The sequence below is a fragment of the Stenotrophomonas sp. SI-NJAU-1 genome (assembly GCF_020883215.1).
Classification (GTDB): domain Bacteria; phylum Pseudomonadota; class Gammaproteobacteria; order Xanthomonadales; family Xanthomonadaceae; genus Stenotrophomonas; species Stenotrophomonas indicatrix.
The window spans coordinates 1,800,019-1,856,270 of record NZ_CP086598.1 but is presented as its reverse complement, the minus strand read 5'-3'; the positions used below and the strand labels follow the sequence as shown (position 1 = coordinate 1,856,270).

Genomic DNA, 56,252 nt, shown 5'->3' with positions numbered 1-56,252 from the left:
CCCGTTCTGCCAACCCAGCCCCGCCACCTGCGTGTACGACGGCGTGCGGAAGCGCAGCGCGTACTCGCTCGACTTGGTCAGCAGGTTGATATTCGGCAGCCCCTGCAACGCCTGCGGAATCGCACTCACTTTCTGGATGATGGTGCGGCCCACGTTGGCCGCGTAGCTCCAGCGCAGCTTGCCCCACTGCGTTTCCTGGTTCGCCTCCAGGGTCAGCTCCACGCCGCGCGTGCGGGTGTCGCCCACGTTGGTGAAGTAGCTGGCGTAGAACGCATCACCGGGCAGGATGCTGATGCCGGCCGTGCCCAGCAGCGCGTCGATGGTGTTCTTCTGCGCGGCGGTCAGCACGGTGCCACTGTTGTCGGTCACCCGCGCCGGGTCCTGCGCGTTGTAGCCGATCTGGCTGGACTGGCCCAGCTGGCCACGGATGTCGATCTGGTACGCATCCACCGCCAGATGGAAGGCCGGGCTCGGGTCCCAGGTCACGCCGAGGCTGTAGTTGGTGGCCTTCTCCGGCTTCAGCGGCGTAGCGCCCAGCGCCACTGCTGCCGGCGAAGCGACCTGCGCCACCAGCGTGGTACCGCACGGGCAGCTGCCGGTGGCCTGGTAGAACTGCGCGCCCAGGCTCGGCGCGTGGAAGCCATTGCTGACCGTGGCTCGTACGCCCAGCGCATCGGTGAAGTCGAAGCGCGTGGTCAACCGACCGGTCGACACCGTGCCGAAGTCCGAGTGGTCTTCCCAGCGCGCGGCGGCATCCAGGTACCAGCGCGACGTGATGTTGGTGGCTGCACCTGCGTACACCGCCTTGCTGTTGCGGGTGGCCTTCACCGCATCGGCGGTCGAATAGCCCACGAAGGCGGCCGCACCGAAGCCGGTGAACGACTCCCACTGCCCTGCCCCGCGTTCGTATTGTTCGTGCTGGTACTCGGCACCGGCACTCACTTCCAGCGGCGATGCGAAAGCCGCCACCTCGAAGCCGCGACGCAGATCAAGGTTGGCGATGCCCTGCTGGTAATCCAGCTTGCCGTCATAGAAGTCGGTCGGCGAGCCGGGGTACGGCAGCGAGTAGTTCACCGAATTGCGGGTGTAGGTGCGCACCGTGTTGCGGTTGCCGGTCAGGCTGAAGTCGTAGTCCCACCCCGCAACCTGGCCCTTCACCCCGGCCGTGCCGGTGTACTGCTTCTCCTTGGTTTCCAGCACCGGCAGGAAGCCATCGGGAAACACGCTCAGCACGCCCGGCGCCTTGTAGGTGGTGAAGATCGTTGCCGGCAGGCGGAAGTTCTGGATCGCCTGCGCGGTGCGGTCGCTGGCGGTCGCATTCGCATAGAACTGGGCGTTCTCGCCCAGGCCATGGCCCACGTTCACCGCGAAGGCCTTCAGCGCATACGACGGCGAGCTGAGGATGATGTTGGCCTCGGCATCGCGCCCGGCCTCGGCCGGGTTCGGCGTCGCTCCAGCCGGCAAGCGGTTGTTTGGACGCAGCGCCACCAGGTTGCCGTTGCCATCCACGGCGGGATAACTCAGGTAGCCGTCGATGTAGCGCCGCGTGCGGATCGCATGGTGCTGGCGCGTGCTCTCGCCGGACAGGTTGATGAAGCCATCCTCGCCCCACGGCAGGCCGATGTTGGCGCGCACGCTGGTGCGGCTGCCGTCGCCATCGGTGCTCTGCCCGCTCTCCACCGACACATCGCCACCGTGCGCCTGCGATTTCAGGATCACGTTGATCACTCCGGTGATCGCGTCCGAACCATAGATGGCCGAAGCGCCGTCGCGCAGCACCTCCACATGGTCGATGGCCGACACCGGAATCAGCGCCAGATCGGCCCAGGCATGGCCCGGGTAGCCGCCACCGTTGGCGCCACTGACATACGCGCTGGCGTTGCGGCGCTTGCCGTTCACCAGCACCAGCGTGTAACCCGGCGACAGGTTGCGCAACTGGTAACCGCGGATCAGGCTTTCCTGGTCGCTCTGGTAACCGCCGATCTGGCTCAGCGATGGCAGGCTGCGCTGCAGCGCTTCCAGCAGATTGGCCTGGCCGGTCGCGGCCAGATCCTCGGCGGAGATCACGTCGATCGGTGTCGAGCTGTTCTTCACCGTGCGCGTGCTGGTGCGTGAACCGGTCACCACCACCGCATCCAGCGTGGACGCAGCAAGGTTGGCAGATGTAGCAGTGGTCGCCGACGGTGCATCGGCCTCAGCCGCGTACGCCGGGGCGGCGGCAAGCGTGGCGGCAATCAGCAGGGAGAGCGTGGACAGCGCAGGAGTGTGGGCAGCAGGCATGGGGGCTCGTGGGGGTGGGCCGGAGACACGCCTCCATTCAAGAGCCCACGCCCTACACGTAACAGCGGATATCGCGTCATGTGACCGTCACATCGCGCCAGCCACATGACTGCTGGTAATGACCTTACGCAGCAACGCGCGCGCGTCCGATGCCAACGGAAACCGGCCACCGGCCATATGCCGCACGGGCATCACCTCATGCCGCCACGACACGCTGGCGCAGGCACCTTCATCGGTAGCATCAAGCCATGCCCACCCTGCCTGCCGATCCGACCGCGCCCACCGTCGCCATCGTGGCCTGCCACGGCCAGGGCCTGTTCGAATTCGGCTGCGCGGTCGGCCTGTTCGCCCCCATCCGCCCTGAACTGGGCGTGGCCTGGTACCGCACCCAGCTCTGCGCTGGCGAACCCGGTGCACTGCGCATGCTCGGCAGTGCGCAGGTGCAGCTGCCCTACGATCTGAGCGCCGTCGACGACGCCGACATCATCGTCATTCCCGGTTGGCGCGAACCCAGCGAGCGCCCGCCGCAGGCGTTGCTTGATGCCCTCACCCGCGCCCATGCGCGCGGCGCACGCATCACGTCCATCTGCTCCGGTGCATTCGTGCTCGCCTGGGCCGGTTTGCTCGATGGCCGCCAGGCCACCACCCACTGGCGCCTCACCGAAACGCTGGCGCGCGAATTTCCGCGCATCCACGTGCGCGACGATGTGCTGTACGTGGACGCCGGCAGCATCATCACCTCGGCCGGCTCGGCCACCGGCATGGACATGATGCTGCACATGGTGCGCAAGGATTACGGCGCGCGCGTGGCCAATCTGGTGGCCGAACGGCTGGTGCTGGCACCCTGGCGTGATGCCGAACGCAGCCAGCGGGTCAGCCGCGCGATCCCGCTGGGCGAGCCCACGCGGCTGGCGAAACTGATGGAATGGATGCGCCGCAACCTGCGCGAGCCGCATTCGCTGGGCAGCCTGGCCGAACAGGCCGCACTCAGCCAGCGCACCCTGCAGCGGCAGTTCCTCGAAGCCACCGGCCTGTCGCCCATCGACTGGCTCATCCGCGAACGCGTGGCCTACGCACGCGAACTGCTGGAAACCACCGACCGCCCGCTGCAATGGGTGGCCGAACAGGCGGGTTTCGGCTCGCAGGAATCGTTCCGCCGACACTTCCGCGGCATGGTCGACGCCAGCCCCATCGAATACCGCAACCAGCACCGCAGTGGCCTCAGCGCCGACCGGCTGGTGGGTTGCTGAGTCCCGGTAGCGCCGGGCCATGCCCGGCGAGCGAAGCGGCCACTGCGGCGCGAGACGCCGGGCATGGCCCGGCGCTACCTGCACCCGCTCGCTCAGTCCTCCTGCACCAGCTTGAACTCACGCAGCAACCCACCAATCTGGGTCTTGTCCAGCTTGTTCATCAGCAGGTTGCGCAGGAACGCCGGCCCCGGAATGTCCAGTTCCTTGCCATCGCGAAGACGCCCGGTCGCTGCCAGCAGCGTGCGCACGTCGTAGGTCGAATTGAACACCTCCGGCACGCCGCGCTCGATGCCCAGCAGCGTGTACACCGCTTCCATCGGCGTGCGCACCGAATACTCGGTGGTGAAGATGCAGTCGCGCTGCTTCGATTCGGCGAACTGGCCGATGAAGGCGAAGTTCACCGCGCCTTCCGGCACCACGTCCGGGCGGTCACCGGCCTGGCGCGGCATGAAGAACGCGGTGATGTACGGCATCATCACCGGCACTGTCTTCGCCCCGGTCGCCGCCAGCGCGTCGATCTCCTCCACCGGCACACCCAGGTGGTACAGCCACTCGCGGGTGATCTCCTCGCCCGTGCAGTCCTGCATCGGCTTGTTCACGTAATCTCCGGGCGTATCCACGAACAGCGAATACACCCACACCACGATCTGGTCCTTCGGCTGGTTCTTGAAATGCGGCTGGCGGTTTACCGTCCAGCTCATCAGCCAGCGCGAGTCGCGCACACTGACGATGCCGCCGGTCACCACCTTGCCGCTGAACGGATCGCGCTTGGCAATCTTCTCGATGTACGCCGGAATGCGCGCGTCCAGCGTGGTCACCGTCGCCGATTCCCACTTGGTTTCCGGTATATGCGCACCGAATACATCCGGACGCCCGAACGCCGCATCCTTGGCCGCGATGCGCCGCCACAGGTCCCACGCCGGTGCCGGGCCTTCATTCAAGCGCGCAGCGGTGTGGTGGTCACCGTTGTCGGAATTCTCGGTCAGCGAGCCGATCGTCATGAACACCAGATCGTCCGCGCCCAGGTCCACGCCACCGGCCTGTCCATCCTGCATCCAGTGGATGCGCGTGGCCTGCTTGCGGCCCGCCTGCAGCGCGAAGTCCACATCGGTCACTTCAGTGCCGTACTGGAACCGCACGCCGCGCTCCTGCAGCCACTTCACCAGCGGCAGCACCAGCGATTCGTACTGGTTGTACTTGGTGAACTTCAGCGCCGAGAAATCCGGCAGCCCGCCGATATGGTGGATGAAACGATGCAGGTACAGCTTCATCTCCAGCGCCGAGTGCCATTCCTCGAACGCGAACATCGTGCGCCAGTACAGCCAGAAATTGCTGTCGAGGAAATCGCGGCCAAGCACTTCGTTGATGCGCTTGTTCTCCATCTCCTGCCGGGTGGCCAGGAACAGCGCGATCACGTCCTTCTGCGCCTGCTCGCTCAGGGTGAACAAGCCATCGGTATGCGCATCTTCGCCGCGATTGATCGTGGCACGCTGCAGCGAATAGTTCGGGTCGTCCTTGTTCAACCAGTAGAACTCGTCCAGCACACTGGCATCGTCGATTTCCAGCGAGGGAATTGAACGAAACAGATCCCACAGGCACTCGAAGTGGTCTTCCATCTCGCGGCCGCCGCGGATCACGAAACCCTTCTCCGGCACCTTCAGGCCATCCAGCGCGCCACCGGCAATCTGCTGCTGTTCCAGGATGGCGATGCGCTCGCCGGGCATGCGTCCATCGCGCACCAGGAACGCCGCACCGGCCAGCGAGGCCAGGCCCGAACCCACGAACCAGGCCGTCTTGTTGTCCACGCCCGCCGGCTTGCGCGGGCGCGCGAAGGCCTCGTAGTTGCCACTGCTGTAGTACATGCGCGTCTCCTTCCTGGATGGGGTAGCCCCCACTCTAGCGCCGAACCGATGTACCGCATCCTGCAGGAAGGCTGCGACGCAGTGACGCAGGTGCTTGCTGTCCCCGCGATTCCAACGGCCTCAACCGCCGTCAGCCGTCGCCACGGCAGTGAACCAGCGCTGGAATCTGTCGATGGCGTACCGCCAGCGCCACATCCGACGCGTCCAGCATCGCCGATCAGCGTCATGCCGTTGATCCACGCCGCTGCATTGACCGGTAGTGCCGGCCGCTGGCCGGCAACTGCAGTCACCCAACTCCGCCCAGGCTGCCGGCCAGCGGCCGGCACTACCCCGCTTGAAAATCCATCGGACACAGTTGACATGCAGGCATCTACCTGCCTATTGTTCTCCCACGGACGGCACCCCGCCGCCCACCGTGGAGCCGCAGTCATGGTGGATATCGCACACAGAGTCGGCATCAACGCCCCATCAGCCCAGGTCTACCAGGCCCTGGCCACCGCCGAAAGCGTCGCCGCCTGGTGGGCCGAGGACACCACCGGCGACCGCCACCCCGACGGCACTGTGCTGGACACCGGGCGCGGCCAGCCCAGCCCGCACGACGTCAAGATCGACAACTGGAACTGAAGCCCCCATGGATGCAGACAAGGTGTTCAAGGCACTGGCCGACCCCACGCGCCGCACGCTGCTGGACCTGCTCTGCGAAGACAACGGCCAGACCCTGGGCCAGCTCTGCGAACACCTGGACATGGCCCGGCAATCGGTCACCCAGCACCTGGGCCTGCTGGAAGACGCCAACCTGATCAGTACCGTCAGGCGTGGCCGCGAGAAGCTGCACTTCATCAACCCGGTGCCGCTGCACGATGTCTATACGCGCTGGGTAAGCAAGTTCGAGCAGCAGCGCCTGAGCCTGCTGCATGACCTCAAACAGGAACTGGAAGGACAATGACGATGAGCGCTGAATCCACCCGCTTCATCCACGTGATCTATATCGCCTCCACACCGCAGAAGGTGTTCGAGGCCATCACCCGCCCGGAGATTGCCCGCACCTACTGGGGCCACGAGAACGTTTCGGACTGGAAACCCGGCTCGCGCTGGCAGCATGTGCGCGCCAACGACGAGCGCAAGGTCGAACTGGTTGGCGACGTGGTGGAAAGCACCCCACCCTCGCGGCTGGTGATCACCTGGGCCGGCGCCTCGCAGGCCGATGATCCGGCCGCCTACAGCCGGGTGACGTTCGAGATCGTGCCCTACCAGGACATGGTGCGGCTGACCGTTACCCACGACGAGCTGGAACCGGGCAGCGGCATGGACACCGGCATCCGCCAGGGCTGGCCGATCGTGCTGTCGAGCCTGAAGTCGTTGTTGGAGACGGGCAAAGGATTGGATGTATTTGCAAAGCCGAGTTGATTCACCGGCCAGCATGGATCGCGCTACCCCAGCAAGGGATCCGTAACCGGCAGCAGCCCCTGGTCAACCAGGCTCATCTCGACCTGGTTGGCCTGTTTGATGGCATGCGCATCAGCAAGATCGAGTACCTCCGTGGCGAGGATGAGGGTGCCACCGCCCCGTCGCTCAAGCCTTGCCGCGGCAGGAACCTGGTCTCGGGTCAACGGGACGTCTACGTAGCCCATCCAACCCAGGAACTCGCGGTGCGGGAAGGGCGCGCGATCAACGCTGTAGAGCAGCAGTTCACCCTCCACGAGCTGCTGAACGTTTGTCTGCGCAAACGTGATGGGGAGACTATCCAGCAGCGCCGAAATAGTGGATCGCAGAAGACTGGATGGCGATGCGAATACCTCCTCGATGCGATCCACGTGAAGTCGAAGCACCCCAAGCGCTGGCTGATAGCTCAGCCCTACACCCCCTCGCCTCAGCCAATCCTTATCATTTCCGGCATTTTGTGAGAATTGCACCGTTGCTTCCTATCGAAGGCTGACTGGGATACTTCCGGGCAATCCTGGTGTCATCTCCTGCAATGCGCGCGGCAAATTCTTCACGATCGCAAGCAGGGATGTAGCGGTCCTTTGCGGACCGAGGATTAACCCACCAAAGCCCGAAACTCGGATCCACCTTCGACAGATTGGAGGTGATTCTCGAGATATCCTCCCATACCTGTCCGGGGATTCGAGCCATCGGGGGAAACCGGCATATCAGAGAGATGTTCATACCAACCGTTCAAGCAGCTGGCGCTGCTATTTCAGTGCAGGATCAATGACCGGCAGCAGCTCCAGATCAACCAGGCGCATCTCCACCTGGTTGGCCTGCATGACCGCATGGGGATCTGAAAGATCAAGAACTTCGGTCGAGAGAATCAGCGTCCCTTGGCCTCTCCGTTCCAATCGAGCAGCCTCAGGAAGCTGGTCCTGTGTCAGCGCAACGTTCACATAGCCCATCCAGCCGAGGTAATCACGGTGAGGAAACGGTGCACGGTCCCTGCTGTACAGCACCAGCTCACTCCCTACCTTCTGACGAACATTTGTTTGCGCAAACTGCACTCGACTGTCTTCCGCAGTGCATGAAAGCAAGCTCCACAGCAACGCCCCTGGATCGCGATACGCCCCATCGATCACGCTTATTGCAAGGCGCAGCTGCCCCATGCCCAGATTGACATAGAGCGCGACTCTGCCTTTCCGATGCCAATCTTTCTCACAGCCCGCATTCGTCAAGACCATGCTTGCAACCGAGGTCCGCCCTCCCCCCGCACCGACACCGTACTCTGCGTCCAAGCGCTTCGCATCGCTCCCCATTCTCTCGATGATATTGTTGCGGTTTCGGAAGGAAACAAAATCACCGCCCGGCCCCTGCGGCGGAATCCACCACTCGGAAAAGTCAGGGTGTGCACGCCCCAGTAGTGCCAGCCATGAATTGGTCTCATCCAGGAACGCTACTGTGCTCAAGGTGGATGGCCTGAAGCTGAAGACCAGCGTGCTATTCATGGAAATCTCCCGAGCAGGTACGGCGTATGGAATGCGCTAGTGGCGGGGATACCGGCCGCCAACGCCGCCTCGTAGGCAGCTACATCCATGAAATGCCACTCCAACCTGCCCCGCGGCGAGGTTGGCTGAATTATTGCAAGTTGCTCTATGTAACCTGCCACCCATCCACCGACAATGATCGGGGTGAACGGTTTCGCCGGATCACCATATTCATTGAAGAAGCTACCAAAGTTCGCCTTCGCCTCCACCACCGTGCATCGGCTCCTCCAGAAGCCATCAAACGAGATGCCCGCATACAGCCATTCCAGCGTCGTGTACTCGCCACCTCGCCCGAAGAAGCTCTTGGCGGTTTCAAGATCGATGTTCACGATAGTGTCCGAGCCATCGCCACGTCTCACATAGCCAAACCGCTCTGGGTCGGCATGCATATTCGCAATCTGGAGTTGGTAGTCATAGTTGATGCGTGTACGCGCGGTCAGATACCTGGGCGTAGGCGGCTGCCCTACCCTGCCATTGGCGAGCTGGCACTCGTTGCAGTCACTGGCGTCCTGGGCATCGGCACACTCCGCCTCGCGAGCCCTCACGCCAGGTGTGTCCTTCACCACATCCTTCGCCGCATTCGCCGCAGCGGCGGCCGCCGCTGCAGCCGCAGCCCGCTCGGCCAGCTTTCCCAGTCCCCAGCGAATCGGAATGGCGGCCATTACACACTTCCCTTCGGCCAGCGATGCAGGGCGACCAAGGCCCCCAGCAGATCTGCGGCCTGGATGTTGGGTTTGCCCGCGTGACGCAGGGCGATGTCGACCTCGGCATTGCGATGAAGCTCTCCGCCGCTGCCGACATCCGTCTTGGTCCATGCCACAAGTACAGGCAGGTGGGTGATGCCAAGTTCATAGGCCGCATAGGTGTAGCAGCGATCAGTCTCCGCCAGCAGTGCAGCGTCATCCAGCCCCATGACCCGTTCCGGCAGGTCACGCCGGATCTCAGCCGCAAGCCGGGGCAGGAAAGAGAACGGATCCGGCAAGCGCAACAGCGCCTCCTGTCGTGCATCCAGTGTCAGCACCAAAGTTTCTCCATAGTCGCGTGATCCAACTCCCAGTTCCGGTCCTGCAACCTCGCCGACCAGCGCGTGAACGGTGCGATGAACGCCGCTCTCTGCGCCCAGGTCATCACGCCCCACATCCGGTACAACGCGCGCCCGTCCCAGAACCGGAACAGGGCCCTGTTTCCGTCCTGCAACTGCAGCTCCATACGGGACTGAAGATGTGCAACGACATCGTCGGCGTCTTCCGCGCAGATAAAGCGGCAGACTACGCCGGGAAGCACTTCAAGGTTGAACAATCACTGATGTAGTGCCTGATCCTCATTCAACTGGATCAGCCAGGGCCCCGCATCCGCGTGAGGGCTCTCTGGCTGTCGTGCAAACAACGACCACGCCCTGCCGGTCGCCGCATAACGACGCAGAACAGCGGCCGTATCGGCAGAATGAGCGGCATCAACGATGGCATAGTCCATGATCACCTCCGCAGGAAAGCCGTGCCGTGTCCGGCTGCAGCCAGAAGACAGGCCTTACAGATCGGCTTACTGGTCACCGCAGGGGCAGCCCTCGGTGGCGACTGAGCCGCCTCAACCGCATTCGGCTGGTCGGGCACCGGCGCGCCCCCCGCTGCAATATGCGTCGTCAACTGCGTGCCTGCCAACAAGCTGCACCCACATGACAGGCGATCGCCATCGCGGGCGACCGGCTGCCCGTCCACTAGCCACGAGCCGTCGCCCGTAATGATCGGGAAGATGCCCTGATGCTTCGGGCACGTCGCCTTGTCCGAGATGCGGGCGACGGCGCTGCCATGGATATCGGTGAAAGCCGAACCGGTAATGACCCGTCCACCGCCACTGGTGCTGTCTCCTACCACTACGATCAATCGACCCATATCTGCGTTCCGTGCGAGGCGAGCGCCGGCGCGAACGCCAGCAACACGAAACTAACGGCGCTTCCAAGACTGTATCCAGAGGCACCGCGCCTGGCGAAACGCCCCGGTTCGATAAGCGCCTGAAGGAAAAGGAAACCTTCTCAGCATCGACGCACGGATCACGCCGCAGATAGGGTGCTTTGCGTCAGCGAAAGATGCAGAAGCCGACATGCTGAGCACAGCCTTCGACCCAAGCCATCACGTCCCGCTGCCACGCGTGCGGCCAGCACCGATTGAACACCGGCCCCCACTCATTCGCGCCAAACCATTTCCGACCGCGTTCTGACGCCGGCCACTCCAGCATCGCTCGCAGCCATCCTTGGCGCTGTTCACTCTCCCCGCTACCCTGTCGGCGCCGCAGATTCTGCAGCAGCGGGTACAGCCGGCTCAATGAATGTCCGATATGAGCAGCCTTGGCCGCTGAACTTCAACCGTCGCTCGCCCTATGAAGACTGTAGGGATTATCCCGATTGCGTGTGAAACGCTCGACGCACATTGTTGTCCACTCCAAGAAGGAACGAAGGCAAGCGCAGAATGAAAGTTGTAGATACAGTGCTCAGCTATGCAGGCGACTATCATCCGCAATCCAAGGGCATGTGCCGTCTTCGGGTTTTCTCTGGCGAGGGCGGCCCGCGCGTTCTCATCACAGATCTTGGCGCTTGCAATAATGGGCGTTCCGTCACCAATGCCATTGAAATGATCGTGGACCGAATCGAGGACAGCGGGTTGGCCCTCGGTGCAACGATCTTCATCGAGCACTACGAAAATCCTGACCCGGAACGCGACACATTTGATCAGGTACGGGTGTCGCCCAGCGTCAACTGGCATTCGATCTCGAAAGAGGCAGCGATTGCCCTGCTCGGATGCGATCCGGACGAGCTTGAAGACCGCACTGAGACCAACAAGCGGATCGTCGGCAGAGCCGAAACGCTCAGACTCTCCACAAGCCGTTTTGATGGTTCGCCCTGGCCCGAGTCTCCCGAGATCACCAAGCGCAAGCTCGAGATCGCGGAAGGGATGATCTCACGCTCTTCCGTACGCGCACTTGTCGAAGCCGGAAGTGGAGAACGCGAGCTCCAACGTCTGCTCAAGAGCGATCTTTCCATCATCGCCGAAGCATTCGCGTCGCCAGACGGCGAGTACATCTGCTTTTCGGAACTGCCCTTCGGCGACGGCTCGGTGGATTTTGCCGTGTTCACCGGCCGGTCGCGGATGGATATCATTCTGATCGAGGTCAAGGGAGCCGAATTCAACCTCGTCAATGTCAACCACTACCAAGAGTTCAACCACAAGGTACTGGAAGCCGCAGGCCAGCTCCGCAAGCGACTCGGATTGTTCTGTCGCAATCCGGAAGCCACGCGCCGCGAGCTGCACCGTATCCGTGCCGAGGCCGAGCGCGGCAGCCCGCTCCATAACGCATTCCTGGGCCCAAACGCCCCTCTTGAGGTAGATCCCGATAAGGACATCAATATCCGCTCTGTGATCATCGGCGGGCGAACCCAGAACGATCTGCAAGAGAGCCGCAAACGCCACGATTACGAACGCGGAACGTCACCACAAGTGCGGCTTGAATCGTGGGACACCTGGTTGCGCCGAATCCAGCGGGACTGAACTGGGCACCCAGCAGGCCGTCTCTTCGCGTCCGCTCGTTAATCCGGGCATTTGCATCAGCCCCATCAAGCGGTGTGCCGCGCCGGCGTCAGGCACGAAGCGATGGCAGGTAATGCAGAGAAACACGCACATGACCTGTGGCTACCGCGCCGTCCAACCCCCGTCCACCGGCAGCGCCGTGCCCGTGATCTGCGCCGCGGCATCCGAGGCCAGGAACACCACCATCTCGCCCAGCTGCTCGGGCGTCACGAACTGCAACGACGGCTGTTTCTCGGCCAGCAGCGCACGGGCGGCAGACTCCTGGTCCGTCCCCTCGCGCTCGGCCAAGGCCGTGATCTGCTGCTCGACCAGCGCCGTGCGCACCCACCCCGGGCAGATGGCATTGGCGGTAATGCCCGTGCCGGCGTTCTCCAGCGCGGTCACCTTGGTGAATCCCACCACGCCATGCTTGGCCGCCACATAGGCCGACTTGTTCACCGACCCAACCAGCCCATGCACCGACGCGATGTTGATGATGCGACCGGCCCCCTGCTGCTTCATATAGGGCAACGCCGCCGCCGTTGAGTGGAACACCGCCGACAGATTCAGCGCGAGGATCGCATCCCACTTCTCGACGGGAAATTCCTCGATCGACGCGGTGTGCTGGATGCCCGCGTTGTTCACCAGAATGTCGATGCGCCCTATCGTCGCCACAGCGTGGTCGATCATGTCCCGAACGGCGTCGCCGCGAGACAGGTCGGCGCCATCGTGCGCCACCCGCACACCGAATTCGGTTTCCAGGCGGGAACGGATGCGTTCGATCTCCGCCGCATCGCCGAAGCCATTCAGCACGATGTCGGCACCCTGCCGCGCCAGCGCAGTGGCAATGCCAAGACCGATACCGCTGGTGGAGCCGGTGACCACCGCGACTTTTCCGTTGAACATCGGCGAGCTTCCATCGGGCACAGGCAGCCAGTGTAGCGGCTGTCATGGCCCCGACCGACGGTCTTTCCTCAACTTACCCCGCAGTCTCAGTAGATCCACGCCACGCGTGGATGCTCTGGCTTCAACGCCCCATCACTTCCAATGATCCGGCCCCAGGAACGGCAGGCTCAACACAAACACCGGAACCGCCACAGGCACCAACGCCGCGCCCAACACCTTGCCGGCCGCCGAACCCACACCCGGCGTATCCTCCCGCTCCGGCAGGATGCGCACCGCCCGCGCACTGATCGGCTGCGCCAGCTTCGCCTTCTCGGCCAGCGCGGCAGCGTCCGGCAACTGCACCCGCTCACCATCACCCTCGAACAGCGCGCTGTAATAGCTGCCGCCCTTCTTCGGTAGATTGCAGGCGCGATCAAACGCCAGAGAATAACGGCTCCGCTCAAGCGGCAGGTAGTAGCGCGCTCGCTCGTCCACCACCTTGGCCTCACGCGGCGTAACCTCAATCCGCTCCAGCTTGAACTGCGCGGCCTGCTCCGCCGTCACCTGCTCCGGCCGCAGCAGCAGGGCGTAGCTGCCGTGCACCTTTGCCTTGTTGACCGGGTCGCGCCAATCCTCATGGAAGTACATCTGTGCGCAGGCCACCGCCTCGCGCAGCGGGCTGGCCATCAGCGCGCGGTAATCACGGAACGGCGCAGCGTCGAAGCGCATCGGCTCGTCATAGCGCGGCAGCAGGTACAGCTGGCCGTCGTCGGCCACGAACGCACCGGTGATCTCGCGGCCTGAGGTGTGCTCTTCCGGGCCACTGGCGCAGCCGGACAGCAGCGCCAGGCACAGAGCAGAGAAGATCAAGAGGATGGACGTTCGCATATCGTGTTGAAGCGCTTGCCTGGAAAAACGGCCCCGCGCATAGGGCGGAGCCGGTCCGCCATGGTGCCACGCACCCCGTCAGGTGCCAAACCGGCCCAACCGCAGCATCACAGAATGGATCGGTACGTCCCGCCCTCTACGCGCACCGCGGCACCATTGGAGGCCGCGCCCAGCGGGCTGGCCAGCAGCGCCACCATCGCCGCGATCTCGTCGGCCTCGATCATCCGCGCGATCAGCGAACTGGGCCGGTAGGTCTGGAAGAAGTGCGCTTCAATCTGCGCATCGGTCATGCCTGGTCGCGGCGCGGTCTGGCGCAGGTACTCGACGATGCCGTCCGAGCGCGTGGCTGAGGGCAGCACGCTGTTGACCGTCACCCCGGTGCCCTGGGTCAGCTCGGCCATACCACGCGATACCGCCAGCTGCGCCGACTTGCTCACCCCGTAGTGCACCATGTCCGGCGGCGTGAACGCGCCTACCTCGCTGGACATGAAGATCACGCGGCCCCAGTTGCGTTCCAGCATGCGCGGGAAGTAGTGCCGCGACAGGCGCACGCCGGACAGCACGTTGACCTCCAGCATGCGCATCCAGTCATCGTCGCTGATGTCGGCGAAGGCCTTGGCTTCGTAGTAGCCCAGGTTGTTGACCAGGATATCGGTGTCAGGCTGTGCCGCGATCACGGTGGCCGCGCCCTCGGCGCTGGCCAGATCAGCCACCACCGTCACCAGTTGCGCGCCCGGCGCCCCAGCGCTGATCTCGGCCATGGCTGCCTGCAGCTTTCCCGGGTCACGCCCGGTGAGGGTCACGCGTACGCCTTCGCGTGCCAACGTGCGCGCGATGGCCAGGCCGATACCGGCGGTCGCGCCGGTCACGAGTGCGGTCTTGCCCGCCAATTGAAGATCCACGTGGGTTGTCCTTTGAGTAGTTGCAGGGGGCGTCCCGCGCACCACGCGCGGGATTCGCCGAAAAGCCGATGCGTTGGTGTCTGCCTTACTTCAACCGCTCCACCAACCGCTGCCCCACCTCCAACGCCGAAGCCGGGTTCTGCCCGGTAATCAGCTCGCGATCCACCACCACATGCCCCGTCCACGGCGTGCTGTTGCTACTGAACCGCGCACCCGCCCGCTGCAACGCGGTCTGCGGGTAGAACTTCATCTCACCGCCGCCCAGCAGCGGCTTGGCCTGCTCTTCTTCCTGGTTGCTGATCACCGTCATCTGGTAGCCGCTGTAGATCCACTTCGGCGTAGCCGGCGTCGCACCCGCCTCCAACTTCGCCACGAAACCCGCAGCATCCGGCAGCGTGGACAGCAGCGCGATCGGCCCATGGCAGACCAGCGCGGTGGTCTTGTTGCGCTGGTGGAAGTCGGCCAGCAGCCGGCCCAGCGCCGGGCTCTTCAGCAGGTCCTGCATCGGCGCGTGGCCACCGGGAATGTAGACCGCATCGAAACGCGCGTAGCCCTGTTGCTCGATGCGCGCCAGGCTGACCACCGGCGAGGCGGTCGGTGAGGTCAGCGCCAGTTTCTCCAGCAGGTCCTTGTGCAGCGTCAGCTGCGCAGCGTCGTTGCCGAAGTACGCCGGCGTCACCGAGGACGCATCCACCGTCGGCGCCCGCCCCTGCGGCGTGGCGAAAGTCACCTCGTGGCCCGCGTCCAGCAGCAGCTTGACCGGCTGCATCAACTCGTTGAGATAGAAGCCGGTGGACAGCACCTTGCCGTCCTTCAGATCCAAGTGGTTTTCGTCGGACAGCACCACCAGCACGTTGGCGGCATGCGCGCCGCTGGCGGCCAGGGTCAGGGCCAGCGCTGCGGCCAGCCGGGTCATCAGGTTCATGGGGAACTCCTATCGGGGAATGGCCGCCACTTTATTCATCGCCCCAGCGGCGATAAATTGGCCCCATCGCAAAACATCTGTTCCCGGGAGAGCCAAATGAGCCGCAAGTTCGACTACCTGGGCGATGTGGAGGTGTTCCTGGCGGTGGTCGAGCACGGCTCGTTCACGGCCGGAGCGGTGGCGCTGTCCACCACGCCCTCGGTGCTGAGCCGCGCGGTTACCCGCCTGGAAGCGCGGCTGGGCCGGCAGCTGCTGCAGCGGACCACCCGCCGCGTGGGCCTGACCGACGCCGGGCGGCTCTACCGGGAACAGGTGCGCACCGCCTTCGGCCTGCTGGACGACGCCGAGCGCGACGTACTGGCCCAGGACGGTGCGCTGGCCGGCCGCGTGCGCCTGAGCGTGCCCACCACCTATGGCCACTACCGGCTGCCGCCCGTGCTGGCGCGCTTTGCGCAGCAGTACCCGCAGGTGCAGGTGGAACTGAACATCACCAACCGCAACGTGGACCTGGTGGCCGAGGGCTTCGACCTGGCCATTCGCCTGGGCCAGCTGCCGGACAGCGGGCTGGTGGCACGCAAGCTGGAAGACGCGCCGCTGCTGCTGGTGGCGGCGCCGGACTACCTGCAACGCCGCGGCAGGCCGCAGACGCTGGACGACCTGCAGCAGCACCTGTGCCTGCCCTTCGTGATGCCGCGCACCGGGCGGCTGGCGCCTTGGATCTTCCGCGACGGCGGGCGCGACGTGGACTGGCTCCCGCGGTCGTCCATCGAGACCTCCGACGATGTGCTGGGCGTGGTGTCGCTGGCCGAACAGGGCATCGGCATCTGCCAGAGCTATGAGTTCATCGTGCGTGAGCGATTGCAGCGTGGGGAGCTGGTGGAAGTGCTGCCGCAGCTGCGGGGGCGGTCAAGGCCGTTCTCGGTGATCTATGCGCCGCATCGGCGGCAGTCAGCCGCCGCTCGGGCGATGATTGAGTTGCTGGTGGGGAATGCGGCGGTGGTTGAGGACGGCGTCGGCTAAGGATGCGATGCCTTCTTGCGGTGTCGGGTTTGAACCGATTTTTGGAGTGTGCGGCTGATCGGGCGGCGTGGCCACCCCATGCGGACTAAGAACTGTTGCAAAGAAGGCCATCGCACTATTCGCTTGCGGCACGGGCGATTGCGCCACTTTGGTTCGCAATAAGCAGAGCATCTGCACGAATGCGTCTTGTGGCGTCGCGGGCTGCACGAAGGGCGCGTGCAACAATAGTTTTTCGCTTTCGAATCGCGCGATTTCTTCGCGAATTTCAATTTGCATTCGAAGCGGCAGCGTAAACACCATGGCGCGCCACCGACAACGGGTGGCAGCGGGTCTGCAAACCCGTTTGATGCACGCGCAAGTTGTTTACGCTTGCCCGTCGGCACCGTCCTTAACCGGTGCCGGCGGGCAATCCGTCGGCCTTTCTGGCGGGCGGTGCGTGGGAGTCTTCGGACTCACCGGCCAATAGCGCTGCATCAACCGGTTTGCAGCCACGCATCGTCCGCCACCCCGCCTACGCGGTGGCGCTGTTAAGTACAGCCAAGGAAACCGACGCCATGAGCGAATCCGAGACCTTCTCTTCGTACGCCGCAGTTGAGCCCATCAACGACGACACTCCACTGCCGGACCTGAGCACCTTCTTGGGCATTCTCAAGCGGATGCGCGGATGCGAGGGGGCTGATGGGCTGCCCTGGCCGGAGAACGATGTGTCACCCGGCCGCCGCGTGAGCCTGGCAAGAACCGAGCGCGCGTTGGTGGGGCTGCTGACGGTGCTGGAGGTCCTGCATTCGGCGGACCGCTGCCGGGTGGCAGCGGAGCCGGAGCGGCATTTGGATGAGGGAACTGTTGATGGGCTCTTTCTGGCTTGCCGGGGGTTGGCTGAGTGGGCTTGTCGGGAGATTCGGCCCCAATGACGTTCGTTGACCTGCTTGGCCTCGCAGGCGGTCGATCAACCCGCGTGGATCGACTGGTGCAGACGAAGGTGTTGCCGGAACCGCTCGGCGTAGTCCTCCCCCACGGCGGCGATGACGCTTTGCCTGGCCGCCAACGCCGATCGCCATGCCGACACACGCGGAAGGTTTTCGAAGATCGCCTGCGAAACCATCGGGTCAAGGACGTCGAAATATCTGAAGAGTGGAGCGAACACCGCGTCGACCATCGTGAAGGCAGTGCCAGCGAAATAGGGTCCGGATTCCAGCTCCGCCTCCAGTCGCTCAAGCGCGCCCCTCAATGCCGCCTGCTTCGCATCCGCCGTCGAACGGTCGGTAGCGTTGAGAAACTGCCAGGCGTCGGCAAGGGCGGATGTCGCAAACTCGATCCAACCCCGCTGACGGGCACGGGATAGCGCATCGACGGGGTACATCGGCGCGCCACCCTGGGTTTCTTCCAGGTACTCGCAGATGACCATGCTTTCGAACAGCATCGCATCTTCCGCATCGTCCCGGCGCACCTTGAGCACGGGGACCTTGCCGGTTGGCGAAACTGCCAGGAACCAGCTTGGCTTGGCTGCCAAATCGACATTTATCCGATCAAACTGGACGGCCTTTTCAAGAAGCACAATCGCGGCGCGCTGTACGAATGGGCACAGTGGGTGGCTTATCAGCGTAAGAGCGTTCATTGCTTTTAGTGGCTCTGGATGGTTTATCAAGTGGAAACAGCGGCAGAGGTTTCCCGAGCGCCGCTGTTTGCACAGCCCGGATTGGACTGGTTCGCCGCCAGGTGCTGAGGCTGGCGCTCAGTACCCGATTGGCTCATCCCAGGCGATGTGGCGTTCACGCAATTGTTGAGCGGCGCGCTTAGCCGTTCAGCAGACGGCCGCCGTCCAAGACGATTTCAGAGCCGATCGTCCAGCGCGACTCGTCGGACGCCAGATACAGCACTGCTTTGGCCACCTCGTCGGAGGTACCGAAGCGGCCAAGCGGAATGGTTGCCGCGATCGCTTTGTTAACCTGCTCGCGATAAGCTTCCGGAATACCGGCCTTGTCGTAAAGCGGAGTCTCGACGGGGCCAGGGCTCACTGCGTTGACACGGATGCCGCGGCCCAGCAGTTCGGTCGAGAGCGTCTTCGACATGTTCAGCAATGCGGCCTTCGTTGCGGCATATACGGACGAGCGATCTGCACCCGCATGCGCGCTGACGGAAGTGGTCAACACGACGGAAGCGGGATTTGCGAAGACCGGCAAAAGCGCCTGCATCAGGAAGTACGGCCCTTTGACGTTGATGTCGAAAATGCGGTCGAACATGTCTTCCGTCCATTCCTCAATGGGCCGCCAGACGGATACGCCGGCATTGAGGAAGGCAACGTCGAGTTGGCCGTAGTGTTCCTTGATGGCTTGTGCCAGCTCCTTTTGTGCGGCAACGCTGGCCGAGTCGGCGCGCAGCACCGGCACGTCCGGGCCCAGTTCGGCCTGGGCCCTTGCAATCGAATCGGGGTTGACGCCCGTTACGATCACGCGAGCGCCCTCCGCCAGGAACTGCTTTGCCGTTTCCAGCCCGATGCCACTGGTGCCGCCGGTGATGAGAGTACGTTTACCTTGCAAGCGCGCCATTTGAATTCTCCGGTGAATGACGACCACCGTGGTCGACATGGAGAAATATGCGCTCATGCCTCACATCAGATAAGACTGCCTGTTCGCATATAATTCATGCAGATCAGGCATGAATAGAGGCGGCGCCGTGGACCGATTTCTTTTGATGACATGCTTTGCGCGTGCTGTGGAAACCGGGAGCTTTTCGGCAGCAGGGCGGGATCTAGGGTTGGGGCAACCCAATGTGAGCCGCTATGTAGCAGCTCTGGAGGATCATCTGCAGACGCGCTTGCTCCACCGGTCTACGCGGAAGTTGTCCTTGACGCCGGAGGGCGGACGCTACTACGCGGACATCCGGCGCATCCTGGATGCGGTGGATGAATCCGAATCGTCCTTCAGGAGCAACGTCGACCCATCAGGGCTCTTGCGCGTAGCCTGTCCGACAGCTCTCGCACATGCGTTTGTGCTGCCGCATGTGCCGGCCTTTCTGGAGCGCTACCCTCAATTGAACCTGGATCTCCAACTCAACGATCGATACGTAGACCTGGTCAATGAAGGCACCGAACTCGCGATCCGCATAGGACAGCTGGAGGACAGCGCCCTGCGCGCGCGGCCTCTTGGAAGGTATGAACGGGTGTTCGTCGCCAGCAAGGACTACTTGGCCAAACGTGGAGTTCCGCAGACCCCGGATGATCTACGCGACCACGATTGCATCATCTACACCTTGCTGTCGTCCGGGGCGACTTGGCGATTCCGGGATGCGGAAATTCCGATCAGCGGCAGGCTCAGGGTCAACTCGCCCGACGCCGTGAGTGCAGCGGTCGCGGCGGGCCTGGGTGTGGCACATGGACCTGCGTGGCTCTTTCAGGACGGACTGAACAGCGGCAGATTGCAGTTCATTCTCAGCAACCATACGGCTCCCCCTGTCCCCGTGCAGATGGTCTACGTCGCCAATAGGCTGCTTCCCACGCGGGCTATCGTGTTCATGGATTTCATGGCTGACGTGTTTTCAAGGATTCCAGCCTTGAACGGCAGCATCCCTGTGCCGACTCGATAAGACGAGACGACAAAGCGTGCTGCCAGAAATGAAAAGAGCGCCGAAGCGCTCTTTTCATTTAGCTCTATCAACCAGCAGGATCATTCCCACTCAATAGTCGCCGGCGGCTTCCCCGAGATGTCATAAACCACCCGCGACACCCCCCGCAGCTCATTGATGATCCGGTTGCTCACCGTCCCCAGGAACTCATACGGCAGATGCGCCCAGTGCGCCGTCATGAAGTCGATCGTCTCCACCGCCCTCAGCGCAATCACCCACTCGTAAGCCCGCGCATCACCCACCACGCCCACCGATTTCACCGGCAGGAACACGGCAAACGCCTGGCTGGTCTTGTCGTACAGATCCGCCTTGCGCAGCTCGTCGATGAAGATGGCATCGGCCTTGGCCAGCAGTTCGGCGTATTCGCGCTTCACTTCGCCCAGGATACGCACGCCCAGGCCCGGGCCCGGGAACGGGTGGCGGTAGACCATGCTGCGTGGCAGGCCCAGCTCGACGCCCAGGCGGCGCACTTCGTCCTTGAACAGCTCGCGCAGCGGCTCCACCAGGCCCAGCTTCATGTGCTCCGGCAGGCCGCCCACGTTGTGGTGGCTCTTGATCACATGCGCCTTGCCGGTCTTGCTGCCGGCCGACTCGATCACGTCCGGATAGATGGTGCCCTGCGCCAGCCACTTGGCGTTCTTCAGCTTGTTCGACTCTTCATCGAAGATCTCAACGAACAGGTTGCCGATGATCTTGCGCTTGGCTTCCGGGTCGCTCACGCCTTCCAGCGCGGCGAAGTAACGGTCGGCGGCATTCACGCGCACCACCTTCACGCCCATGTGCTCGGCAAACATCGCCATCACCTGGTCGCCTTCCTGCCAGCGCAGCAGGCCGGTATCCACGAACACGCAGGTCAGCTTGTCGCCGATCGCCTTGTGCAGCAGCGCGGCCACAACCGACGAATCGACGCCACCGGACAGGCCCAGGATCACTTCGTCATCGCCCACCTGTTCGCGCACGCGGGCGATCTGGTCGTCGATGATGTTGGCAGCGGTCCACAGGGTCTGGCAGCCGCACACGTCCACCACGAAGCGGCGCAGCAGCGCCTGGCCCTGCAGGGTGTGGGTCACTTCCGGGTGGAACTGCACGCCGTACCAGCGCTTTTCTTCGTTGGCCATGGCGGCCACCGGAATGCGGTCGGTGGTGGCGGTGATGGTGAAGCCCGGCGGTGCAACGGAGACGTGGTCGCCGTGGCTCATCCAGACATTCAGCTTCGGCTCGCCGCCGTGGTCGCTCAGGCCCTTGAACAGTGCATCGGGGTTGATCACGTTCACTTCGGCGTGGCCGAATTCGCGCTGGTCCGCCGCTTCGGTGGCACCGCCCAGCTGCGCGGCCAGGGTCTGCATGCCGTAGCAGATGCCGAAGATCGGCAGGCCGCTGTCGAATACTTCCTGCGGTGCGGCGGGCGCGCCCGGCAGCGTGGTCGATTCCGGGCCGCCGGACAGGATGATGCCCTTGGCGCCGAACGCGGCGATCTCGGCCGGGTTGTGGTCCCACGCCCAGATTTCGCAGTAGACGCCCAGCTCGCGGATGCGGCGGGCAATCAGCTGCGTGTACTGCGCGCCGAAATCGAGGATGAGGATCTTGTCGTTATGGATGTTGGTCATGGCGCCCCGGCAATGCAGTAGGGAAAACGAAAACGTCAGATTTTTCAGCGGCAGATGGAGAAAGAGGAACGGGAATCAGCTTCCTCGTTCCTCTTTGCTCGTCCCGCATCAGGAGCGGTAGTTCGGCGGCTCTTTGGTGATCGTCACATCGTGGACGTGGCTCTCGCGCTGGCCGGCGCCGCTGATCTTTACGAACTTGGGCTTGCTGCGCATGTCCTCGACGGTGGCGCAACCCACGTAGCCCATGGTGGCGCGCAGGCCGCCCATCAGCTGGTGGATGATGCCGCCCACCGGGCCGCGGTACGGCACGCGGCCTTCAATGCCTTCGGGCACCAGCTTGTCGGCGGTGGCGGCGTCCTGGAAGTAGCGGTCCTTGGACCCCTTCTCCATCGCAGCCAGCGAGCCCATGCCGCGGTAGCTCTTGTACGAACGGCCCTGGAACAGCTCGGTTTCGCCCGGCGATTCCTCGGTACCGGCCAGCAGGCCACCAATCATGATGGTCGAAGCACCGGCGGCCAGTGCCTTGCCGATGTCGCCGGAGTAGCGGATGCCACCGTCGGCGATCAGCGGGATGCGGTCCTGCAGCGCTTCGGCCACCAGGTCGATCGCGGTGATCTGCGGCACGCCCACGCCTGCCACCACGCGGGTGGTGCAGATCGAGCCCGGGCCGATGCCGACCTTCACTGCGTCCGCGCCGCTGTCCAGCAGCGCCAGCGCGGCTTCACCGGTGCAGATGTTGCCACCGATGACCTGCACGTTCGGGAAGTTCTTCTTGACCCAGCTGACGCGGTCCAGCACGCCCTGCGAATGGCCGTGCGCGGTATCGACCACGATCACGTCCACGCCGGCAGCCACCAGCGCTTCCACGCGGCGGTCGGTATCGCCGCCCACGCCGACAGCCGCGCCGACCAGCAGGCGGGTGGCGATGTCCTTGGCAGCGTTCGGGAAGTCGGTGTTCTTCTGGATGTCCTTGACGGTGATCAGGCCACGCAGGGCGAAATCATCGTTGACCACCAGCACCTTTTCGATGCGGTTGCGGTGCAGCAGCTGCAGCACTTCATCAGACGCGGCGCCTTCCTTGACCGTGATCAGGCGATCCTTCTTGGTCATGATGTGGCGGACCGGATCGTCCAGCTCGGTCTCGAAGCGCATGTCGCGATGGGTCACGATGCCGGCCAGCAGGCCGTCGCTGCCCACCACCGGCACGCCGGAGATGTTGTGCGCCTGGGTCAGGGCCAGCACGTCGCGGATGGTGGTTTCCGGGCCGACGGTGATCGGGTCGCGGATGACGCCGGCCTCGAACTTCTTGACCTTGGCCACTTCCGCGGCCTGCTGCTCCACGCTCAGGTTCTTGTGGATGATGCCCATGCCACCCAGCTGTGCCATGGCGATGGCCAGGCGTGCTTCGGTGACGGTATCCATGGCGGCGGACAGGATCGGAAGCTTGAGCTTCAGGTCGCGCGTCAACCGCGTTTCGAGGTTGACGTCCTTGGGCAGGATGGTCGAATGAGCGGGGACGAGCGAGACGTCGTCGTAAGTGAGTGCTTCAGCCTGGATGCGCAGCATCGGCATACCCGAGATGTGGGGAAGCGCGACATTTTACCCTGTTTTCGCTGCCTGTGGCAGGGGGTAGATGCGACGCAGTGTCGCGCGGGCGGCAATTGGTTCAGACGCCGGCGCACCGCCCTTGGTAGCGGCCAACCTTGGTTGGCACACAACCGGAAGGCCCTTGCCCCATATGGGGAGCTGGCGCCTGATTTTTCGTGCCAACCAAGGTTGGCACCTACCAAGAGCGGGTCATGCGGACCGGCGGGAACTACGGGGCATCGACGCGCCCCCGGTAGCGCCGGGCCATGCCCGGCGAGCGCAGCGGCGCCGCAGCAATCCGCCGGGCATGGCCCGGCGCTACCAAGCCCCACCGCAAGCAGCCCAGGTGCGGTCAGTTCCCGGCTTCCGCCGCTTCCAACGTGTTCTGCATCAGCGTGGCCACGGTCATCGGGCCTACCCCACCCGGCACCGGGGTGATCCAGCTCGCCCGCTGCGCTGCGGCCTCGAACCCGACATCGCCCACCAACCGGCCGTCATCCAAGCGGTTGATGCCCACGTCGATCACCACCGCACCCGGCTTCACCCACTCGCCCGGCACGATGCCCGGGCGGCCCACCGCCACCACCAGGATGTCGGCGTTGCGCACGGCCTGTTCCAGCACGTCCTTGGGGGTGAACTTGTGGCAGCTGGTCACGGTGCAGCCGGCAATCAGCAGCTCCAGGCCCATCGGCCGGCCGACGTGGTTGCTGACACCGACGATGGTGGCGTTGCGGCCGCGCACGGGCTGGTCGGTGTGGCCCAGCAACGTGGTGATGCCACGCGGGGTGCACGGGCGCAGGCCGAACTCGCGCAGGGCCAGGTGGCCGACGTTTTCCGGATGGAAGCCGTCCACGTCCTTGCGCGGGTCGATGCGCTGGATCAGCCGGCGCGCGTCGGGAATGCCTGGCAGCGGCAGCTGGATCAGGATGCCGTTGATCTTCGGGTCCGCGTTGAGCTGGTCGATCAGGTCGAGCAGCTCGGCCTCGGTGGTGCCGGCCGGCAGGTCGTAGTCATACGCTTCGATGCCCACCTTCTCGGCGGCGCGGCGCTTGTTGCGCACGTACACGGTCGAGGCCGGGTCGCCCCCCACCAGCACCACGGCCAGGCCGGGGCGGCTGCCACCGGCGGCGACACGGGCGTCGACCCGCACCTTCAGGCTGTCGAGCAGGTCCTCGGCGATACGGCGGCCATCGAGGATGCGGGCAGGAAGCTGGGGGGCGGAGTCGGTCATCGGGTGCGGGCGTGGGGCGGCGGGGACGCTATTGTCCCCGATTCACGCCCCCTCGCCCACCGGGAATGCGGGCCGCCGCCGCTTCGGTAGTGCCGGCCGCTGGCCGGCAACCTCATGAACGCAGGAAGCACCGTGCAGCTGCCGGCCAGCGGCCGGCACCACCAAGGCTTCAGATCATTCCTCTTCTTCTTCCGGCACTTCATCCGCATTGAGCGTGCGTGCCTTGCGCTTGGGCGCGGTAAACGGCGTCGGCGTCGGCACACCCGGCAGCGCGCTGCCGAACACCATGTGCGCGCCGGCCCTCAGGCTGCCACCGGCCATTTCCAGTTCGAAGCGCTCGGCATCGCGCTCGCGGATCTGCTCGGCGATCTCGCGCGCATCGTCTTCGTCCGCGCCCAGTTCCACCAGTGCCGCCTGCCCGAACAGCAGCGCCGACTCGAAAGTTTCGCGGATCTGGAAATCCACGCCGGCATGGATCAACCGCAGCGAATGTTCGCGGTCGAACGAGCGCACCAGCAGCTTGGCCTGCGGGAACTGATGGGCCACCAGTTCGACGATGCGGTCAGCATCCTCGGCATTGTTCACGCACACCGCAATCGCCCGCGCACTGCCCGCGCCGGAGGCATGCAGCACGTCCAGCCGGGTGCCGTCGCCGTAATAGATCTTGAAACCGAAGCGCTCGGCGTTGTGGATCATCTCCACATCGTTGTCGATGATGGTCACGTCCACGTCGCGGGCCAGCAGCGACTGGCTGGCCACCTGGCCGAAGCGGCCGAAGCCGATCAGCAGCACGCTGCCGGACAGGCCATCGGCGGTGTCCACGCCTTCCAGGCTGACGGTCGGCGTCGGCGCCACGCGCTTGTAGACCAGCACCACCAGCGGCGTCAGCGCCATCGACAGCACCACCACGGCCGTGAAGTTGGCATTGATGTCCAGGCTGATCACCCCGGCACTCGCCGCTGCCGAGAACAGCACGAAGGCGAACTCGCCGCCCTGCGCCATCAGCACGCCACGGTCCAGTGCCTGCGCATGGTCGCTGCCCATCAACCGCGCAACCACGTAGATGCACAACGCCTTGGCCGCCATCAGCGCCACCACCAGGCCGAGGATCATCGGCCAGTTGCCGGCCACCACGCCCAGGTCCAGCGCCATGCCCACGCTGAGGAAGAACAGGCCCAGCAGGATGCCGCGGAACGGTTCGATGTCTGCTTCGATCTGGTGGCGGAAGGTCGATTCGCTCAGCAGCACGCCGGCCAGGAACGCGCCCATCGCCATCGACAACCCGGACAGCTGCATCAGCAGCGCCGCGCCCAGCACCACCAGCAGTGCGGCAGCGGTCATCACTTCGCGCGCTTTCGATTCGGCCAGCACGCGGAACAGCGGATTGAGCAGGAAGCGGCCCACCAGCACCAGGCCGACGATGGCACCCACGCCGATCGCCACCGACATCCAGCGCGAGCCCTCGCCATCGGCACTGCCCGCAGCCGGCGCCATCCACGCGACAAGTGCCAGCAACGGCACGATCAGCAGGTCTTCGAACAGCAGGATCGAGACGATCTTCTGCCCCGATGGCAGCGCGATGTCGCCGCGCTCGGCCAGCAGCTGCATCACCACCGCGGTGGAGGTCAGCACGAAACCGGTGGCGCCGATGAAGGCGATCTGCCACGGCAGCCCGAACAGCTTGGCGATGCTGGTCAGCACCAGCGCGCAGGTGACGATCTGCAGCGTGCCCAGCCCGAAGATCTCCTTGCGCAGGCTCCACAGGTGCGAGGGCCGCATTTCCAGGCCGATGACGAACAGGAACATGACCACGCCGAGTTCGGCGGTATGCAGGATCGCCTGCGGGTCGGAGAACCAGCCCAGCCCGAACGGGCCGATCGCCAGGCCGGCGGCGAAGTAGCCCAGCACCGAGCCCAGGCCGAGCCGACGGAACAGCGGCACCATCACCACTGCTGCGCCCAACAGGGCGACGACCTTGACCAGCTCGCTGGTCGCTGCTTCTACCGCCATGCGGTGGGTTCCCCGGAAATCGAAATCGGCCTCAACGATAGAGCAACACCGATGACGGCAATAGCACGTGTGTTGCGTTTTATTGTCTTGGAGATGGAACGATAGCGGGAGTGGCCCCGGGCATCATCCCGAAACCATAAACGGTAGCGCCGGGCCATGCCCGGCGAGCGCAGCGGCGCGCGCAGGTACATCCGCCGGGCATGGCCCGGCGCTACCGGGTTCACCCGCCCCGGCAGAACGCGGCGTAATCGATATACCCCGGGAACGGCACGCCCGGCGCGCACAGCGGGCACTGCGGGTCCGGCTCGATGCGGGTCTCGCGGAAGCGCATCATCCCGAAACCATAAATGGTAGCGCCGGGCCATGCCCGGCGAGCGCAGCGGCGCGCGCAGGCACATCCGCCGGGCATGGCCCGGCGCTACCGGGTTCACCCGCCCCGGCAGAACGCGGCGTAATCGATATACCCCGGGAACGGCACGCCGGGTGCGCACACCGGGCACTGCGGGTCAGGGCTGATGCGGGTCTCGCGGAAGTGCATGCCCAGCGCATCGAAGCGCAGCAGGCGGCCCACCAACGGTTCGCCGATGCCCAGCAGCAGCTTCAGCACCTCGGTGGCCTGCAGCACACCCGCCAGCCCAGGCAGCACGCCCAGCACGCCGGCCTCGGAACAGTTCGGCGCGAACTCCGGCGGCGGCGGCTCCGGGAACAGGCAGCGATAGCACGGCGCCACGCCACGCTGGCGGCCGGCATCGAACACGCTCACCTGGCCGTCGAAGCGCTCGATGGCGGCGTAGACCATCGGCGTGGCGTGCTTGATGCAGGCGTCGTTGAGCAGGTAGCGCAAAGGGAAGTTGTCCGAACCGTCCAGCACCACGTCAACGTCCTGCAGCAGGCGGTCCACGTTCTCCGAGGTGACCCGCTCGGGCACGGCCTCGACCGCGATGGACGGGTTCAACGCCAGCAGCCGCTCACGTGCCGAATCAACCTTCAGCTGACCGACGCTGGCCTCGGTATGCACGATCTGCCGATGCAGGTTGCTGCGCTCGACACGATCGTGGTCGGCAAAACGCAGGTGCCCTACCCCGGCGGCCGCCAGGTAGAACCCGGCCGGCGCGCCCAGGCCGCCCGCGCCCAGCACCAGCACCCGCGACTGCTGCAGGCGGCGTTGGCCAGCCTCGCCCACCTGCGGCAGCAGCAGGTGGCGCGAATAGCGGTCGTAGAAATCGCGGTCAGCGGCGCTGGTCAGTGGCTGCACCAGCGGCAGCGCCTGCTCGCGCCAGGCCACGGTGCCGCCGGTCACGGAGCTCACGTTGGTATAGCCCGCATCCAGCAGCGCCTGCGTCGCATCGGCCGAGCGCTTGCCGCTCTGGCAGATCAGCAGGATTTCCTGTTCCTGCCGTGGCAGGTACGCCGCGGGGCCGGTCAGCAGCTCATCCTTGGCCACGCCGCGCGCGCCCTCGGCCATGCCCCCGGCCCGTTCGTGCGCCTCGCGCACATCAATCAGCATGGCACCGTGGGCCAGGCGCTCACGTGCCTGGGCGGGGGAAAGCTCTGGAATGCTCATGCCGCCATTATCGCGCAGACGTCACGCACCTGGACCAGGCCGCGCCCGAAACAGCTATGCGACGGCGTAGGTGTTGCCACCGTGTGCGGCGATGAACAGAGCGACAGCCGACCGGCAGTAGGATTCGATCTGGTCGTCGCTCCCTGCTATCGCTTCATCGAAGCGAGCGATTGCCAAGAGATCGGATCCTCTGATGAGCGCGCCAAACAAGCGGGCAGACAGGAGAGGATCGGGCACGTTCAGGGCCGCCTTGGCGTGCAACTGTCGCAACAGGGCCTCGATCTGGACGATGACGTAGGCCGGGCCGGCTTGGTAATGGAGCCTGCTCAACGATTGTTGATTGGTCTTGTCGGCCATGATCATGGCTTCGACACTTCGAACGTCCGGGCTCAACAGGGTACGAAGCAGGGATGAAGCCACTGCCACCAGCTGATCTTCAGCCGAACCGTCGCCGCCTTCAACAAGGGCCTGGGGTGCGAACTGATGGCAGTGGGCCGCAATGGCTGCGCTGAACAGCGCCTCCTTGTTCTCGAATTTCCGATAGATGCTCAGCTTGGATATCTTCGCCCGCTGGGCGACCTTTTCCATTGTCGTGGCTTGAAAGCCCAGTTCCACGAAGAGTTCGCTTGCGGCATCAATTATTGATTGGCCGAGCGCCTCGTTGGCCGGCCGACCACGGCGAGCCTGGCTGATTCTGCTGGTCATGATTGCACTACTTGACAGTATCCCGGTGCACACATTACGGTACCCGACAGTACCATAAATCGCGCCAACTGATCAATGTTACGCGCCCGACCCGGTCCCGCTCCCTTCCACGACATAGAGCAGAACACCATGGATGACGTCATCATCATCGGCGGCAGCTTTGCCGGCCTCGCCGCCGCGCTGCAGCTCGGCCGTGCCCGCCGCAGGGTCACCGTTCTCGATACCGGTCTACAGCGCAATCGCTTCGCCAGCCACTCCCATGGTGTACTCGGCCACGATCACAAGCCACCACAGAACATCCTGACCGACGCACGCCAACAACTCGCGCGCTATCCGACGATCAGGCTGGTGAACGCGCGGGCCGACAGCATTTCCGGCGCCATCGACAACTTCTCCGTCCTTACTGGCGATGGCGCGTCCCTTGGCGCGCGCCGACTGATCCTGAGTTATGGCGTTGTCGACCAGATGCCGGATGTCCCGGGCTTTGCCGAGAACTGGGGCTCATCCATCGTGCCGTGCCCATACTGCGACGGCTTTGAAGTCGCCGACCAGCGTTGGGGCCTGGTCTGGTCGGGCCCGCAGTCGCATACCTATGTCAGGCTTTACCACGATTGGACCGGCACGTTGACGGTCTTTGCCGATGGTCACGACATCGCACCCGATGTACGGGCAGACCTGGCACGTCGCAACATACCGGTGGTCGATGGCCGGATCACGGAGATCCACCATCGCACGGGACATGGAACCGCCATCAAGCTCGATACCGCCGGCGATGTAGTGATCGATATGCTGTTTGCGCACCCGCGCAACAGGCCCTCCGCAAGCCTGCATGAATCTTTGGGCCTGGGCACGGTCACTACGCCCCTCGGCACTGCCATCAAGGTCGACGAGCGCCGGGAAACCAGCGTACCGGGCATCTACGCCGCTGGCGATCTTGCAAACCCGGCCATGGCCTCCGTCACCACCGCGATATGGCAAGGCGCGACGGCAGGTATTTCCGCGCAGCAATCGATGCTGGTGTGAGACGACAGATTCCAGGAGCGCGGCGTCGCCGCCGATGCAACGAAAAAGGCGGCCCTGCGGCCGCCTTCTCGTGGATCACTTGCCCTTGACGTGCTTCATCAAGCGCCGCTTGGCCTTGACCTGCCGTTCGGTCAGCACGTTCTTCTTGCCTTCGTACGGGTTGGCACCCTCGCGGAAGATGAACTGCACCGGCGTTCCGATCAGCTTGAAGCGCTTGCGGAAGAAGTTCTCCAGGTAGCGCTTGTACGACTCCTGCAGTTCCTTCAGGCGGGTGCCGTGCACGATGAAGGTCGGCGGGTTGGCGCCAGCCGGGTGCACGTAACGCAGCTTGGAGACGTGGCCGCGGATGGTCGGCGGCGGGTTGGTCTCGTAGGCCACTTCCAGCGCCTTGTTCACCTCGCTGGTGGTGAAGGTCTTGTTCGCCGATTCGTGCGCGCGGTGCACCGCACGGAACAGCTCGCGCAGGCCCGAGCCATGCTTGGCCGAGATGCGCACCGATTCGGCCCACGGCACGAAGCCCAGGCGCAGCGACAGCATCGTTTCGGCCTGCTCACGCTGGTAGTCGGTCAGGCCATCCCACTTGTTGATCGCGATCACCAGCGCGCGGCCGGCATCCAGCACGGCGCCGAGCACGGTGGCGTCCTGGTCGGTCACACCTTCGGTGGCATCGAGCATCAGCACGGCCACCTGGCACTGCTCGATCGACTGCATGGTCTTGACCACCGAGAACTTCTCGACGACCTCGTCCACGCGCGAACGGCGACGCAGGCCGGCGGTGTCGATCAGGCGGTACTCGCGGCCGTCGCGCTCCAGGTCCACCGAGATCGAATCGCGGGTGGTGCCCGGCACGTCCGAAGCGATCATGCGCTCTTCGCCGAGGATGCGGTTGACCAGGGTCGACTTGCCCACGTTGGGGCGGCCGACGAAGGCGATGCGGATGCGGTTCGGATCGTTGTCCAGCTCTTCGCCGCTGCCCTCTTCCGGCAGGCGCTGGATGACCTCGTCCAACAGGTCGTCCAGGCCCTGGCGGTGGGCAGCCGACACGGTCAGCATCTCGCTGAAGCCGTAGCGGGCGAACTCCGAACGCACGGTGTCCTCGTCGGTGCCGTCGATCTTGTTGATCAGCAGCAGCGTCGGGCGCGACAGCTTGCGCAGCCAGGCCAGGATCTCATCGTCCATCGCCGAGGTGCCCTCGCGGGCATCGACGACGAACAGGATCAGGTCAGCTTCGCCAGCGGCAGCACGGGCCTGGCGCGTGGTAGCGCCAGCCAGGCCTTCTTCTTCCTCTGCGATGCCGCCGGTATCGACGACGAGGAAATGGTTGTCCTCGTCAAGCCGGCAGACGCCATAGTTGCGGTCCCGGGTGACGCCGGGCTGGTCATGGACCAGGGCGTCACGTGTTCGGGTCAGTGCATTGAATATGGTCGACTTGCCGACATTCGGCCGTCCAACCAGGGCGACCAAAGGCAGCATCGCGATTACTCCGTATTAATTTGCCAACCGGAATGCGGTCAGCTTGCCATCAACGTTCTGCACCAGCAGCACCCCATCGACGACGATTGGCTGGGCCAGAAGCGCATCACCGCCGCTTTTCGCCCGCGCCGCCATCGCGCCATCGGAGGCCTGCAGCCAATGCAGGTATCCCTTGTAGTCACCGACCACGACGTAGTCGCCGTGCAGCGCCGGACCAGTCAGCGAGCGCCGGGCCAGTGCGGTCTGCGACCACATCGCCGCGCCGCTGGCCTTGTCCAGGCCGAACACGCCGCCCTTGTTGTCGGTAACGAAAACATTGCCCGAAGACACCGCCACGCCGCCGGCACCGCCGTGGTCGCGCGCCCACAGGGGGCGACCGGTCGGGCCTTCGATGGCCATGGTCTGGTTCTTGAAGCTGCTCACGAACAAAGTGTTACCGTCGAGCACCGGGGCGCCATCGACGTCGGCCATGCGGTCCAGCTCGGTACGGCCTTCGCCGGTACCCACGTTCTGGTCCCACAACGTGCGGCCGTCCTGCATGGCCAGCGCAGCGACGCTGCCCTCGTCCTTGCCGATGAACAGCACGCCCGGACCGGTCACCACCGCCGCGTTGCCACGCACGGTCAGTGCCGGCAGCTCGCTGGGGTTGAACCACTTCTGGGTGCCGTTGCCGGCGTCGAACGCGGTGACGCGACCGTCATTGCTGCGCACGAAGACCATGCCCTGGGCAATGGCCGGCGCGGCGATCACTTCGTTGGGCACGCGTGCGCGCCACTTCTCGCTGCCATCGTTGATGTCCAGCGCGATCACCTGGCCATCGAGGGTACCGATGACCACCAGGTTCTCGCCGACGCCCGGACCACCGGACAGCCGCAGCTTGGCCTTCTTCTTTTCCTTCTTCGGCTCCCAGGTCCAGACCTTCTTGCCGGTCTGCAGGTCGATGGCGTGCACGCCACCGGTGATGGCCGCAGCGAACACGTGGCCATTGGCCACCGCCGGGCCCTGGCGCACGCCGATGCGGCGCTCGCCCTTGCCCAGATCGACCGACCAGGCCTTGTTGACCTTCAGGGTCGGCTCGAACTTGACCAGTTCGGCCGGCTCCTGCGCCTTCTTGGCTTCAGCGTCCTTGCCGGCGAACCAGCCCTTCATGGTACTGCAGCCGGACAGTGCCATGCCGAGCAGGAGCACGGAGGCGACGCGGGTGATCATGACCTTCTGACTCATCAAACCGACTCCGCAGGGGCGGCGACGGTGCCGCCGGCGTCCATAACCTTGGTTTCCAGCAGGCGCCGCTGCGGCGCTGCCACGTCCAGCGTTTTCAGCGCCTTCTCATACTGTTCGCGGGCGGCGTCGCGCTTGCCCTGCGCCATCAGCGCATCGCCATGGATTTCCAGGCTGCTGCTGTCGGTGGCGCTGCCCAGCAGCTTGATCGCCTCATCGCCCTTGCCGGTCGCCACCAGCAGGCGTGCCACGCGCTGGTCGACCACGCGCTGCAGGTCGCTGTCGACCTTCACCGCACGCAGGGTGGCCAGCGCTTCTTCATTCTTGCCCGCATCGACCTGGGCCTTGGCCAGCTGCAGCGCGGCCAGGTCGCCGTAGATGCTGGACGGGCCAGCTTCCAGCGCCTTGACCGCCTTGGCGGCGTCATCGAGCTTGTTCTGCTGCAGGCCGACCAGGGCCTTCTGGTACTCGACATTGGCCGAGGCCAGCTTGCCGCCCTGATCCTTCTGGTACCACTGCCAGCCGGCAATGGCACCGATGGCGATGACTACGCCACCGAGGATGCTGGCGCCATTCTTCCGCAGCCAGCTGCGGACGCGTTCACTTTGTTCGTGCTCGTCGAGCAGATCGTCGATCGCCATGCGTACTCTCGCCCCGCCCATCGGGAGGGACCATTGGGATTATCGAAGGTGGTGAAACCGTGTCTCAGTGCGAAACCGGGACAACGGAGCCTTCAGAGGATACCTGAAAGCGTGCCACGTTGGCTCGCTGGTAGGGCGTCAGATCGACGATAGCGCCGTTCTGCTGAACCTGGACCGCCGAGGCGTTGCCCAGGGTCACGCGGGTCACCTGGCCCGGGGTGAAGCTGCGGCTCTCGCCGGCCTTGATCAGCGCCTTCTCGACGGTACCGCCCCCAGGGCCGGCGATATCGACCCAGCTGTCACCGCTGAACTGCATGTCCAGATTGGCGGCAGGGGCCGGCGCAGCGCGCGGCACCGGGGCCAGCGAGGCGACGTACGGGGTGGCGGCCGGCTTGGCGACGGGCGCGGCCGCCACCACGGCGGGCGCCGCCGCGGCGGACCCGGGGCCGGCCGGGGCAACCGGTACGGCGGCCGGGATCACGTCCAGCGAGGCGGTGCTCGGCGAAGGCGCGGCGCCATCGAAGTGGCCACGGGTGGCGAACCAGACCGGGACCGCCAGCACAGCGGTAATACCGACATACAGCGCACGGCGGCCGAGGTTCTCGGCGATCCGGCGCGCACGCGGGGTATGGGTGTGGCTGACCAGGGTGGGCGGAACCACCGGGCCCACCTGGGCCTGTTCCAGCAGTTCGCTGACGTCCACGCCGAGCAGGCGGGCATAGCTGCGCAGCTGGCCGCGCACGAACACCGGCGCCCCCAGCTTCTGCCACTGCTCCTGCTCGAGCGACTTGACCACTTGAACCGGCATGCGCAGGCGCTGGCCGACATCTTCGAGAGTCAGTCCGGCGGCCTCGCGGGCCTGGCGCAGGCGGGTGCCGCAGCCGGCCACGGTCTCGAGATCGCTCACAGTCTGGTCATCAATCACAATGCATCAACCCTGGAGTTAGGAGCCCGCGTCCTGCGGAAATTCCTGTCGAATCCGCTGAAGATAGCGATCAGATGCTGCCTGATCACCCAGCCGCGCCTCGATTTGAGACGCAAGTTGTAACACGGAACGCGTGGCCGGTGCAGCCGCAATCCTACGTTCGGCGAAGGCCCGGGCCTCCATGAACTGGCCGCGACGGAAGCTCAGCTGGGCCATCGCCTCCAGCGCGACCGGGTTGCCAGGCACCTGCGCCAGAGCGGCACGCAGGTTGCGCTCGGCGCGTTCAAGCTGGCCAGCGTCCAACGCACAGCTGCCACCATTGGCCTGCGCCTGGGCCGGCGTGGTGTAGTTGGGCGATTGCAGCGCACGATCGAACCAGGCCAACGACTCGGCAGCCTGCCCGTTCTGGCACAGCCAGGCACCATAATTATTGAGTACATCGCCGCGCTGCGGCGCCAGCTCGGCAGCCCTGCGGAAACCTTCCCCGGCCTGTCGGGTGCGGCCACGCTGATCATCGATGCCGGCCAGCAGCACCAGTGCATCGGGGTCGGCAGGCGCCAGCTTGATCGCATCGCGCGTCTTGCGCTCGGCCGCGTCCAGGTTGCCGCTCTGCATGTCGCGGACAGCCAGGGCCAGCAGATCCGCGGCGCGGACCTGCCGGCGAACACCTTCGGGGTCGCGGACCGAATAGACCGTCGCCTGGCTGGGGCCCAGCTTGGCTTTGGGCTGCGACTTGCAAGCAGTGACCGAGAGGGCCAGCACGCCTGCAAGCAGCGCCAGCCAGAAGCGGTCAGGCCGCCGCATCGCTCCCCTTCCCCGCCTGCAGCGTCTTGTTGAACTCGGCTTGGCGGCGGGTGCGATCCATCACCTGGCCTTTGAGCTGGCCACAGGCGGCGTCGATATCGTCGCCACGGGTGCGGCGCACCATGGTCAGCACGTTGCTGTCGAGCAGGATCTTCTGGAAGGCGCGGATATGCGCTTCTTCCGAGCGCTCGTAGCGGGTACCCGGGAACGGGTTGAACGGGATCAGGTTGACCTTGCCCGAGTCCCTGGCCTGCACCGCGTTGTCGAACTGGTGCATCAGCCGCGCCAGCTGGCGGGCGTGCTCGGGCTGGTCGTTGATGCCCTTCATCAGGGTGTATTCGAAGGTGACCGATTCGCGGCGCTTGTTGGCACGCAGATAGCGTGCGCACGAAGCCATCAGCTCGGCGATCGGGTACTTCTTGTTGAGCGGCACGAGGGTCTCGCGCAGCTCATCGTTCGGCGCATGCAGCGACACCGCCAGCGACACGTCGCTTTCGGCGGACAGGCGGTCGATCTGCGGCACCAGGCCGGAGGTCGACAGGGTCACGCGCTTGTTGGCCAGGCCATAGCCCAGATCGTCGCGCATCACGCTCATGGCACGCACGACGTTGTCGAAATTCATCAGCGGCTCGCCCATGCCCATCATCACCACGTTGGTGAGACGGCGCATCTGGTGCGGCACGTTGCCCAGGTGGCGCGCCGCGATCCACACCTGGCCGATGATCTCGGCGGTGGTCAGGTTGCGGTTGAAGCCCTGGGTGGCGGTGGAGCAGAACGTGCAGTTCAGGCCACAACCGACCTGCGAGGACACGCACAGCGTGCCGCGGGTCTTGTCGGGGATGTACACGGTCTCGATGGCGTTCTTGCCATCCACGCCCATCGCCAGCAGCCACTTGTGGGTGCCGTCGGCGGAGGGCTTGTCGAAGATGATGTTCGGGACGAGGACCTCGGCATGCTCCTGCAGCTTGGCGCGCAGGACCTTGCCGAGGTCGGTCATCTCATCGAACTCGGTGACGTAGCGATGATGGATCCACTTCATCACCTGATGGGCGCGGAACTTCTTCTCGCCGAGAACCTCGACGAAAAACTTCTCCAGGCCCGCGCGATCGAGGTCGAGCAGGTTCTGCTTGCCAGCCGTGGGTGCCGACTTCGGCAGCGGCTGGATGGCGATTTTCTGTACGACCTCGTTCACGGCATTACTCTCAGCGCGAGACGACTTCGGTGGCGGCGAAGAAGTACGCGATTTCAATCGCGGCATTCTCGACCGAGTCCGAGCCGTGGGCGGCATTGGCATCGATGGATTCGGCGAAGTCGGCGCGGATGGTGCCCGCAGCGGCTTCCTTCGGGTTGGTGGCGCCCAGCAGGTCGCGGTGGGCCAGGACGGCGTTCTCGCCTTCCAGGGCCTGGATCATCACCGGGCCGGAGATCATGAACTCGACCAGTGCGTTGAAGAACGGACGCTCGCGGTGCACAGCGTAGAAGCCTTCGGCTTCACGGCGCGACAGCTGCTTGTACTTGGCGGCCACGACCTTCAGGCCGGCCTTTTCGAAACGGGCGTAGATTTCGCCGATGACGTTCTTGGCAACGGCGTCCGGCTTGATGATCGAAAGGGTGCGCTCCAGCGCCATGGGATGTCTCCAATGGAATCGGGCCGCTGATGGCCCGAAGGGTAACAAAAAAAAAGCCGCGTCGAAACGCGGGCTTAGCCTGATAAACGTGCGCGGATTGTAAAAGATAAAGCGGCAGGGTGGTAGTGCCGGCCGCCGGCCGGCAGTGGGCGCCATTCAACCTCGGGGGGCTGCCGGCCAGCGGCCGGCACTACCCCATTCACCCACCTGAGCGGATTCTGACCAGCCGAGGCATTTTTGCTGCATTGCAAAATGCCATACGCTACCGTCTGGTTCTAGTATCAAACAATCGTTTGATTAAGGTCCGCCCGCCCGATGGCCAAGCCCGCCCACTTCTCGACCAAGGACCGGATCCTCGGCGCCGCCGAGGAGCTGTTCGCCCAGCACGGCTTTGCCGGCACCTCGCTGCGTCAGGTCACCAGCCAGGCCGACGTCAACATCGCTGCGGTCAACTACCACTTCGGCTCCAAGGAAAACCTGGTCAACGAGGTGTTCCGCCGCCGCATGGACGAGATGACCGGCGCTCGTCTGGCTCAACTTGAGCGTGCCCGCAACGAACACCCCGGGCAACTGCGGCCGGTGCTCGCCGCCTTCGTCGAGCCGGCCCTGGCGCTGGCCCAAGACCGCCAGAACGGCGGCGCCTTCGTCCGCGTGATCGCCCGTGCCTACGCTGAAAAGAACGACAACCTGCGCAAGTTCCTGTCCGACCACTACGGCCACGTGCTGCGTGAGTTCGGCAAGGCGATCGCCACCTGCGTGCCCGGCCTGAGCAAGGAAGAGCTCTATTGGCGCCTGGATTTCCTCGCTGGCTCGCTGACCTATGCCATGGCCGATTTCGGGCTGATCAAGCGACCTGCCGGTGTCACCGAAACGGCGCATCGTGCCCATGCCGCCCATGAACTGATCCATTTCGCCGAGGCCGGATTCCGTGCCGCCGCCCGCAGCGGCAGCGCCCTGCCCGCCTCCATTGATTCCACCCAGTAACTGCTGACCAACAAAGGCCCTACACCATGTCCAATTCCCTGCTAGTCCGCCGCGCCGCCGTGCTGGGTGCCGGCGTCATGGGTGCCCAGATCGCCGCCCACCTCACCAATGCCGGCGTCGACACCGTGCTGTTCGACCTGCCTGCCAAGGAAGGTCCGGCCGATGGCATCGTGCTGAAGTCGATCGCCAACCTCGGCAAGCTGAGCCCGGCGCCGCTGGCCAGCAAGTCGCTGGCCGAAGCCATCACCCCGGCCAACTACGAGACCGGCCTGGAACAGCTGAAGGACTGCGATCTGATCATCGAGGCCATCGCCGAGCGCATGGACTGGAAGCAGGACCTGTACAGGAAGATCGCCCCGTTCGTGGCCGACCACGCCGTGCTGGCCTCCAACACCTCGGGCCTGGGCATCAACAAGCTGGCCGACGTGCTGCCCGAACAGCTGCGCCACCGCTTCTGCGGCGTGCATTTCTTCAACCCGCCGCGCTACATGCACCTGGCCGAGCTGATCCCGGCCACCACCACCGACGCCAGCGTGCTGGAAGGCCTGGAAGCGTTCCTGGTCACCACCCTGGGCAAGGGCGTGGTGTACGCCAAGGACACCCCGAACTTCATCGGCAACCGCATCGGCGTGTTCTCGATCCTGTCCACCATCCACCACACCCAGGAATTCGGCCTGGGCTTCGACGAAGTGGACGGCCTGACCGGCCCGCTGGTCGGCCGACCGAAGTCGGCGACCTACCGCACCTCCGACGTGGTCGGCCTGGACACCATGGCCCACGTGATCAAGACCATGGGCGATACCCTGCCCAACGACCCGTGGCATGAATTCTTCAAGTCGCCGAAGTGGCTGGATGCGCTGATCGCCAAGGGCGCACTGGGCCAGAAGACCGGCGCCGGCATCTTCCGCAAGGTCGGCAAGGACATCGTGGTGCTGGACCTGGAAAAGCAGGACTACCGTCCGGCCGACCGCGCCGCCGCACCGGAAGTGGTCGAGATCCTGAAGATCAAGAACCCGGCCGAGAAGTTCGCCAAGCTGCGCGAGAGCCAGCACCCGCAGGCGCAGTTCCTGTGGGCGACCTTCCGCGATCTGTTCCATTACAGCGCCTACCACCTGGCCGACATCGCCGAGACCGCGCGCGACGTCGACCTGGCCATCCGCTGGGGCTACGGCTGGTCGCTGGGCCCGTTCGAAACCTGGCAGGCCGCCGGCTGGAAGCAGGTCGCGCAGTGGATCGCCGATGACATCGTGGCTGGCAAGAGCATGAGCAACGCCCCGCTGCCGGATTGGGTATTTGACGGCCGTGACGGCGTGCATGCCGCCGAGGGCAGCTACAGCCCGTCGCGCAACGCCAAGCTGCCGCGTTCGTCGCTGCCGGTGTACCAGCGCCAGCGCTTCCCCGATCCGCTGCTGGGTGAGAAGTTCGCGCCGGGCGAGACCGTGTTCGAGAACGACGGCCTGCGCATGTGGCACGACGGCGATGGCATCGCCGTGGTCAGCTTCAAGACCAAGATGAACACCGTGTCCGACCATGTGCTGGATGGCCTGCAGGAATGCGTCACCCGCGCCGAGAAGGACTTCCAGGGCCTGGTGATCTGGCAGCAGAAGGAGCCCTTCTCCGCCGGTGCCGACCTGGCCGGCGCCCTCGGCCTGCTGCAGGCCGGCAAGGTCGACCAGTTCGAAGCGATGGTGCACAACTTCCAGCGCACCAGCCAGCGCATCAAGTACTCGCTGGTGCCGGTGGTGGCTGCCGTGCGCGGCCTGGCGCTGGGTGGCGGTTGCGAGTTCCAGATGCACAGCGCCAAGACCGTGGCCTTCCTGGAAAGCTACATCGGCCTGGTCGAGGCCGGCGTCGGCCTGCTGCCGGCAGGCGGCGGCCTGAAGGAACTGGCCGTGCGCGCCTCGCAGGCCGCTGGCCCGGGCGGTGACGTGTTCGCCGAACTGAAGAAGACCTTCGAGACCGTGGCGATGGCCAAGGTGTCCAACTCGGCGGTCAACGCCCAGGAACTGGGCCTGCTGCGCAGCACCGACAAGGTGGTGTTCAACAGCTACGAGGCCCTGTACATCGCCAAGGCCGAAGCACGCGCCCTGGCCGAAGCGGGCTACCGTCCGCCGCTGCCGGCACGCCGCATCCAGGTGGCCGGTGACGTCGGCATCGCCACCTTCAAGATGATGCTGGTCAACATGCTGGAAGGCCGCTTCATCAGCCCGTACGACTACGAGATCGCCGAGCGCATCGCCACCGTGCTGTGCGGCGGCAAGGTCGACCGCGGCACCCTGGTCGACGAAGAGTGGCTGCTGACCCTGGAGCGCAAGCACTTCGTCGAACTGGCCCAGCAGGAAAAGACCCAGGCCCGCATCGCGCACATGCTCAAGACCGGCAAGCCGCTGCGGAACTGACGGAAGACATCGGTAGTGCCGGCCGCTGGCCGGCAACCTCTTCCAACCCCTATTCAAGAGATCACTGCAATGACCAAGCAAATCCAGGACGCCTACATCGTCGCCGCCACCCGCACCCCGGTTGGCAAGGCGCCCAAGGGCATGTTCCGCAACACCCGCCCCGACGACATGCTCGCCCACGTGCTGCGCAGCGTCGTGGCACAGGCGCCGGGCGTGGACGTCAACCGCATCGATGACGCGATCATCGGCTGCGCGATGCCCGAAGCCGAGCAGGGCATGAACGTGGCCCGCATCGGCGTGCTGCTGGCCGGCCTGCCGAACACCATCGCCGCGCAGACCGTGAACCGCTTCTGCTCCTCCGGCCTGCAGGCCGTGGCGCAGGCGGCCGACGCGATCCGCCTTGGCAACGCCGACCTGATGCTGGCCGGCGGCACCGAATCGATGTCGATGGTGCCGATGATGGGCAACAAGATCGCGATGGCCCCGAGCGTGTTCGACAACGACCACGTCGCCATCGCCTACGGCATGGGCATCACCGCCGAGAAGGTCGCTGAAGAGTGGAAGGTCTCGCGCGAAGAACAGGACGCGTTCGCCCTGGCCTCGCACCAGAAGGCCATGGCCGCCATCCAGAACGGCGACTTCAAGGACGAGATCAGCCCGTACGAGATCGTCTCGCACCAGCCCGATCTGGCCGACGGCAAGCGCATCATCACCCGCAACAAGGTGGCCGACACCGACGAAGGCCCGCGCCCGGATTCCTCCGCTGAAGGCCTGGCCAAGCTGCGCCCGGTGTTCCGCAACGGCCAGTTCGGCGGCACCGTCACTGCCGGCAACTCCTCGCAGATGAGCGATGGCGCCGGTGCGGTACTGCTGGCATCGGAACAGGCGATCAAGGATTACGGCCTGACCCCGCTGGCCCGCTTCGTCAGTTTCTCGGTGGCCGGCGTGCGCCCGGAAGTGATGGGCATCGGCCCGATCGCCGCGATTCCGAAGGCGCTGAAGCAGGCCGGCCTGAGCCAGGACCAGCTGGACTGGATCGAGCTCAACGAGGCCTTCGCCGCGCAGTCGCTGGCCGTCATCCGTGATTGCGGTCTGGACCCGAGCAAGGTCAACCCGCTGGGCGGCGCGATCGCGCTGGGCCATCCGCTGGGTGCGACCGGCGCGATCCGTACCGCGACCCTGCTGCACGGCCTGCGCCGTCGCCAGCAGAAGTACGGCATGGTGACGATGTGTATCGGCACCGGCATGGGTGCGGCGGGCATTTTCGAGGCGCTGTAAGGTTCAAAGCGTTGCCTCGTTGGGCTTCAAGGCGTGGGCCGGGTTGGCAGGGCTACCCGGGACACGCCGTGAACCCATCCATGGGGGCTCGATGGCGCCATCCATGGCGCCAACGGTCCCGGGCAGCCCTGCCAACCCGGCCCTTCCAGCCTCCCCGCGGCGGAGGGATGAGCAAAGGCAGGGTCAGGCCGGGTCAGATCCCTTGCTGCGCAAAGGGATCTGACCCCGGCCTACGAAAAAAGGCAGCCAGTGGCTGCCTTTTTGCTTTTGCTTCTGCCCTTGATTCCGCCCTTCCCGGCCGCGACCGCAGGAAACTGTCGAGAGGCGTGGGCAGGCCGCTGCAGGACCGTTGGCGCCATGGATGGCGCCATCGAGCCCCCAGGGATGGGTTTACGGCGTGTCCTGCAGCGGCCTGCCCGCGCCTCCCCCACTTTGGCAGGAAGGCGCTGACGGAGCGCTTGATAAACCTTATTCCGCCAGCATCGCCGCCAGCTTCTCCCGCGCCGGGCCGGCCAGCTTCGGGTTGTCCAGCGCGAAGCGGATCGTCGCCTCGACCAGCCCCAGATGGGTGCCGCAGTCGAAACGGGTGCCCTCGAAACGATAGGCATCGACCTCGTCGGTCTTCAGCAGTTCGGCGATCGCATCGGTCAGCTGGATCTCGCCGCCGGCACCGGTGCGGGTCTGCTCGAGCAGCTCGAAGATCTTCGGGCTCAGCACGTAGCGCCCCACCACCGCCAGGTCACTCGGTGCGTCTTCCGGCTTGGGCTTCTCCACGATCTGCGAGATACGCCCCTTGCGGCCATCGAACGCCTCGGTGGCGACGATGCCGTAACTGGCCGTCTTGTCGTGGGGCACGTCTTCCACCGCGATGACGCTGGCACCACTGGCCTCGTTGAGGTCAGCCATCTGCTTCAGCGCACCGGCGCCACGGTTCCAGATAAGGTCATCGGGCAGCAGCACGGCGAACGGTTCGTCACCGATGACCGCCTTGGCGCACAGCACCGCATGGCCCAGGCCCAGGGCCTCGGCCTGGGTGACGAAGACCGCGCGCACGCCTTCCGGCAGTACATGGCGGATCAACTCGAGCTGTTCGTGCTTGCCCGCCCGCTCGAGCTTCTGCTCCAGCTCGTAGGCCTTGTCGAAATAGTCGGCGACGGCGTGCTTGTAGCGATTGGTGATGAACACCAGCGTGTCACAGCCTGCTTCGATCGCCTCATCCACAGCGTACTGGATCAGCGGCCGATCGATGATCGGCAGCATCTCCTTCGGCACCGTCTTGGTTGCCGGAAGAAAACGCGTGCCCAGACCTGCTACCGGGAATACCGCCTTGCGAATGCGCTTGCTCATTGGTGCCTGTTGGCCTCACGTGCCGGAAAGGGCACAACCTTAGCCGATGAAATGTAAGCATCCTGTTCGATTGGCGAAAATTCCGGCATGGTCGCGAACAGGATTTCCTGGATCGTATCGATGTCGTACCGGGCAATGGCCTCGCGCAGCTTCGGCACATTGCCCAGCACGATGTCGCGCGAGAAGGTACGGACGCCGGCCTCGAGGATCTTCGGGTGCGCGGTTGGCCGGTAGTCCTCGTCGGAGTAGAACAGCGTCTCGTGCAGCTTCTCGCCCGGGCGCAGACCGGTATAGATGATCGGAATTTCCTTGTAGGGCTGTTTTCCCGCCAGGCGGATCATCTGCTCGGCCAACACCCGGATCGGCACCGGCTCGCCCATGTCCAGGGTATAGATCGCGCCATGCGAGGCCGACGCGGCCGCCTGCAGGATCAGCTGGCAGGCCTCGGGAATGGTCATGAAATAGCGGCTGACCTCAGGGTCTGTCACCGTGACCGGACCACCCTTGAGGATCTGCTCGCGGAACAGCGGCACCACGCTGCCGGCCGACGCCAGCACGTTGCCGAAGCGGACGGTCACGAAACGGGTGTGCGTGGACTTCTGGTCCAGGCTCTGGCAGATCATCTCCGCATACCGCTTGCTGGCGCCCAGCGCATTGACCGGGTCCACCGCCTTGTCGGTCGAGATGAACACAAAGTGCTCGACACGGGCTTCCAGGCAGGCGCGGGCCACATTCTCCGTCGCCAGGATGTTGTTGCGTACGGCTTCGCGCAACTGACGCTCCAGCACCGGCACATGCTTGTAGGCAGCCGCATGGAAGGCGGTGTCGACCGGGTGCAGCGACAGCGCATGGCGGATCACCGCAGGATCGCCACAGTCACCGAGCACGGCCTCGATCTCGACATCAGGGAAGCTGCGGCGCAGCTCGCCCTCGATGGTCAACAGCAGCAGCTCGCTGATCTCCAGCAGCACGATGCGACCGGCGCCATGGCGCGCACACTGGCGGCACAGTTCGGACCCGATCGAGCCACCGGCACCGGTCACCATCACCGTGCGGCCGCCCAACCAGCCACGGATGAGGTTCCAGTCCGGCATGATCGGCTTGCGGCCGAGCAGATCTTCGATCGCCACTTCCTTCAACTGGCCCGGCAGCGACTGTCCCTGCAGGATGTCGCTGAGCTTGGGCACGGTCCGGAACGGAATACCGGTGCTCTCGCAGATGGCCACCACCCGCTGCATGCCCACCGCATCCAGCGAGGGCATGGCGATCACCAGCAGCTTGGCCGCCGTCTCGCGGGCCACCGCCGGTGCGTCGTCCAGCGTCCCCAGGATCGGCAGACTCTGCAGCTTGGCGCCGCGCAGGTGCGGTGCATCATCGAGCAGGCCGACCGGCTCGAAATTGCCGGACCGGCGCAGGTCGCGCACCAGGGTCTCAGCGGCCTGGCCGGCACCGAGGATCAGCACGCGGCGCGCGGTCGAGTCGGACTGCAGCGACTGATAGTCCTTCCATGCCCGGTACAGCAGGCGCGGTGCGCCCAGCAGTGCCGACAGTGCGAACGGATAGATCACCAGCACCGACATCGGCACGCCGTCGAAGCGCTTCCAGGCCAGTACGAGGACAATGGCGATCAGGCCGATGAAGCTGGCCTTGAAGATGTTCAACAGGTCGCTGACGCTGGCAAAGCGCCACAGCCCGCGATAAAGGCCGATGCGCCAGAACACCATTCCCTGCAGCGCCAGCACCAGCGTCGTATCTACGTTCCACAACGGCAATGCGGGAGCGTCGGCGAGGATCGAGTAACGACCTGCATGCAACAGCTGCCAGCAGGCCCATACCATGAACAAGTCGTGGCAGACGATGGCCGTACGCGGCATCAGGCCGAGGATTCTGTCCCGCCAGGGTGAAGACATAGATCGAGTCATTCCTTATCGGTGGCGCAATCCATTGCGCAGGAGTAGCCACAGCAGGGTCAACGCGGCAAACCACGCGACCGCTACGACAGCCTCCCACCTCGGCTGCAGATTGGTGCAGATATTGAACACTGTAATGCTGAACAGGCCCAAAACAAAATACGTCCCTGTCACCTGCGCATGGCTGGCTCCTGCCTGCACCGCGCGCTGGTAGACATGCTGGGTGTGGGGTTCCATCCAGCGTTGCCCTGAAAGCATGCGCGCCAGCAGCGTGAAGCCCGCGTCCACAAGGAATGCAGACAACGGCAGCAACAGCAGGATCCAGTTGATGTCGGTGTGCAGTGCGGCGACCGCCAGCACGACGGCCACGGCATAACCCAGCGCACCACTGCCGACGTCGCCCATGAAGATGCGCGCCTGCGGGAAATTGAATGGCAGAAAACCCAGGCAGGCCAGGCCCAGAACGACAGCCACCAGCGAATAGGGCCAGGGCAGCACGGTGGCAAAGCCCAGCGCAACGATGACGGCCTGGCTGCTGGCAATCCCGTTGATGCCATCCATGAAGTTCCAGATGTTGATCAGCGAGGCGGTGAACAACAGCACCAGCAGGCTCAACAGCCAGCTGCCGCCGTGCATCCTGACCAGCCCTGCCAGCAATGCCGCGGCGAGGAAATGCACCAGCAGCCGGCGCATGGCTGGCAGCGGCCGGTGGTCATCCCACCAGCCGATGCCGGCCACCAGCAGCAGGCCAAGGCTGGCCACGGCCAGGCTGGGCGCGGCGTCCGGCCAGCAGAAAGCGGCCACGGCAGCCGCGACCAGCAGACTGATCACGATGGCGATGCCACCACCACGAGGGGTTGCGACACTGTGGCTGCGGCGCTCGCCGGGCTGATCCAGCAGCTGCCTGCGCAGCGCATACACGCGCGCGGCCCAGGTCAATGCCGCGCTGAGCAGGGCCAGGCCCAGCAGCGCGGCCATCACAAGCCACGGCATGGTTCAGAGCACCGCGTAGTTCAGCAGCGGCTTGACCGTACCCCATTCCTTGCAGCTGGGGCATTGCCAATGGTGGGTGCGCGCGCCGAACCCGCAGCGGGTGCAGCGGTAAGCGGGGTTGCGCACCAGCAGCTGGTCGGTAATGTGCTTGAGGTCGTGCAGGGTCGCGGTGGAATCGGCGCCTTCGGCCAGGGTGAGGTCGATCAGTGCCGATTCACCACGCACCGACGGGCGGTCCTTGAGCTGGCGACCGAGGTAGGCACGGGCGGGCGCGACCCCCTCCTGCTCTTCCATCAGGCGGGTCAGGGCCAGCACCGGGGCGATGCCGCGGTAATGCTCGGTCATCTCGGACAGGAAGGCGCGCGCGCCGCCCAGGTCGCCGACCTTGCGGTAGTTGTCCATCAGCGCCGGCAGCACTTCCGGCAGGTACTCCGGATCGTTGCGGGCGGCACGTTCGAAGGCGCGCACGGCAGCCTCGGCATTGCCGGCATCGGTTTCCAGGCGTCCCTCGATGATGCCGGCACGGACCGACATGGCATCGGCCTGGTAGGCACGGGCAATGGCCGCCCTCGCCTCTTCCAGCTTGCCCGCGCCACGGAAGCGCTCGGCGAGCTCGCATTCGAACTGTCCGATCAGCTTGCCCATCGGCTCGCCGGTGACATCTTCGAAGCGGGTGGCGTTGTCGATCGCCTTTTCCCAGTCGCGCTCGGCCTGGTAGATGCCGATCAGGTGCTTGAGCGCCTGCGGTGCGCGCTGGTCCAGCTGTGCCAGTTCGGTGAACACGGTTTCGGCACGGTCCAGCAGGCCGGACTTCATGTAGTCCTCGCCCAGTGCCAGCAGGGCCTGCACGCGCTGCGCGTCGCTCAGATCCTGGCGGTTGACCAGGCCCTGGTGCAGGCGGATGGCGCGGTCCACTTCGCCACGGCGCCGGAACAGGTGGCCCAGCGCAACCTGGGTCTCGAAGGTTTCCTTGTCCAGCTCGGCGATGTGCAGGAACAGTTCGATGGCCTTGTCCGGCTGCTCGTTGAGCAGGTAGTTCAGGCCACGGAAATAGGTGCTCGACAGGTGGCTGACCTGGTTGTCACCGTGGCGCTGACCGCCGCGGCGTCCGATCACCCAGCCGGCCAGGGCCGCCAACGGCAGGCACAGGAAGAACCAGAACCACTCGGAAACGAATTCCATCGTCGATCAACGTCCATCAGAAGATTGGGAGGGGGCCACCGGCGCCGGTGGCGCAGCCGCCGACTTGTTGGCTCGGCGCAGCTGGCCGTAGAGCGGAATGACCACGCTTACCAGCACCAGGCCAGCGCCGACCACGACACCGATCAGCAGGGCGGCGATCAGCGCCACACCGACGGACGTGTTCAACTGGGTAAACAGCAGGTTGATCGACATGGCCGTCATGTTGACCGCACCGATGATCAGACCAAGGATCAGAACCGCCAGCAGGACCAGCAGACGAAAAACTTTCATGCGACAGCTCCATTGGCAGGAGGCCGTAGCTTATCCGACTCGTGGTGGGATTCGCACGAAGTCGCGCGACGGATGGCTCAGGCCGGATCTGCGTCCAGCGGCAGCACACTGCTGACCCGCTCGCGCAATTCCTTGCCCGGCTTGAAATGAGGGACATGCTTGCCCGGCAGGGCAACCGATTCGCCGGTCTTCGGGTTGCGACCCAGGCGCGGCGGACGGTAGTGCAGCGAGAAGCTGCCGAAGCCGCGGATCTCGATGCGATCACCGGCCGACAGTGAGCCCCCCATCATTTCCAGCAATGACTTGACCGCCAGATCGACATCATCGGCCTTCAGGTGCGCCTGCCGGCGCGCGAGGATTTCGATCAGTTCGGATTTGGTCATTACCGGCTCACATCAGGGGCATCTCAGCCTGAAACGGCCCGGGCATTGCCCGGGCCGTCCAGGAAACAACGAACAGCGTAAGGCCGATATTACTCGGACTTGTTGCCGTTCAGCTGTGCACGCAGCAGCGCGCCCAGCTGGGTGGTGCCGCTGGATGCCGAAGAGGACTGGTATTCCTCCAGCACTTCGCGCATTTCCGCGTCGTCCTTGGCCTTGATCGACAGCTGCAGGGTACGACCCTTGCGATCCATGCCCACGAACTTGGCTTCAACCTTGTCACCTACCTTCAGGTGCTGGGTTGCGTCGTCAACACGCTCGTTGGCGATGTCGCGAGCTGCAACATAGCCTTCGATGCCGTCGGCCAGCTCGATGATCGCGCCCTTGGCGTCGACTTCCTTCACCACGCCTTCGACCTTGGAGCCCTTCGGATTGGTCGCCATGTACTGGCCGAACGGATCCTGCTCCAGCTGCTTGACGCCCAGCGAAATGCGCTCGCGCTCCGGATCGACGGCCAGGACCACTGCGTCCAGGTTGTCGCCCTTCTTGAAGTTGCGAACGATGTCTTCGCCAGTGGTCGCCCAGCTGATGTCGGACAGGTGAACCAGGCCGTCGATGCCGCCGTCCAGGCCGATGAAGATGCCGAAGTCGGTGATCGACTTGATCTGGCCCGACACCTTGTCACCCTTCTTGTGGGTGGCAGCGAAGGTTTCCCACGGATTGGCGGCAACCTGCTTCATGCCCAGCGAGATGCGGCGACGCTCCTCGTCGACGTCCAGGACCATGACTTCAACTTCGTCACCGACCTGCACAACCTTGGACGGGTTGACGTTCTTGTTGGTCCAATCCATTTCCGAGACGTGCACCAGGCCTTCGACGCCCGGCTCGATCTCGACGAACGCGCCGTAATCGGTGACGTTGGAGACCTTGCCGAACACGCGGCTGTTGGCCGGGTAACGACGGGCGATGTTATCCCACGGATCTTCGCCCAGCTGCTTCAGGCCCAGCGAAACGCGGTTGCGCTCGCGGTCGAACTTCAGCACGCGCACGTCCAGCTCGTCGCCGACATTGACGACTTCGGACGGATGGCGCACGCGCTTCCATGCCATGTCGGTGATGTGCAGCAGGCCGTCGATGCCGCCCAGGTCCACGAATGCGCCGTAATCGGTCAGGTTCTTGACGACACCCTTCAGGATCGCGCCTTCCTGCAGCTTGTCCATCAGCTGCTCGCGCTCTTCCGAGTGCTCGCTTTCGACGACAGCGCGGCGCGAGACCACGACGTTGTTGCGCTTGCGGTCAAGCTTGATGAGCTTGAATTCCAGCTCCTTGCCTTCCAGGTAGGCCGGATCGCGCACGGGGCGCACATCGACCAGGGAACCCGGCAGGAAGGCGCGGACATCCTTGATGTCCACGGTGAAACCACCCTTGACCTTGCCGCTGATGCGACCGGTGATGGTTTCGTTCTTTTCCAACGCTTCTTCCAGCTCGTCCCACACCATCGCGCGCTTGGCCTTCTCGCGCGACAGGACGGTTTCACCGAAGCCGTTCTCGATCGAGTCGAGGGCGACCTTGACGATGTCGCCTTCGGCAACATCGATTTCGCCGGCGTCGTTACGGAACTGTTCGATCGGCACGATGCCTTCCGACTTCAGCCCGGCGTTGATCACCACGACGTCGCCGCGGACTTCAACAACGGTACCGCTGACGATGGCGCCCGGCTTCAGCTTGGCCAGGTTGGCCTGGCTGGCTTCAAACAGTTCGGCAAATGATTCGGTCATTAGATTTACTCTGTTGGACACATGGGTCGGCTGGCTTCCCTTCAGGGAATGGCTACCGCCCGCCTGTTGGTCGACCCCGGAAATGCAGGTCGTGTGTGGAAGTAGGAAAACCGCCACGCATCATTGCGCGACGGAGCTTTTACAGCACTGCAGATACGCGACCTCCACCGATGCTGCTGGCAGAGCTCCCGCGCGAACGGATCAGGCAGCCGGAACCGGAAGCAGATCCATCACTCTGGCAACGACATCTTCGATGCCGATGCCTGTGGTGTCGATGAGGACAGCATCGTCTGCCGGCTTCAGGGGCGCCACGGTACGCTGAGCATCACGGGCGTCGCGGGCCATGATCTCGCGCAGGAGGTCATCAAAGTTAACAGAAACCCCCTTGTCTTTCAACTGCTTATGCCGGCGCTCGGCGCGCTCCTCGGCACTGGCGGTCAGGAAGACCTTATAGGGGGCGTCCGGGAAGATCACCGTGCCCATGTCGCGGCCGTCGGCGACCAGCCCCGGCTCCATCCTGAATGCGCGCTGGCGCTCCTTCAGGGCGGCCCGGACCTCGGGAATGGCGGCAATTGCCGACGCCAGCGCCCCGGTGGTCTCCAGCCGCAGCTCGTCGGTAGCGTCGGTGCCATTGACCAGCACCCGCATGGCATCGCCCTGCTCGACGAACTGGACATGGGTGTCAAACGTGCAGCGCACCAGCGCGGAGGCATCGGAGGTGTCGATGTCGGCCCAGCTGGCCGCCACGCCGACAGCGCGGTACAGAGCACCCGAATCCAGATAGTGCCAGCCCAACCGGCGCGCCACGATGCGGCTGATGGTACCCTTGCCGGCCCCTGACGGGCCGTCGATGGTCAGGACGGGAACAAGTGGATTCATGGGGGTCCTTGCGCGTGTGAAGGGGGCATTCTAGCCCCTGCCGGACACCCCGCAACGGGCCTTTTGTGCAACCACTTGAAACCATGGGGAAAAGCCCGGTAGAATGGCGGGCTTGAACGAGCGTCCACTGCCGATTGTCTTTCGCATATCGCGGCCACGCTCCACCCGAACAACTACTGTTTACGCCGAGGTATGCCATGAAAGTTCTGTCCTCCCTGAAGTCGGCGAAGGCCCGTCACCGTGACTGCAAGGTCGTGCGTCGTCGTGGCAAGATCTTCGTCATCTGCAAGTCGAACCCGCGTTTCAAGGCGCGTCAGCGCTGAGCCCAACGGTCCTTGTGACCGCGGCTGGCCCCACGCGGGGCCGACCCGATGCAAAAAGCCGCCTTCGGGCGGTTTTTTGTTTATGCGGTTTTTTCCTGCCGTTTTTGCTGTAATCGCTGTTCTTGACCACTGGGGAGTAGATCGAGATGATGCGTTACCTGTGCACCCTGGCCGTACTGGCCACCCTGGCTGCCGCCAACCCGGCGCTGGCCGATACCCTGCTTGTCGACCGCGCCCGTGAAAAGCCGGCCGGCGCCCTGCCCGTCCGCGGCCAGAGCATGCAGCAGGTGCAGTCGCAGTTCGGCGCGCCGGCAGAGCAGCTGCAGCCGCGCGGCGGGCAGAAACGGCAATGGCCGACCATCCACCGCTGGGTGTACCCGCAGTTCACCGTCTACTTCGAGAAGCAGAAGGTGATCGACGTGGTGGCAAACCAGGCGGATCCGAACGAAATCGGCCCCAAGCCGCCGATCCGTTGACCCCCATGCCCGCCCCCGGCGGGCGCGTGTAGCGAGACCATGAACCAGACCCTTCGTTTTCCTGCCGAATGGGAAGCCCAGAGCGGCGTCCTGATTGCCTGGCCCACCGCCGACACCGACTGGGCCGACCGCCTGGGCCAGGTGGAAGAGACCTACATCGCCCTGGTTGCAGCGATCACCCGCTTCCAGCCGGTGCTGATCTGCGTGGCCGACGATGACGTGGAGACCTACGCCGAGATGCGGCTGCGCTCCAACCGCATCGACATGGACAAGGTCCACTTCACCACCGCCGCCTACGACGATACCTGGCTGCGTGATTCGGGCCCGATCACCCTGCGCCGCGCCGACGGCAGCTTCCAGCTGCTGGACTTCCGCTTCACCGGCTGGGGCGGCAAGTTCGACGCCACCCTGGATGACCAGCTGGTCGGCGCGCTCGACCAGGCCGGCGTGTTCAACAACGCGACGGTGCGCAGCATTCCGTTCGCGCTGGAGGGCGGCGGCATCGAGACCGATGGCGAAGGCACCCTGCTGACCACCTGGAAGTGCCTGCACGAGCGCCATCCCGACCGCGACCGCGACAGCCTGAGCGCCGATCTGGCCGACTGGCTGCAGCAGAAGCGCGTGCTGTGGCTGGATCATGGCCATCTGGAAGGCGACGACACCGACGCCCATATCGACACCCTCGCCCGCTTCGCCTCGGCCGACAGCATCGTCTACCAGGCCTGCGACGACGCCAGCGACTCGCATTACGCCGAGCTGCAGGCGATGGGCGCCGAGCTGGCCGCGCTGCGCACGGCTGACGGAAAGCCGTACCGCCTGTTCCCGTTGCCGTGGGCACAGCCGGTTATCGATGAAGGCCGCCGCCTGGCTGCTTCGTATGCCAATTACCTGATCGTCAACGGCGCGGTGCTGATGCCAGCCTATGGCGACCCGGCCGACGACCTGGCCCGCGACGTGCTGGCACAGGCCCACCCGGGCCGCGAGATCGTGCAGGTGCCCTGCCGCTCGCTGATCTGGCAGAACGGCAGCCTGCACTGCATCACCATGCAGCTGCCGGCTGGGCTGTTGAAAGCATAAGCCACGCGGTAACGCCGGGCCATGCCCGGCGAGCGCGGCGGCATCTGGAAAATCCGCCGGGCATGGCCCGGCGCTACCGGTTGCGTGCACCATTCAGCAGCCAACACGCTGTCGTGGCGCATCCGCGTTAACATGCGGGTTTTCCCCCGCAGGATCGCCCCGCATGAACTCGCGCAGCCCCCTTACCGTCGCCCTGATCCAGGAGCGCAACCACGGTGATGCCGCCGCCAACCTGGCGGTGATCGAAGCGCGTGTTGCCGACGCCGCGGCACAGGGCGCGAAGCTGGTGCTGCTGCAGGAACTGCACAACGGTCCCTACTTCTGCCAGCACGAATCGGTCGATGAGTTCGACCTGGCCGAGCCGATTCCGGGCCCGAGCACCGAGCGCCTGGGCGCGCTGGCCAAGAAGCATGGCGTGGTGCTGGTCGGCTCGCTGTTCGAGCGCCGCGCTGCCGGCCTGTACCACAACACCGCCGTGGTCTTCGAGAAGGACGGCACCTTGCTGGGCAAGTACCGCAAGATGCACATTCCCGATGACCCGGGCTTCTACGAGAAGTTCTACTTCACCCCGGGCGATATCGGCTTCAAGCCGATCGACACCTCGGTCGGCCGCCTCGGCGTGCTGGTGTGCTGGGACCAGTGGTACCCGGAAGCAGCGCGCCTGATGGCGCTGGCCGGTGCTGAGCTGCTGCTGTACCCCACCGCGATCGGCTGGGACCCGGATGATGTGCAGGACGAAAAGACCCGCCAGCGCGACGCCTGGGTACTGAGCCACCGTGGCCATGCCGTAGCCAACGGCGTGCCGGTGCTCAGCTGCAACCGCGTCGGCCACGAGGCTTCGCCGCTGGGCGCCTCGGGCATCCAGTTCTGGGGCAACAGCCACGTGCTGGGCCCGCAGGGCGAGTTCCTGGCCGAAGCCGGCACCGACGCGACCATCCTGATGTGCGAGGTCGACCTGCAGCGCAGCGAACACGTGCGCCGCATCTGGCCGTTCCTGCGTGATCGTCGCATCGACGCCTACGGCGACCTGCTCAAGCGCTACATCGACTGACCCGGAGCCCGCGCATGGCCGTACTCATCCGTGATGCCGGCCCTGCCGACATTGCTGCGATCACCGCGATCTACGCGGTGGAAGTGACCGACTTCGTCAACACCTACGAGTACGAGATTCCCGACCAGGCCGAGATGCTGCGCCGCATGCGCGACATCATCGACCGCGGCTTCCCCTACCTGGTGGCCGAGGTCGACGGTCAGGTTGCCGGCTATGCGTATGCCAATACCTACCGCACGCGCATCGCCTACCAGTGGACCGTTGAGAACTCGGTCTATGTCGATGCCCGCTTCCAGGGCCGTGGCGTCGGCACCAGCCTGCTGCAGGCACTGATCGATGCCTGCACCGCGCGCGGCCATCGACAGATGGTGGCGGTGATCGGCGAGCCGACCAACACGGCCTCCATCAAGCTGCACGAACGCTTCGGTTTCCAGCTGGTGGGCGTGTTCCGTGGCCTCGGCCGCAAGCATGGCCGCTGGCTGGACACCGTACAGATGCAGCGCGCGCTCGGCGATGGCGCCGATTCCGCTCCTTCCAATGAATGATTCCATGACCGAAACCCTTCCCGAAACCGGCGATGATCTGTTCGCCGGCCAGCCAGTGCGCGTCGTCGAGCGCGATGGTGTGCGTTACACCCTGCTGGGCACTGCCCACGTCTCCCATGCCAGCGTCGAGGCGGTGGAGAAAGCCATCGACAGCGGACGTTTCGATGCGGTGGCCGTCGAGCTGGACCCACAGCGCCTGCAGGCGCTGAGCGACCCGGACACGCTGGCCAAACTGGACCTGGTGGAAGTGATCCGCAAGGGCCGCGTCGCGTTGTTCGCGGCCAACCTCGCGTTGTCGGCCTACCAGCGCCGACTGGCCGAACAGCTCGGCATCGAGCCGGGCGCCGAACTCAAGCGTGCGGTGGACCTGGCGCGCGAGCGCAACCTGCCGGTGCACCTGATCGACCGCGAAGTCGGCCTGACATTCCGTCGTGCTTCGCAGCGACTGGGCTTCTTCGGCAAGCTGAAGCTGGTGGCCGGGCTCGGCGCCGGCCTGTTCTCGTCCGAGGATGTCGGCGAAGACGAGATCGAGAAGCTGAAGCAGGGCGACATGCTGGAATCGAGCTTCGGCGAATTCGCCAGCGAGAGCCCGGCGTTGTACGAAACGATCATCGGCGAGCGCGACCGCTACATGGCCACGCGCCTGCGTGAAGCGCATGATCCGCAGCAGCGCGAAGTGCTTGCGGTGGTCGGCGCCGGCCATCTGGCGGGCCTGGCGCGTTACCTGGAAACCGATACCGAGGCGCCTGCGCCGTTGCGCGAGCAGCTGGAAGCGGTGCCGAAGAAGCGCAACATCCCATGGTTCACCCTGGCGATCCTCGCCATCGTGGCCACCGGCATCGGTGTCGGCTTCTATCGTGGCGGACTGGGCGTGGGCACCGAACTGCTGGCGACCTGGGCGATGTATACCGGCGGCCTGGCTGGCCTGGGCTGCCTGGTGGCCGGCAGCCACCCGCTGAGCATCCTCACCGCGATCGTGGTGGCGCCGTTCAAACCGTTCCGCCTGAGCATCCCCACCGGCGCATTCGCGGCACTGGTGGAAGCGCGCCTGCGCAAGCCGACCTACGAGGATTTCCTCAAGCTGCGTGACGATGCACAGTCGTTGAAGGGCTGGTACCGCAACCGTGTCACCCGCGTGGTGCTGACCTTCATGCTGACCAACCTGGGCAGCATGCTGGGCCTGTGGCTGACCGCAGGCAAAGTGTGGAGCAAGGTGGCGAGCTGATCGCTGCCCCGCCGGGCATGGCCCGGCGCTACCGGTAGGTGCCAAAGGTGTGGAGCAAGGTGGCGAGCTGATCGCTGCCTCGCCGGGCATAGCCCGGCGCTACCGGTAGGTGCCAACCTTGGTTGGCACGTCGTTTACACGCGCGGCGATGGTAGCGCCGGGCCATGCCCGGCGAAAAAAAGGGGAGACCGCCCCACTACGACCGGTCTCCCCCCACCACAACACGTTTTCGCCCCTACGGTCGAGCAAGCTCGACCGCTACACCTACACCGGGGTTCCCGCCACGACCTCGCGGCCGCGAGCGCGCTGGATCAGCCGCACCACCGCATTGCGCAGGTCATCAAGCACCGCGTAGATCGTCGGCAGGAACAGCAGGCTGACCACGGTAGAGAACGCCAGGCCACCGGCAATCGCACGCGCCATCGGCGAGTACTCCGGCCCGTTGCCGAACATCTGTGTATCGGTCAGCGAGATCGGCACCATCGCCAGGATCGCCGTGCCCATGGTCATCATGATCGGGCGTAGACGCTCGCGTGAGCCCTCCACCAGCGCCTGGGTACGGCCCATCCCGCCCCGGCGCAGATTGTTGATGTGCTCGATCATCACGATGCCGTTGTTCACCACCACGCCCATCAGCACCAGGATGCCGATGAAGGACATGATCCCGAACGAGGTGCCGGTGATCCAGAACAGCCAGAACACGCCGAAGATCGAGAACAGCACGCCGCTCATGATCGCCGCCGGGAACAGCAACGATTCGAACACCGCAGCCATCACCACGTAGATCATCACCAGCGCGATCAGCAGGTTGAACACCATCTGCTGCATCGCCTCGTTGTCATCGCCGTAGTCACCGCCATCGAAGGTGAAGCCGTAGCCGGCCGGGAAGTTCATCGGCTTGAGCACTGCTTCCATGGCCTTGCGGCCGTCCGGCGCGGTGATCTTCTCGGCCAGGTTGGCCTTGATGGTCAACGTGGTCTGGCGGTTGGTGCGGCCGATCTGGGTCGCCGAGGAACCCACGTCGACACTGACCAGGCTCAACAGCGGTACGCTGCGGCCATCACCGGTGCGCACGCTGAAACCGGCCAGGTCTTCAGGGCTGCTCTGTTCGGCACCGGCGAAGCGTACCCATACCGGCACTTCGTTGTCGCCCCGACGGAACTCGCGCATCGGTGCACCACGCAGCGCCAGGCCAACGAAACTGGCAACCTGCTCGGCATTGAATCCGAACGCCGCTGCACGCTCACGGTCGACGTGCACTTTCAGCTCGCCGCCCTTCTCGCCGTTGTCGATGCGCACATCGCGAAGCTCGGCGCGCTGTGCCAGCAGCGGCAGCACTTCCTGGCCGATCTCCTGCAGCATCGCGCTGGAGTCGCCGACCAGCTGCACCTGCACGCCCTGGTTGCCGCCACCGCCGCCATCACCGCCCTGGTTGCCGACGAAGTAGTCGGTGCGCGCGGACTTCGGCAGGCCCTTGCGCAGTTCCTCCTGCAGCGCCTTGATGTCCTTGGCGTACTTCTCGTCCAGGGTGACCACGGTGGAGCTGCCTT

At 64.9% G+C, this 56,252-nt stretch carries 54 protein-coding genes and 1 pseudogene (2 of these 55 only partly in view); 18 read left to right on the top strand and 37 right to left on the bottom strand.

Annotated elements, in window-relative coordinates:
- A protein-coding gene (locus tag LMF57_RS08655; RefSeq protein ID WP_229291225.1) for a TonB-dependent receptor crosses the window boundary here: on the bottom strand, positions 1-2,280 show its 5' portion. The gene continues 297 nt to the left of window position 1, outside the view; the window shows 2,280 of its 2,577 coding nt (coding positions 1-2,280); it begins with the start codon at positions 2,278-2,280; its stop codon lies off the left edge, out of view.
- 248 nt (positions 2,281-2,528) lie between these two features.
- Between LMF57_RS08655 and LMF57_RS08650 the strand changes: the two genes are divergently transcribed.
- Positions 2,529-3,530 carry a helix-turn-helix domain-containing protein gene (locus LMF57_RS08650; protein WP_032976126.1) on the top strand — a complete coding sequence of 334 codons (1,002 nt, stop codon included), beginning with the start codon at positions 2,529-2,531 and terminating at the stop codon, positions 3,528-3,530.
- Between the two features lie 92 nt (positions 3,531-3,622).
- Here the strand turns inward: LMF57_RS08650 and LMF57_RS08645 are convergent, their stop codons facing one another.
- Complete coding sequence (locus LMF57_RS08645; protein WP_229291224.1) at positions 3,623-5,392, bottom strand: oleate hydratase; 1,770 nt, start codon at positions 5,390-5,392, stop codon at positions 3,623-3,625.
- A 429-nt stretch (positions 5,393-5,821) separates the two neighbouring features.
- On the opposite strand from LMF57_RS08645, the gene LMF57_RS08640 reads away from it, so the two are divergent.
- From LMF57_RS08640 to LMF57_RS08630, 3 genes are read left to right on the top strand one after another with little or no spacing between them, the layout of a single operon-like run.
- The gene (locus tag LMF57_RS08640) at positions 5,822-6,016 is read left to right on the top strand and encodes a hypothetical protein (protein ID WP_229291223.1); all 195 of its coding nucleotides are present in this window, start codon (positions 5,822-5,824) and stop codon (positions 6,014-6,016) included.
- Between the two features lie 7 nt (positions 6,017-6,023).
- The gene (locus LMF57_RS08635) at positions 6,024-6,338 is read left to right on the top strand and encodes a metalloregulator ArsR/SmtB family transcription factor (protein ID WP_117310206.1); all 315 of its coding nucleotides are present in this window, start codon (positions 6,024-6,026) and stop codon (positions 6,336-6,338) included.
- Between the two features lie 2 nt (positions 6,339-6,340).
- Complete coding sequence (locus LMF57_RS08630) at positions 6,341-6,799, top strand: SRPBCC domain-containing protein (protein WP_229291222.1); 459 nt, start codon at positions 6,341-6,343, stop codon at positions 6,797-6,799.
- 23 nt (positions 6,800-6,822) lie between these two features.
- Here the strand turns inward: LMF57_RS08630 and LMF57_RS08625 are convergent, their stop codons facing one another.
- From LMF57_RS08625 to LMF57_RS08600, 6 genes and pseudogenes are all read right to left on the bottom strand, one after another.
- Positions 6,823-7,206: an Imm52 family immunity protein gene (locus tag LMF57_RS08625; protein WP_162887636.1), complete on the bottom strand. Its 384-nt coding sequence runs from the start codon at positions 7,204-7,206 to the stop codon at positions 6,823-6,825.
- Positions 7,207-7,584: 378 nt separating this feature from the next.
- Positions 7,585-8,328 (bottom strand): Imm52 family immunity protein, encoded by a 744-nt coding sequence (locus LMF57_RS08620; RefSeq protein ID WP_229291221.1) that lies wholly within the window; start codon positions 8,326-8,328, stop codon positions 7,585-7,587.
- On the bottom strand, positions 8,325-9,029 hold the full coding sequence (locus LMF57_RS08615) for a Tox-REase-5 domain-containing protein (protein WP_208082781.1): 705 nt from the start codon (positions 9,027-9,029) through the stop codon (positions 8,325-8,327). Before LMF57_RS08615 ends, LMF57_RS08620 begins: the two co-directional genes overlap by 4 nt.
- Positions 9,029-9,388, bottom strand: coding sequence for a hypothetical protein (locus LMF57_RS08610; protein WP_117311889.1), 360 nt, complete (start codon positions 9,386-9,388; stop codon positions 9,029-9,031). Before LMF57_RS08610 ends, LMF57_RS08615 begins: the two co-directional genes overlap by 1 nt.
- A pseudogene (locus tag LMF57_RS08605) lies at positions 9,382-9,840 on the bottom strand (DUF4123 domain-containing protein). The gene LMF57_RS08610 and the pseudogene LMF57_RS08605 overlap by 7 nt, the downstream one beginning before the upstream one ends.
- Positions 9,841-9,842: 2 nt before the next feature.
- On the bottom strand, positions 9,843-10,256 hold the full coding sequence (locus LMF57_RS08600) for a PAAR domain-containing protein (RefSeq protein WP_229291220.1): 414 nt from the start codon (positions 10,254-10,256) through the stop codon (positions 9,843-9,845).
- 573 nt (positions 10,257-10,829) lie between these two features.
- On the opposite strand from LMF57_RS08600, the gene LMF57_RS08595 reads away from it, so the two are divergent.
- Positions 10,830-11,906: a Shedu immune nuclease family protein gene (locus LMF57_RS08595; RefSeq protein WP_117310199.1), complete on the top strand. Its 1,077-nt coding sequence runs from the start codon at positions 10,830-10,832 to the stop codon at positions 11,904-11,906.
- Between the two features lie 141 nt (positions 11,907-12,047).
- Here LMF57_RS08595 and LMF57_RS08590 read toward each other — a convergent pair whose 3' ends face one another.
- The 4 genes from LMF57_RS08590 to LMF57_RS08575 all read right to left on the bottom strand — a co-directional run bounded on the left by LMF57_RS08590 (position 12,048) and on the right by LMF57_RS08575 (position 15,524).
- Positions 12,048-12,830, bottom strand: a complete 783-nt coding sequence (locus LMF57_RS08590; RefSeq protein WP_229291219.1) for a 3-hydroxybutyrate dehydrogenase — start codon at positions 12,828-12,830, stop codon at positions 12,048-12,050.
- A gap of 132 nt (positions 12,831-12,962) precedes the next feature.
- Positions 12,963-13,697 carry a hypothetical protein gene (locus LMF57_RS08585; RefSeq protein WP_229291218.1) on the bottom strand — a complete coding sequence of 245 codons (735 nt, stop codon included), beginning with the start codon at positions 13,695-13,697 and terminating at the stop codon, positions 12,963-12,965.
- A gap of 107 nt (positions 13,698-13,804) precedes the next feature.
- Positions 13,805-14,599 carry an SDR family oxidoreductase gene (locus LMF57_RS08580; RefSeq protein ID WP_229291217.1) on the bottom strand — a complete coding sequence of 265 codons (795 nt, stop codon included), beginning with the start codon at positions 14,597-14,599 and terminating at the stop codon, positions 13,805-13,807.
- A gap of 85 nt (positions 14,600-14,684) precedes the next feature.
- A complete protein-coding gene (locus LMF57_RS08575) occupies positions 14,685-15,524 on the bottom strand; it encodes a type 1 glutamine amidotransferase domain-containing protein (protein ID WP_229291216.1) in 840 nt (279 codons plus the stop codon).
- A 96-nt stretch (positions 15,525-15,620) separates the two neighbouring features.
- Here LMF57_RS08575 and LMF57_RS08570 point away from each other — a divergent pair, with 96 nt between their 5' ends.
- On the top strand, positions 15,621-16,544 hold the full coding sequence (locus LMF57_RS08570; RefSeq protein WP_229291215.1) for a LysR family transcriptional regulator: 924 nt from the start codon (positions 15,621-15,623) through the stop codon (positions 16,542-16,544).
- Here the strand turns inward: LMF57_RS08570 and LMF57_RS08565 are convergent.
- Positions 16,473-16,844, bottom strand: a complete 372-nt coding sequence (locus LMF57_RS08565; protein WP_229291214.1) for a hypothetical protein — start codon at positions 16,842-16,844, stop codon at positions 16,473-16,475. The genes LMF57_RS08570 and LMF57_RS08565 overlap by 72 nt on opposite strands.
- Positions 16,845-17,098: 254 nt before the next feature.
- On the opposite strand from LMF57_RS08565, the gene LMF57_RS08560 reads away from it, so the two are divergent.
- On the top strand, positions 17,099-17,455 hold the full coding sequence (locus LMF57_RS08560; protein WP_229291213.1) for a hypothetical protein: 357 nt from the start codon (positions 17,099-17,101) through the stop codon (positions 17,453-17,455).
- 35 nt (positions 17,456-17,490) lie between these two features.
- Here LMF57_RS08560 and LMF57_RS08555 read toward each other — a convergent pair whose 3' ends face one another.
- Positions 17,491-18,159 (bottom strand): glutathione S-transferase family protein, encoded by a 669-nt coding sequence (locus LMF57_RS08555; RefSeq protein ID WP_229291212.1) that lies wholly within the window; start codon positions 18,157-18,159, stop codon positions 17,491-17,493.
- A 178-nt stretch (positions 18,160-18,337) separates the two neighbouring features.
- A complete protein-coding gene (locus LMF57_RS08550; RefSeq protein WP_324255966.1) occupies positions 18,338-19,090 on the bottom strand; it encodes an SDR family oxidoreductase in 753 nt (250 codons plus the stop codon).
- 109 nt (positions 19,091-19,199) lie between these two features.
- Between LMF57_RS08550 and LMF57_RS08545 the strand changes: the two genes are divergently transcribed.
- The gene (locus LMF57_RS08545; RefSeq protein ID WP_229291210.1) at positions 19,200-20,126 is read left to right on the top strand and encodes a LysR family transcriptional regulator; all 927 of its coding nucleotides are present in this window, start codon (positions 19,200-19,202) and stop codon (positions 20,124-20,126) included.
- Between the two features lie 80 nt (positions 20,127-20,206).
- On the opposite strand, the gene guaA is transcribed toward LMF57_RS08545, so the two are convergent.
- The 6 genes from guaA to LMF57_RS08515 all read right to left on the bottom strand — a co-directional run bounded on the left by guaA (position 20,207) and on the right by LMF57_RS08515 (position 28,869).
- Positions 20,207-21,772 (bottom strand): glutamine-hydrolyzing GMP synthase, encoded by a 1,566-nt coding sequence (gene guaA, locus LMF57_RS08540; RefSeq protein WP_229291209.1) that lies wholly within the window; start codon positions 21,770-21,772, stop codon positions 20,207-20,209.
- A gap of 108 nt (positions 21,773-21,880) precedes the next feature.
- On the bottom strand, positions 21,881-23,338 hold the full coding sequence (guaB, locus tag LMF57_RS08535; RefSeq protein ID WP_032976170.1) for an IMP dehydrogenase: 1,458 nt from the start codon (positions 23,336-23,338) through the stop codon (positions 21,881-21,883).
- Between the two features lie 373 nt (positions 23,339-23,711).
- Positions 23,712-24,590, bottom strand: coding sequence for a bifunctional methylenetetrahydrofolate dehydrogenase/methenyltetrahydrofolate cyclohydrolase FolD (gene folD, locus LMF57_RS08530; protein ID WP_117310191.1), 879 nt, complete (start codon positions 24,588-24,590; stop codon positions 23,712-23,714).
- 174 nt (positions 24,591-24,764) lie between these two features.
- Positions 24,765-26,600, bottom strand: coding sequence for a monovalent cation:proton antiporter-2 (CPA2) family protein (locus tag LMF57_RS08525; protein ID WP_059063917.1), 1,836 nt, complete (start codon positions 26,598-26,600; stop codon positions 24,765-24,767).
- 427 nt (positions 26,601-27,027) lie between these two features.
- Positions 27,028-28,164, bottom strand: a complete 1,137-nt coding sequence (gene moeB / locus LMF57_RS08520) for a molybdopterin-synthase adenylyltransferase MoeB (protein ID WP_208081657.1) — start codon at positions 28,162-28,164, stop codon at positions 27,028-27,030.
- A 54-nt stretch (positions 28,165-28,218) separates the two neighbouring features.
- Positions 28,219-28,869, bottom strand: a complete 651-nt coding sequence (locus tag LMF57_RS08515; protein WP_229291208.1) for a TetR/AcrR family transcriptional regulator — start codon at positions 28,867-28,869, stop codon at positions 28,219-28,221.
- A gap of 129 nt (positions 28,870-28,998) precedes the next feature.
- On the opposite strand from LMF57_RS08515, the gene LMF57_RS08510 reads away from it, so the two are divergent.
- Positions 28,999-29,892 (top strand): NAD(P)/FAD-dependent oxidoreductase, encoded by an 894-nt coding sequence (locus LMF57_RS08510; protein ID WP_229291207.1) that lies wholly within the window; start codon positions 28,999-29,001, stop codon positions 29,890-29,892.
- A gap of 75 nt (positions 29,893-29,967) precedes the next feature.
- Here LMF57_RS08510 and der read toward each other — a convergent pair whose 3' ends face one another.
- The 7 genes from der to ndk form a co-directional block, all read right to left on the bottom strand.
- Positions 29,968-31,365 (bottom strand): ribosome biogenesis GTPase Der, encoded by a 1,398-nt coding sequence (gene der, locus LMF57_RS08505; RefSeq protein ID WP_093819797.1) that lies wholly within the window; start codon positions 31,363-31,365, stop codon positions 29,968-29,970.
- 15 nt (positions 31,366-31,380) lie between these two features.
- The gene (bamB, locus tag LMF57_RS08500; RefSeq protein WP_208081659.1) at positions 31,381-32,589 is read right to left on the bottom strand and encodes an outer membrane protein assembly factor BamB; all 1,209 of its coding nucleotides are present in this window, start codon (positions 32,587-32,589) and stop codon (positions 31,381-31,383) included.
- A complete protein-coding gene (locus LMF57_RS08495) occupies positions 32,589-33,227 on the bottom strand; it encodes a tetratricopeptide repeat protein (RefSeq protein ID WP_208081660.1) in 639 nt (212 codons plus the stop codon). Before LMF57_RS08495 ends, bamB begins: the two co-directional genes overlap by 1 nt.
- 64 nt (positions 33,228-33,291) lie before the next feature.
- A complete protein-coding gene (locus tag LMF57_RS08490) occupies positions 33,292-34,152 on the bottom strand; it encodes a RodZ domain-containing protein (protein WP_117310186.1) in 861 nt (286 codons plus the stop codon).
- An 18-nt stretch (positions 34,153-34,170) separates the two neighbouring features.
- Entirely contained in the window at positions 34,171-34,956 is a 786-nt protein-coding gene (pilW, locus tag LMF57_RS08485) for a type IV pilus biogenesis/stability protein PilW (protein ID WP_117310185.1), read from the bottom strand.
- Positions 34,943-36,148, bottom strand: coding sequence for a 23S rRNA (adenine(2503)-C(2))-methyltransferase RlmN (gene rlmN / locus LMF57_RS08480; RefSeq protein ID WP_093819808.1), 1,206 nt, complete (start codon positions 36,146-36,148; stop codon positions 34,943-34,945). The genes pilW and rlmN overlap by 14 nt, the downstream gene beginning before the upstream one ends.
- A gap of 10 nt (positions 36,149-36,158) precedes the next feature.
- Positions 36,159-36,584: a nucleoside-diphosphate kinase gene (gene ndk, locus LMF57_RS08475; RefSeq protein WP_008265389.1), complete on the bottom strand. Its 426-nt coding sequence runs from the start codon at positions 36,582-36,584 to the stop codon at positions 36,159-36,161.
- Between the two features lie 315 nt (positions 36,585-36,899).
- Here ndk and LMF57_RS08470 point away from each other — a divergent pair, with 315 nt between their 5' ends.
- The 3 genes from LMF57_RS08470 to LMF57_RS08460 all read left to right on the top strand — a co-directional run bounded on the left by LMF57_RS08470 (position 36,900) and on the right by LMF57_RS08460 (position 41,245).
- Positions 36,900-37,568, top strand: a complete 669-nt coding sequence (locus LMF57_RS08470; RefSeq protein WP_025875011.1) for a TetR family transcriptional regulator — start codon at positions 36,900-36,902, stop codon at positions 37,566-37,568.
- Positions 37,569-37,594: 26 nt separating this feature from the next.
- Positions 37,595-39,967 carry a 3-hydroxyacyl-CoA dehydrogenase/enoyl-CoA hydratase family protein gene (locus LMF57_RS08465; RefSeq protein WP_025875013.1) on the top strand — a complete coding sequence of 791 codons (2,373 nt, stop codon included), beginning with the start codon at positions 37,595-37,597 and terminating at the stop codon, positions 39,965-39,967.
- Positions 39,968-40,036: 69 nt separating this feature from the next.
- A complete protein-coding gene (locus tag LMF57_RS08460; RefSeq protein WP_032977565.1) occupies positions 40,037-41,245 on the top strand; it encodes an acetyl-CoA C-acyltransferase in 1,209 nt (402 codons plus the stop codon).
- Positions 41,246-41,713: 468 nt separating this feature from the next.
- On the opposite strand, the gene galU is transcribed toward LMF57_RS08460, so the two are convergent.
- The 8 genes from galU to cmk all read right to left on the bottom strand — a co-directional run bounded on the left by galU (position 41,714) and on the right by cmk (position 50,005).
- The gene (gene galU, locus LMF57_RS08455; protein ID WP_117310183.1) at positions 41,714-42,592 is read right to left on the bottom strand and encodes a UTP--glucose-1-phosphate uridylyltransferase GalU; all 879 of its coding nucleotides are present in this window, start codon (positions 42,590-42,592) and stop codon (positions 41,714-41,716) included.
- The gene (locus tag LMF57_RS08450; RefSeq protein ID WP_162887633.1) at positions 42,589-44,502 is read right to left on the bottom strand and encodes a nucleoside-diphosphate sugar epimerase/dehydratase; all 1,914 of its coding nucleotides are present in this window, start codon (positions 44,500-44,502) and stop codon (positions 42,589-42,591) included. Before LMF57_RS08450 ends, galU begins: the two co-directional genes overlap by 4 nt.
- A 15-nt stretch (positions 44,503-44,517) precedes the next feature.
- Entirely contained in the window at positions 44,518-45,495 is a 978-nt protein-coding gene (locus LMF57_RS08445) for a glycosyltransferase family 4 protein (RefSeq protein ID WP_117310182.1), read from the bottom strand.
- A gap of 3 nt (positions 45,496-45,498) precedes the next feature.
- Positions 45,499-46,677: a lipopolysaccharide assembly protein LapB gene (gene lapB / locus LMF57_RS08440; protein ID WP_049466151.1), complete on the bottom strand. Its 1,179-nt coding sequence runs from the start codon at positions 46,675-46,677 to the stop codon at positions 45,499-45,501.
- A gap of 6 nt (positions 46,678-46,683) precedes the next feature.
- The gene (locus tag LMF57_RS08435) at positions 46,684-46,968 is read right to left on the bottom strand and encodes a lipopolysaccharide assembly protein LapA domain-containing protein (protein ID WP_117310181.1); all 285 of its coding nucleotides are present in this window, start codon (positions 46,966-46,968) and stop codon (positions 46,684-46,686) included.
- A gap of 77 nt (positions 46,969-47,045) precedes the next feature.
- Positions 47,046-47,351 (bottom strand): integration host factor subunit beta, encoded by a 306-nt coding sequence (locus LMF57_RS08430; RefSeq protein ID WP_005409286.1) that lies wholly within the window; start codon positions 47,349-47,351, stop codon positions 47,046-47,048.
- Positions 47,352-47,440: 89 nt separating this feature from the next.
- A complete protein-coding gene (gene rpsA, locus LMF57_RS08425; protein WP_049466147.1) occupies positions 47,441-49,126 on the bottom strand; it encodes a 30S ribosomal protein S1 in 1,686 nt (561 codons plus the stop codon).
- 201 nt (positions 49,127-49,327) lie between these two features.
- Positions 49,328-50,005, bottom strand: a complete 678-nt coding sequence (gene cmk / locus LMF57_RS08420; RefSeq protein ID WP_049466145.1) for a (d)CMP kinase — start codon at positions 50,003-50,005, stop codon at positions 49,328-49,330.
- A 197-nt stretch (positions 50,006-50,202) separates the two neighbouring features.
- On the opposite strand from cmk, the gene ykgO reads away from it, so the two are divergent.
- From ykgO to LMF57_RS08390, 6 genes are all read left to right on the top strand, one after another.
- Positions 50,203-50,328 carry a type B 50S ribosomal protein L36 gene (ykgO, locus tag LMF57_RS08415; RefSeq protein WP_005409283.1) on the top strand — a complete coding sequence of 42 codons (126 nt, stop codon included), beginning with the start codon at positions 50,203-50,205 and terminating at the stop codon, positions 50,326-50,328.
- 149 nt (positions 50,329-50,477) lie between these two features.
- A complete protein-coding gene (locus tag LMF57_RS08410) occupies positions 50,478-50,804 on the top strand; it encodes a hypothetical protein (RefSeq protein WP_229291377.1) in 327 nt (108 codons plus the stop codon).
- 39 nt (positions 50,805-50,843) lie between these two features.
- Complete coding sequence (locus tag LMF57_RS08405) at positions 50,844-51,881, top strand: agmatine deiminase family protein (protein WP_229291206.1); 1,038 nt, start codon at positions 50,844-50,846, stop codon at positions 51,879-51,881.
- A 163-nt stretch (positions 51,882-52,044) separates the two neighbouring features.
- Positions 52,045-52,932, top strand: a complete 888-nt coding sequence (locus LMF57_RS08400; protein ID WP_025875046.1) for a carbon-nitrogen hydrolase — start codon at positions 52,045-52,047, stop codon at positions 52,930-52,932.
- Between the two features lie 14 nt (positions 52,933-52,946).
- Positions 52,947-53,477 (top strand): GNAT family N-acetyltransferase, encoded by a 531-nt coding sequence (locus LMF57_RS08395; protein WP_025875048.1) that lies wholly within the window; start codon positions 52,947-52,949, stop codon positions 53,475-53,477.
- Entirely contained in the window at positions 53,470-54,702 is a 1,233-nt protein-coding gene (locus LMF57_RS08390; RefSeq protein WP_180167484.1) for a TraB/GumN family protein, read from the top strand. The genes LMF57_RS08395 and LMF57_RS08390 overlap by 8 nt, the downstream gene beginning before the upstream one ends.
- Before the next feature lie 264 nt (positions 54,703-54,966).
- Here LMF57_RS08390 and LMF57_RS08385 read toward each other — a convergent pair whose 3' ends face one another.
- A protein-coding gene (locus tag LMF57_RS08385; protein ID WP_229291205.1) for an efflux RND transporter permease subunit crosses the window boundary here: on the bottom strand, positions 54,967-56,252 show its 3' portion. 1,795 nt of this gene lie beyond the right edge of the window; only the last 1,286 of its 3,081 coding nucleotides appear in the window; the start codon falls outside the window, past its right edge — the gene reads right to left on this strand; it ends in the stop codon at positions 54,967-54,969.

Coding starts and splice junctions, on each gene's coding strand:
- LMF57_RS08495 (WP_208081660.1), bottom strand. CDS start 33,227: ATGGCGATCGACGATCTGCTCGACGAGCACGAACAAAGTGAACGCGTC.
- cmk (WP_049466145.1), bottom strand. CDS start 50,005: ATGAATCCACTTGTTCCCGTCCTGACCATCGACGGCCCGTCAGGGGCC.
- LMF57_RS08560 (WP_229291213.1), top strand. CDS start 17,099: ATGAGCGAATCCGAGACCTTCTCTTCGTACGCCGCAGTTGAGCCCATC.
- LMF57_RS08640 (WP_229291223.1), top strand. CDS start 5,822: ATGGTGGATATCGCACACAGAGTCGGCATCAACGCCCCATCAGCCCAG.
- lapB (WP_049466151.1), bottom strand. CDS start 46,677: ATGGAATTCGTTTCCGAGTGGTTCTGGTTCTTCCTGTGCCTGCCGTTG.
- LMF57_RS08445 (WP_117310182.1), bottom strand. CDS start 45,495: ATGCCGTGGCTTGTGATGGCCGCGCTGCTGGGCCTGGCCCTGCTCAGC.
- LMF57_RS08405 (WP_229291206.1), top strand. CDS start 50,844: ATGAACCAGACCCTTCGTTTTCCTGCCGAATGGGAAGCCCAGAGCGGC.
- rpsA (WP_049466147.1), bottom strand. CDS start 49,126: ATGACCGAATCATTTGCCGAACTGTTTGAAGCCAGCCAGGCCAACCTG.
- LMF57_RS08430 (WP_005409286.1), bottom strand. CDS start 47,351: ATGACCAAATCCGAACTGATCGAAATCCTCGCGCGCCGGCAGGCGCAC.
- LMF57_RS08630 (WP_229291222.1), top strand. CDS start 6,341: ATGAGCGCTGAATCCACCCGCTTCATCCACGTGATCTATATCGCCTCC.
- ndk (WP_008265389.1), bottom strand. CDS start 36,584: ATGGCGCTGGAGCGCACCCTTTCGATCATCAAGCCGGACGCCGTTGCC.
- LMF57_RS08550 (WP_324255966.1), bottom strand. CDS start 19,090: ATGGCGCGCTTGCAAGGTAAACGTACTCTCATCACCGGCGGCACCAGT.
- LMF57_RS08595 (WP_117310199.1), top strand. CDS start 10,830: ATGAAAGTTGTAGATACAGTGCTCAGCTATGCAGGCGACTATCATCCG.
- LMF57_RS08615 (WP_208082781.1), bottom strand. CDS start 9,029: ATGGCCGCCATTCCGATTCGCTGGGGACTGGGAAAGCTGGCCGAGCGG.
- LMF57_RS08470 (WP_025875011.1), top strand. CDS start 36,900: ATGGCCAAGCCCGCCCACTTCTCGACCAAGGACCGGATCCTCGGCGCC.
- LMF57_RS08525 (WP_059063917.1), bottom strand. CDS start 26,600: ATGGCGGTAGAAGCAGCGACCAGCGAGCTGGTCAAGGTCGTCGCCCTG.
- LMF57_RS08635 (WP_117310206.1), top strand. CDS start 6,024: ATGGATGCAGACAAGGTGTTCAAGGCACTGGCCGACCCCACGCGCCGC.
- pilW (WP_117310185.1), bottom strand. CDS start 34,956: ATGCGGCGGCCTGACCGCTTCTGGCTGGCGCTGCTTGCAGGCGTGCTG.
- LMF57_RS08645 (WP_229291224.1), bottom strand. CDS start 5,392: ATGTACTACAGCAGTGGCAACTACGAGGCCTTCGCGCGCCCGCGCAAG.
- LMF57_RS08515 (WP_229291208.1), bottom strand. CDS start 28,869: ATGACCAGCAGAATCAGCCAGGCTCGCCGTGGTCGGCCGGCCAACGAG.
- LMF57_RS08410 (WP_229291377.1), top strand. CDS start 50,478: ATGCGTTACCTGTGCACCCTGGCCGTACTGGCCACCCTGGCTGCCGCC.
- guaA (WP_229291209.1), bottom strand. CDS start 21,772: ATGACCAACATCCATAACGACAAGATCCTCATCCTCGATTTCGGCGCG.
- LMF57_RS08465 (WP_025875013.1), top strand. CDS start 37,595: ATGTCCAATTCCCTGCTAGTCCGCCGCGCCGCCGTGCTGGGTGCCGGC.
- LMF57_RS08545 (WP_229291210.1), top strand. CDS start 19,200: ATGAATAGAGGCGGCGCCGTGGACCGATTTCTTTTGATGACATGCTTT.
- LMF57_RS08650 (WP_032976126.1), top strand. CDS start 2,529: ATGCCCACCCTGCCTGCCGATCCGACCGCGCCCACCGTCGCCATCGTG.
- folD (WP_117310191.1), bottom strand. CDS start 24,590: ATGACCGACTCCGCCCCCCAGCTTCCTGCCCGCATCCTCGATGGCCGC.
- LMF57_RS08460 (WP_032977565.1), top strand. CDS start 40,037: ATGACCAAGCAAATCCAGGACGCCTACATCGTCGCCGCCACCCGCACC.
- galU (WP_117310183.1), bottom strand. CDS start 42,592: ATGAGCAAGCGCATTCGCAAGGCGGTATTCCCGGTAGCAGGTCTGGGC.
- LMF57_RS08555 (WP_229291212.1), bottom strand. CDS start 18,159: ATGAACGCTCTTACGCTGATAAGCCACCCACTGTGCCCATTCGTACAG.
- LMF57_RS08590 (WP_229291219.1), bottom strand. CDS start 12,830: ATGTTCAACGGAAAAGTCGCGGTGGTCACCGGCTCCACCAGCGGTATC.
- LMF57_RS08620 (WP_229291221.1), bottom strand. CDS start 8,328: ATGAATAGCACGCTGGTCTTCAGCTTCAGGCCATCCACCTTGAGCACA.
- moeB (WP_208081657.1), bottom strand. CDS start 28,164: ATGAGCATTCCAGAGCTTTCCCCCGCCCAGGCACGTGAGCGCCTGGCC.
- bamB (WP_208081659.1), bottom strand. CDS start 32,589: ATGAGTCAGAAGGTCATGATCACCCGCGTCGCCTCCGTGCTCCTGCTC.
- der (WP_093819797.1), bottom strand. CDS start 31,365: ATGCTGCCTTTGGTCGCCCTGGTTGGACGGCCGAATGTCGGCAAGTCG.
- guaB (WP_032976170.1), bottom strand. CDS start 23,338: ATGCTGCGCATCCAGGCTGAAGCACTCACTTACGACGACGTCTCGCTC.
- LMF57_RS08600 (WP_229291220.1), bottom strand. CDS start 10,256: ATGGGTCGATTGATCGTAGTGGTAGGAGACAGCACCAGTGGCGGTGGA.
- LMF57_RS08390 (WP_180167484.1), top strand. CDS start 53,470: ATGAATGATTCCATGACCGAAACCCTTCCCGAAACCGGCGATGATCTG.
- LMF57_RS08510 (WP_229291207.1), top strand. CDS start 28,999: ATGGATGACGTCATCATCATCGGCGGCAGCTTTGCCGGCCTCGCCGCC.
- LMF57_RS08435 (WP_117310181.1), bottom strand. CDS start 46,968: ATGAAAGTTTTTCGTCTGCTGGTCCTGCTGGCGGTTCTGATCCTTGGT.
- ykgO (WP_005409283.1), top strand. CDS start 50,203: ATGAAAGTTCTGTCCTCCCTGAAGTCGGCGAAGGCCCGTCACCGTGAC.
- LMF57_RS08575 (WP_229291216.1), bottom strand. CDS start 15,524: ATGAACCTGATGACCCGGCTGGCCGCAGCGCTGGCCCTGACCCTGGCC.
- LMF57_RS08585 (WP_229291218.1), bottom strand. CDS start 13,697: ATGCGAACGTCCATCCTCTTGATCTTCTCTGCTCTGTGCCTGGCGCTG.
- LMF57_RS08565 (WP_229291214.1), bottom strand. CDS start 16,844: ATGGTGTTTACGCTGCCGCTTCGAATGCAAATTGAAATTCGCGAAGAA.
- LMF57_RS08395 (WP_025875048.1), top strand. CDS start 52,947: ATGGCCGTACTCATCCGTGATGCCGGCCCTGCCGACATTGCTGCGATC.
- LMF57_RS08450 (WP_162887633.1), bottom strand. CDS start 44,502: ATGTCTTCACCCTGGCGGGACAGAATCCTCGGCCTGATGCCGCGTACG.
- LMF57_RS08400 (WP_025875046.1), top strand. CDS start 52,045: ATGAACTCGCGCAGCCCCCTTACCGTCGCCCTGATCCAGGAGCGCAAC.
- LMF57_RS08570 (WP_229291215.1), top strand. CDS start 15,621: ATGAGCCGCAAGTTCGACTACCTGGGCGATGTGGAGGTGTTCCTGGCG.